The organism is Herbaspirillum rhizosphaerae (assembly GCF_046025915.1).
In the GTDB taxonomy this organism is placed as follows: Bacteria; Pseudomonadota; Gammaproteobacteria; order Burkholderiales; family Burkholderiaceae_D; genus Herbaspirillum; species Herbaspirillum rhizosphaerae_A.
Map to the genome: position 1 here is coordinate 1 of NZ_JAQQFR010000018.1, position 57,034 is coordinate 57,034.

54 protein-coding genes and 1 pseudogene (1 of these 55 cut by a window edge) are annotated in these 57,034 nt (G+C 56.3%); 35 read left to right on the forward strand and 20 right to left on the reverse strand.

The features are described 5' to 3' along the window. The first annotated feature begins 271 nt into the window (after positions 1-271). Positions 272-828, forward strand: a pseudogene (locus PQR63_RS21735) (plasmid pRiA4b ORF-3 family protein). 247 nt (positions 829-1,075) lie between these two features. Here PQR63_RS21735 and PQR63_RS21740 read toward each other — a convergent pair. The 9 genes from PQR63_RS21740 to PQR63_RS21780 form a co-directional block, all read right to left on the reverse strand. Beyond that, entirely contained in the window at positions 1,076-1,624 is a 549-nt protein-coding gene (locus PQR63_RS21740) for an acyloxyacyl hydrolase (protein WP_408170077.1), read from the reverse strand. Positions 1,625-1,929: 305 nt separating this feature from the next. Next, the gene (locus PQR63_RS21745) at positions 1,930-2,823 is read right to left on the reverse strand and encodes an SMP-30/gluconolactonase/LRE family protein (RefSeq protein WP_408170079.1); all 894 of its coding nucleotides are present in this window, start codon (positions 2,821-2,823) and stop codon (positions 1,930-1,932) included. Positions 2,824-3,111: 288 nt separating this feature from the next. Continuing rightward, positions 3,112-3,882, reverse strand: coding sequence for an SDR family oxidoreductase (locus tag PQR63_RS21750; protein WP_408170080.1), 771 nt, complete (start codon positions 3,880-3,882; stop codon positions 3,112-3,114). A gap of 12 nt (positions 3,883-3,894) precedes the next feature. Continuing rightward, positions 3,895-5,067, reverse strand: coding sequence for a fumarylacetoacetate hydrolase family protein (locus tag PQR63_RS21755; RefSeq protein WP_408170082.1), 1,173 nt, complete (start codon positions 5,065-5,067; stop codon positions 3,895-3,897). Between the two features lie 175 nt (positions 5,068-5,242). After that, positions 5,243-6,778 (reverse strand): UxaA family hydrolase, encoded by a 1,536-nt coding sequence (locus PQR63_RS21760; protein ID WP_094562667.1) that lies wholly within the window; start codon positions 6,776-6,778, stop codon positions 5,243-5,245. A 130-nt stretch (positions 6,779-6,908) separates the two neighbouring features. Further along, entirely contained in the window at positions 6,909-7,715 is an 807-nt protein-coding gene (locus PQR63_RS21765) for a transporter substrate-binding domain-containing protein (RefSeq protein ID WP_094562668.1), read from the reverse strand. Positions 7,716-7,781: 66 nt separating this feature from the next. Beyond that, positions 7,782-8,516: an amino acid ABC transporter ATP-binding protein gene (locus tag PQR63_RS21770; protein ID WP_094562669.1), complete on the reverse strand. Its 735-nt coding sequence runs from the start codon at positions 8,514-8,516 to the stop codon at positions 7,782-7,784. Beyond that, positions 8,500-9,150, reverse strand: coding sequence for an amino acid ABC transporter permease (locus PQR63_RS21775; protein WP_094562670.1), 651 nt, complete (start codon positions 9,148-9,150; stop codon positions 8,500-8,502). Before PQR63_RS21775 ends, PQR63_RS21770 begins: the two co-directional genes overlap by 17 nt. Positions 9,151-9,159: 9 nt before the next feature. Then, complete coding sequence (locus PQR63_RS21780; RefSeq protein ID WP_408170085.1) at positions 9,160-9,843, reverse strand: amino acid ABC transporter permease; 684 nt, start codon at positions 9,841-9,843, stop codon at positions 9,160-9,162. On the opposite strand from PQR63_RS21780, the gene PQR63_RS21785 reads away from it, so the two are divergent. Next, positions 9,842-10,189: a hypothetical protein gene (locus PQR63_RS21785; protein ID WP_408170087.1), complete on the forward strand. Its 348-nt coding sequence runs from the start codon at positions 9,842-9,844 to the stop codon at positions 10,187-10,189. The genes PQR63_RS21780 and PQR63_RS21785 overlap by 2 nt on opposite strands. A gap of 45 nt (positions 10,190-10,234) precedes the next feature. Here PQR63_RS21785 and araD1 read toward each other — a convergent pair whose 3' ends face one another. Beyond that, complete coding sequence (gene araD1, locus PQR63_RS21790) at positions 10,235-11,239, reverse strand: AraD1 family protein (protein WP_408170089.1); 1,005 nt, start codon at positions 11,237-11,239, stop codon at positions 10,235-10,237. A gap of 249 nt (positions 11,240-11,488) precedes the next feature. Between araD1 and PQR63_RS21795 the strand changes: the two genes are divergently transcribed. Both PQR63_RS21795 and PQR63_RS21800 read left to right on the forward strand, forming a co-directional pair. Beyond that, positions 11,489-12,508, forward strand: coding sequence for a LysR family transcriptional regulator (locus PQR63_RS21795; protein ID WP_408170090.1), 1,020 nt, complete (start codon positions 11,489-11,491; stop codon positions 12,506-12,508). 47 nt (positions 12,509-12,555) lie between these two features. Further along, the gene (locus PQR63_RS21800; protein WP_408170092.1) at positions 12,556-13,401 is read left to right on the forward strand and encodes a DUF3047 domain-containing protein; all 846 of its coding nucleotides are present in this window, start codon (positions 12,556-12,558) and stop codon (positions 13,399-13,401) included. 12 nt (positions 13,402-13,413) lie between these two features. Here the strand turns inward: PQR63_RS21800 and PQR63_RS21805 are convergent, their stop codons facing one another. After that, positions 13,414-13,767, reverse strand: a complete 354-nt coding sequence (locus tag PQR63_RS21805; protein ID WP_094562675.1) for a DUF1304 domain-containing protein — start codon at positions 13,765-13,767, stop codon at positions 13,414-13,416. A 282-nt stretch (positions 13,768-14,049) separates the two neighbouring features. Here PQR63_RS21805 and PQR63_RS21810 point away from each other — a divergent pair, with 282 nt between their 5' ends. Beyond that, positions 14,050-14,535 carry a hypothetical protein gene (locus PQR63_RS21810; RefSeq protein ID WP_408170094.1) on the forward strand — a complete coding sequence of 162 codons (486 nt, stop codon included), beginning with the start codon at positions 14,050-14,052 and terminating at the stop codon, positions 14,533-14,535. Between the two features lie 110 nt (positions 14,536-14,645). Here PQR63_RS21810 and PQR63_RS21815 read toward each other — a convergent pair whose 3' ends face one another. Further along, positions 14,646-15,839 (reverse strand): M20 aminoacylase family protein, encoded by a 1,194-nt coding sequence (locus PQR63_RS21815; protein WP_408170095.1) that lies wholly within the window; start codon positions 15,837-15,839, stop codon positions 14,646-14,648. Between the two features lie 289 nt (positions 15,840-16,128). Here PQR63_RS21815 and PQR63_RS21820 point away from each other — a divergent pair, with 289 nt between their 5' ends. The 5 genes from PQR63_RS21820 to PQR63_RS21840 all read left to right on the forward strand — a co-directional run bounded on the left by PQR63_RS21820 (position 16,129) and on the right by PQR63_RS21840 (position 20,844). After that, positions 16,129-17,106: an ABC transporter permease gene (locus PQR63_RS21820; protein ID WP_094562678.1), complete on the forward strand. Its 978-nt coding sequence runs from the start codon at positions 16,129-16,131 to the stop codon at positions 17,104-17,106. Position 17,107: 1 nt separating this feature from the next. After that, complete coding sequence (locus PQR63_RS21825) at positions 17,108-18,019, forward strand: ABC transporter permease (RefSeq protein ID WP_408170098.1); 912 nt, start codon at positions 17,108-17,110, stop codon at positions 18,017-18,019. Between the two features lie 12 nt (positions 18,020-18,031). Further along, complete coding sequence (locus PQR63_RS21830; RefSeq protein WP_408170099.1) at positions 18,032-19,015, forward strand: ABC transporter ATP-binding protein; 984 nt, start codon at positions 18,032-18,034, stop codon at positions 19,013-19,015. Next, positions 19,012-20,076: an ABC transporter ATP-binding protein gene (locus PQR63_RS21835; protein WP_408170101.1), complete on the forward strand. Its 1,065-nt coding sequence runs from the start codon at positions 19,012-19,014 to the stop codon at positions 20,074-20,076. The genes PQR63_RS21830 and PQR63_RS21835 overlap by 4 nt, the downstream gene beginning before the upstream one ends. A gap of 129 nt (positions 20,077-20,205) precedes the next feature. Further along, positions 20,206-20,844 (forward strand): LysE family translocator, encoded by a 639-nt coding sequence (locus PQR63_RS21840; protein WP_408170103.1) that lies wholly within the window; start codon positions 20,206-20,208, stop codon positions 20,842-20,844. Here the strand turns inward: PQR63_RS21840 and PQR63_RS21845 are convergent. Further along, complete coding sequence (locus tag PQR63_RS21845; protein ID WP_408170105.1) at positions 20,841-21,695, reverse strand: AraC family transcriptional regulator; 855 nt, start codon at positions 21,693-21,695, stop codon at positions 20,841-20,843. The genes PQR63_RS21840 and PQR63_RS21845 overlap by 4 nt on opposite strands. Positions 21,696-21,779: 84 nt before the next feature. Here PQR63_RS21845 and PQR63_RS21850 point away from each other — a divergent pair, with 84 nt between their 5' ends. From PQR63_RS21850 to PQR63_RS21860, 3 genes are all read left to right on the forward strand, one after another. After that, positions 21,780-23,906: a molybdopterin-containing oxidoreductase family protein gene (locus PQR63_RS21850; protein WP_408170107.1), complete on the forward strand. Its 2,127-nt coding sequence runs from the start codon at positions 21,780-21,782 to the stop codon at positions 23,904-23,906. Continuing rightward, a complete protein-coding gene (locus PQR63_RS21855) occupies positions 23,888-24,970 on the forward strand; it encodes an aminopeptidase (RefSeq protein WP_408170108.1) in 1,083 nt (360 codons plus the stop codon). The genes PQR63_RS21850 and PQR63_RS21855 overlap by 19 nt, the downstream gene beginning before the upstream one ends. A 335-nt stretch (positions 24,971-25,305) precedes the next feature. Next, a complete protein-coding gene (locus PQR63_RS21860) occupies positions 25,306-27,000 on the forward strand; it encodes a long-chain fatty acid--CoA ligase (RefSeq protein WP_408170110.1) in 1,695 nt (564 codons plus the stop codon). Between the two features lie 95 nt (positions 27,001-27,095). Here the strand turns inward: PQR63_RS21860 and PQR63_RS21865 are convergent, their stop codons facing one another. The 4 genes from PQR63_RS21865 to PQR63_RS21880 form a co-directional block, all read right to left on the reverse strand. Next, positions 27,096-27,719, reverse strand: coding sequence for a 2-dehydro-3-deoxy-6-phosphogalactonate aldolase (locus PQR63_RS21865; protein WP_408170111.1), 624 nt, complete (start codon positions 27,717-27,719; stop codon positions 27,096-27,098). 55 nt (positions 27,720-27,774) lie between these two features. Next, the gene (locus PQR63_RS21870) at positions 27,775-28,764 is read right to left on the reverse strand and encodes a 2-dehydro-3-deoxygalactonokinase (RefSeq protein ID WP_408170113.1); all 990 of its coding nucleotides are present in this window, start codon (positions 28,762-28,764) and stop codon (positions 27,775-27,777) included. A gap of 13 nt (positions 28,765-28,777) precedes the next feature. After that, entirely contained in the window at positions 28,778-29,728 is a 951-nt protein-coding gene (locus PQR63_RS21875; RefSeq protein ID WP_408170115.1) for a 2-hydroxyacid dehydrogenase, read from the reverse strand. Between the two features lie 85 nt (positions 29,729-29,813). Then, entirely contained in the window at positions 29,814-30,281 is a 468-nt protein-coding gene (locus tag PQR63_RS21880) for an acyl-CoA thioesterase (protein ID WP_408170117.1), read from the reverse strand. Positions 30,282-30,441: 160 nt separating this feature from the next. On the opposite strand from PQR63_RS21880, the gene PQR63_RS21885 reads away from it, so the two are divergent. From PQR63_RS21885 to coq7, 10 genes are all read left to right on the forward strand, one after another. Next, positions 30,442-32,301 (forward strand): ABCB family ABC transporter ATP-binding protein/permease, encoded by a 1,860-nt coding sequence (locus PQR63_RS21885; RefSeq protein WP_408170119.1) that lies wholly within the window; start codon positions 30,442-30,444, stop codon positions 32,299-32,301. Between the two features lie 73 nt (positions 32,302-32,374). After that, a complete protein-coding gene (locus PQR63_RS21890) occupies positions 32,375-33,346 on the forward strand; it encodes a LysR family transcriptional regulator (RefSeq protein WP_408170121.1) in 972 nt (323 codons plus the stop codon). Positions 33,347-33,674: 328 nt separating this feature from the next. Continuing rightward, positions 33,675-34,973 (forward strand): Glu/Leu/Phe/Val family dehydrogenase, encoded by a 1,299-nt coding sequence (locus tag PQR63_RS21895; RefSeq protein ID WP_408170123.1) that lies wholly within the window; start codon positions 33,675-33,677, stop codon positions 34,971-34,973. A gap of 562 nt (positions 34,974-35,535) precedes the next feature. Further along, positions 35,536-36,450, forward strand: coding sequence for an amino acid ABC transporter substrate-binding protein (locus PQR63_RS21900; RefSeq protein WP_408170125.1), 915 nt, complete (start codon positions 35,536-35,538; stop codon positions 36,448-36,450). Between the two features lie 172 nt (positions 36,451-36,622). Then, positions 36,623-37,570: an amino acid ABC transporter substrate-binding protein gene (locus PQR63_RS21905; RefSeq protein ID WP_094562703.1), complete on the forward strand. Its 948-nt coding sequence runs from the start codon at positions 36,623-36,625 to the stop codon at positions 37,568-37,570. A 211-nt stretch (positions 37,571-37,781) separates the two neighbouring features. Further along, a complete protein-coding gene (locus PQR63_RS21910) occupies positions 37,782-38,531 on the forward strand; it encodes an amino acid ABC transporter permease (protein WP_408170127.1) in 750 nt (249 codons plus the stop codon). Positions 38,532-38,534: 3 nt separating this feature from the next. Beyond that, entirely contained in the window at positions 38,535-39,230 is a 696-nt protein-coding gene (locus PQR63_RS21915) for an amino acid ABC transporter permease (protein WP_408170129.1), read from the forward strand. Between the two features lie 72 nt (positions 39,231-39,302). Then, positions 39,303-40,031, forward strand: coding sequence for an amino acid ABC transporter ATP-binding protein (locus PQR63_RS21920; protein ID WP_408170131.1), 729 nt, complete (start codon positions 39,303-39,305; stop codon positions 40,029-40,031). A gap of 228 nt (positions 40,032-40,259) precedes the next feature. Further along, positions 40,260-41,294 carry a dihydroorotase gene (pyrC, locus tag PQR63_RS21925; protein ID WP_408170133.1) on the forward strand — a complete coding sequence of 345 codons (1,035 nt, stop codon included), beginning with the start codon at positions 40,260-40,262 and terminating at the stop codon, positions 41,292-41,294. A 54-nt stretch (positions 41,295-41,348) separates the two neighbouring features. Further along, positions 41,349-41,975 carry a 2-polyprenyl-3-methyl-6-methoxy-1,4-benzoquinone monooxygenase gene (gene coq7 / locus PQR63_RS21930; RefSeq protein WP_408170135.1) on the forward strand — a complete coding sequence of 209 codons (627 nt, stop codon included), beginning with the start codon at positions 41,349-41,351 and terminating at the stop codon, positions 41,973-41,975. Between the two features lie 104 nt (positions 41,976-42,079). On the opposite strand, the gene PQR63_RS21935 is transcribed toward coq7, so the two are convergent. Next, positions 42,080-42,535, reverse strand: a complete 456-nt coding sequence (locus PQR63_RS21935; protein WP_094562712.1) for an OsmC family protein — start codon at positions 42,533-42,535, stop codon at positions 42,080-42,082. 575 nt (positions 42,536-43,110) lie between these two features. Between PQR63_RS21935 and rplM the strand changes: the two genes are divergently transcribed. The 6 genes from rplM to erpA all read left to right on the forward strand — a co-directional run bounded on the left by rplM (position 43,111) and on the right by erpA (position 46,814). Further along, positions 43,111-43,539 (forward strand): 50S ribosomal protein L13, encoded by a 429-nt coding sequence (gene rplM, locus PQR63_RS21940; protein ID WP_016832801.1) that lies wholly within the window; start codon positions 43,111-43,113, stop codon positions 43,537-43,539. Positions 43,540-43,548: 9 nt separating this feature from the next. After that, the gene (gene rpsI / locus PQR63_RS21945) at positions 43,549-43,941 is read left to right on the forward strand and encodes a 30S ribosomal protein S9 (RefSeq protein WP_016832800.1); all 393 of its coding nucleotides are present in this window, start codon (positions 43,549-43,551) and stop codon (positions 43,939-43,941) included. A gap of 276 nt (positions 43,942-44,217) precedes the next feature. Continuing rightward, entirely contained in the window at positions 44,218-45,255 is a 1,038-nt protein-coding gene (argC, locus tag PQR63_RS21950) for an N-acetyl-gamma-glutamyl-phosphate reductase (protein WP_408170138.1), read from the forward strand. A gap of 23 nt (positions 45,256-45,278) precedes the next feature. Further along, entirely contained in the window at positions 45,279-45,983 is a 705-nt protein-coding gene (locus PQR63_RS21955) for a DUF6776 family protein (RefSeq protein ID WP_408170140.1), read from the forward strand. An 8-nt stretch (positions 45,984-45,991) separates the two neighbouring features. Then, a complete protein-coding gene (locus PQR63_RS21960; RefSeq protein ID WP_016832797.1) occupies positions 45,992-46,393 on the forward strand; it encodes a bactofilin family protein in 402 nt (133 codons plus the stop codon). Positions 46,394-46,448: 55 nt separating this feature from the next. Next, entirely contained in the window at positions 46,449-46,814 is a 366-nt protein-coding gene (gene erpA / locus PQR63_RS21965; RefSeq protein WP_408170143.1) for an iron-sulfur cluster insertion protein ErpA, read from the forward strand. A gap of 105 nt (positions 46,815-46,919) precedes the next feature. Here the strand turns inward: erpA and hemL are convergent, their stop codons facing one another. Both hemL and thiD read right to left on the reverse strand, forming a co-directional pair. Next, a complete protein-coding gene (hemL, locus tag PQR63_RS21970) occupies positions 46,920-48,218 on the reverse strand; it encodes a glutamate-1-semialdehyde 2,1-aminomutase (protein WP_408170146.1) in 1,299 nt (432 codons plus the stop codon). A gap of 28 nt (positions 48,219-48,246) precedes the next feature. Then, positions 48,247-49,071 carry a bifunctional hydroxymethylpyrimidine kinase/phosphomethylpyrimidine kinase gene (gene thiD, locus PQR63_RS21975; protein ID WP_408170149.1) on the reverse strand — a complete coding sequence of 275 codons (825 nt, stop codon included), beginning with the start codon at positions 49,069-49,071 and terminating at the stop codon, positions 48,247-48,249. A 95-nt stretch (positions 49,072-49,166) separates the two neighbouring features. Between thiD and PQR63_RS21980 the strand changes: the two genes are divergently transcribed. The 6 genes from PQR63_RS21980 to PQR63_RS22005 form a co-directional block, all read left to right on the forward strand. Continuing rightward, positions 49,167-49,319: a rubredoxin gene (locus PQR63_RS21980; RefSeq protein WP_034299925.1), complete on the forward strand. Its 153-nt coding sequence runs from the start codon at positions 49,167-49,169 to the stop codon at positions 49,317-49,319. A gap of 159 nt (positions 49,320-49,478) precedes the next feature. Further along, on the forward strand, positions 49,479-49,889 hold the full coding sequence (locus tag PQR63_RS21985) for a response regulator (protein ID WP_408170151.1): 411 nt from the start codon (positions 49,479-49,481) through the stop codon (positions 49,887-49,889). A gap of 34 nt (positions 49,890-49,923) precedes the next feature. Continuing rightward, a complete protein-coding gene (locus PQR63_RS21990; RefSeq protein WP_408170154.1) occupies positions 49,924-50,292 on the forward strand; it encodes a response regulator in 369 nt (122 codons plus the stop codon). Between the two features lie 39 nt (positions 50,293-50,331). Further along, positions 50,332-50,886, forward strand: a complete 555-nt coding sequence (locus tag PQR63_RS21995; RefSeq protein WP_408170156.1) for a chemotaxis protein CheW — start codon at positions 50,332-50,334, stop codon at positions 50,884-50,886. 79 nt (positions 50,887-50,965) lie between these two features. After that, entirely contained in the window at positions 50,966-53,179 is a 2,214-nt protein-coding gene (locus tag PQR63_RS22000) for a methyl-accepting chemotaxis protein (RefSeq protein ID WP_408170158.1), read from the forward strand. Between the two features lie 13 nt (positions 53,180-53,192). Beyond that, positions 53,193-57,034, forward strand: partial view of an Hpt domain-containing protein gene (locus PQR63_RS22005; RefSeq protein WP_408170161.1) — the 5' portion only. The gene runs 952 nt beyond the window's last position; only the first 3,842 of its 4,794 coding nucleotides appear in the window; its start codon is at positions 53,193-53,195; its stop codon lies off the right edge, out of view.

The window sequence follows — 57,034 nt, forward strand, 5'->3', positions numbered from 1 at the left end:
CATTACTCTCCGTTTCACCGACGTCACACCGCTCACATCATCTATACGCGTCATCGGTCTGAGTGCAGACAGATCTGTCTGCTATTTCTCTGCTCCGCTTCAGGTCACCTTCTTCTGTATCAACTCTATCTTCGACATGCAGCAGCTCCAATCGACGACTTCCTGCCTTGGAATGTCACATCAACACTGCCCGTATAAATGCCTCCTATTACTTAAACTTTGAGATCGACTTGCCGGTCAGAGCATCGTCACATTGCTTTATAATTTTGGCATGAGCCTACCCACAAACTACTACAGTTTGCGCCTCGAACTGACGCGCATCGAGCCTTTGATCTGGCGCCGCTTGCTGGTGCCGGCTACGATCACTTTGCCTAAACTGCATCGCGCCATCCAAGGCGCCATGGGCTGGACCAATTCTCACTTGCATCAATTTCATATCGACGACGAACAGTACGGAGAGCCTGACCCATATGACGGTATGACTCTGCTCGATGAAAAAGGCGTCAAGCTATCGTCCCTGCTCACCGAGAACATACGCGAATTCGTCTACGAATATGATTTCGGCGATGACTGGCGGCACCGCGTGGTGGTGGAAAATGTACAAGAGGCAAATCCTGCATGGAATGGTTCGCTTGTGCAGCGGGTCAACGCGCTTGCCCGCCAGAGGATGTCGGTGGAATTCCTGGCTACGATGAATTTGTTCGCGCCATCTCTAATCCCAAACATAAGCAACATATCGATATGTTGCGATGGGTCGGCGGGGCATTTGATCCAGAAGGATTCGATATCAATTCGGCAAATCTGCGCATCCGCCGACTGAAGGGGTAGTTCCTCTTCTTGAATACGTCAAGACGGCCGCGGGGCGACGCTTACGCAGGTTGTAACTTAAATCCCCGCTTTGAATTTCGCCTCCTGCATCACAAAACATCTCTCATCTCAACGTCGCTCAACCGGTCGTACTCAGCTAAACGCATCAATACCTGCCGGTGACCTGCCCGGATCTCAAGACGAAAAAAAAACCGGTCAATGACCGGTTTTTTATTTGTGCTGTCAAAATCGACAGCCTTTCAACCAATCAGAAGCGGTAAGCAGCTTTGAGAACTGCGAAATTCACGCCGCCGTTTGGCTGCTTGATACCGCCGTTCGAGAAATGTTGCAGCTTCAGGCCGACGTCCAGGCCGTTCGCGAACACGTAGCCGGTGCCGAGGTGGTCGCCGAACTGGAATGCTGTCGACAGCTTCTTGGTGTCATTGTTGTACAGCGAGGAGAACAGGTGAACGCCGATGCCGGCTTCGCCGTAGAAACCCTTCTTGTCATCGCGCTGGAAGCGGAAGACAGGTGTAAAACCAATGTCGGTGAAGTTCTTGCTGCTGTCGGTGTTGTTGTAACGCTTTTCATGCCACTCTGCGACTGTCAGATCCCAGTAGCCGCCGATGTGGGTACCGTTGGATTGCCACCAGGCTGTGTTCTTCCAGTCCCATTGCGCACCCAGGCGCAGCATCTGGACTTTGGAGCCGGCGCCGGCTTCGACCGAGACGGAATCAACAGCGTAGCTGGAAGTTTGCAGGCCGATCATGGCGACGGCGGCGACAGTGAGTTTGAGGGCAAATTTTTTCATCGACATGGAATTTTCGCTAAAGTAAATATTGTTGAATATCGAAATAGAGTCTGTTGTGCTGAATAGGATACGATCCACAAACACTTGGATGTATTTTCTCATAACAACTAGAAAAAAAAGCAAGTCTTGGAGCAAGCGTAGCCGTGATTGTCGCTGAAATTGCACAGCTTCGCTGATAGCTGCTCAGAATGCTGTCGTTTCATTGATAAATAGGCAATGCATTCTGCTTGATGAGGACTCATCGCGACAAAAGCAACAACGTCGTGATGTCAGCGAATCTGAAAGTTAGTAATAGCGAAGCTGATCGTCACTCAAGCCTGATAGGCGAATTCTGGCAAGCCGGCTACATCCACGCGCACAGATAGGACACAACCGGATAGTGGGTATTGTGTAAGCTCTGCCTCGCTACGACCGTTCCTGCCGGTCGTGATGTAAAGCGTACGGAGATCTTCACCGCCGAATGCAACCATCGTCGGGCAGCGCGCAGGTACTTTGATTTCCTGCAGAATGTCGCCGTTCGCGGAAAGTCGCAACACACGTCCACCTTCAAACATCGCGCACCAGTACGCATTCTCGCTGTCGACCGCAGCGCCGTCCGGACGTCCGCCATAACCAGGTGCACTCTTGTCCATATCGAACTGTTTGAACAAACGCTTGTTGCTGGTCTTGCCGGTGGCGAGATCGAAATCATAGGCGTCGATACGATGCGCCGGTGTGTTCGAATGAAACATCGTGCGCTTGTCCGTGCTGAATGCAACACCATTGGAGGTCGTCACCGGATGCGCGGCATCGCGCAGCTGACCGCGCTCAAAACAAAACAGACCACCCAATTGCTGATCGCGCGGTTCATAAATTGTCCCGGTCCACAAGCGGCCCATGGCATCGCAGCGACCGTCATTGAAACGCAGCTTGCTCTCGTCATAAGGCGCAGCGTGCAAACGGGTCATCTCACCACTTTCCGTATCCAGCCGGAACAGGCCATCGCGCAAAGCGACGAGCAGACCGCCATCGGCGTGCATGGCGATGCAGCCCGGTTCTTCCTGCATCGGCCAGGAGCGATGGACATTGCTGGCGATGTGCAAACGATGAATGGCCTTGCCGGGAATGTCGATCCAATATAAGGCGCTCTCGCCGATGTGCCATAGCGGGCACTCACCGAGTTGCATGGGAAAATCGAAGGCGACCTGGATTTCAGTTGGAGACATGGGCAGCTATTCCGTGAGAAGAAACAGCATTATGCCCACTGAGCTGGGAATGCTACAACGTCAATAGCGTGAAAAGAGAAAGAAAAAATCTGCACGCAATGCGATCAGTACGCCCAAAGTACAACGGCCTCCGCCGATCTCACTATCGGGGGAGGCCGTAAAAAAATACTCAGTGCCGGCGAAAGATTTGTGGCAAAAGGTGTGTGAGAAACACACCGCACAACCACCCACTCAAACATCGCAACGATGTAGCAAACTACATCGCAGCAAGGTCGTCCGTTAAAACAATCAGTTGGACCAGCCGCCGTCAATCATGTGAATCGCGCCAGTAGTGAAGGCTGACTCTTCGGACGCAAGGAACAACGCCAGCAGCGCGACTTCTTCTGCTTTACCAATACGGCCCATTGGCTGACGCGCCACAAATGCCTGGCGTACTTCCGCTTCGCTCTTGCCGCTTTCCTTGGCTTGGGTGGTGATGCGTTGATTCAGCGAGGGCGACTCGATGGTGCCTGGACAGATGGCATTGCAACGCACGCCCTGGGCGACGAAGTCTGCCGCAACCGATTTGGTGAGGCCGACTACAGCAGCCTTGCTGGCGCCGTAGGCAAAACGATTTGCCACGCCCTTGACGCTCGACGCGGCAGAAGCGATGTTGACGATGGAGCCCGACTTCTTGGCTAGCATGCCCGGCAACACCGCACGGATGGTGTGGAACATTGCCTTGGCGTTGAGATTGAAAGAGAAGTCCCAGGCCTTGTCGTCGCAATCCAGGATATTGCCGGCAGCGACGTAGCCTGCGCAGTTGAACAGCACGTCGACGGTGCCGATGTCCGCCACCAACTGCTTGATTGCGGCATCGTCGGTCACGTCCAGAAGATGAGTCTCTACACCGGTGATGCCGGATAGTTCGTCGAGGTGCGGCTTGCTGATATCGGTAGCGATCACGCGTGCGCCTTCACGTGCAAACAGTTCGACGGAAGCGCGACCGATGCCCTGAGCTGCGGCAGTGATCAATACGGTCTTGCCGGCCAGGCGTCCAGAAGATTGCGATTGCGACATGGGGGATTTCCTTTAAATGAGTTTTCGTTGTGCGAGATTCTTGATCAGCGCCGTCAGTCCAAATGTCCACGGCGAGACCTTGTCGGTAAAGTTGACCTTGTTCACCAGCGCGCCCAGCTTCGGCGTGGCGATCGTCACGATGTCGGCGACCTGATGCGTGAAGCCTTGGCCCGGGCCGAAACGATCCTGGGTCGGTGCAAACATCGTACCGAGAAAGAGCACCAGTCCGTCAGGGTATTGGTGGTTCGGGCCAATCGCGTGTTCCACCAGATTCAGTGGATCGCGGCTGATCATCGACATCGAGCTGCTGCCTTTGAGTGTGAAACCTTCTGTACCGTCTACCCGCATTGTAAGTTCGGCGCGCCGTACATCGTCAATTGAAAAGTTTGCATCGAATAGACGAATGAAAGGCCCGACAGCGCACGAAGCATTGTTGTCCTTGGCTTTGCCCAGCAGCAGAGCGCTGCGGCCTTCGAAATCGCGCAGGTTGACGTCGTTGCCCAGTGTCGCGCCGACAGTCTCGCCACGGCTGTTGACGGCCAGGACGATCTCCGGTTCAGGATTGTTCCAGACCGACTTGGGGTGAATGCCGACTTCATCACCAAGACCGACGGAAGACAGCGGCTGTGCCTTGGTGAAGATCTCTGCATCGGGGCCGATGCCGACTTCCAGGTATTGCGACCAGACGCCTTGTTCCAGCAGTACTTCCTTGAGCTTGGCTGCGCCGTCGGATCCCGGCACCACGCTCGACAGGTTGTCGCCGATGACTGCAGTGATGGCCTTGCGTACGGATTCAGCCTTGCCGGCGTCGCCGCGCGCTTGTTCTTCGATCACGCGCTCCAGCATGCTGGCGACGAATGTGACTCCGCTGGCTTTGACTGCTTGCAGGTCGATCGGCGCCAGCAGCCAGGGGCGGGAAGTATCGCGGGTGGAAGCATCGGCGTTGGCCAGCAGTTCTTCCAGCGAAGCCAGGCGTGGCGCCTTTGCTTGCGCGACCGCTGCGGCAGGATTGTCGAGCTCCAGCAATTGGCTGGATGTCGCAGCGACAGCGCTCAGGTCGTACACGCCGTCGGCTTGCACCTTGACCAGCACCGGTCCGACGTTTGGTTGCCAGATGCGGCCGATTAGCGTTGCTTGTTGATGATCTTCAGGCAGATGCGCCTGAATCGTGAATGCTTGTGCCATGCCTGCTCCAGATGAAGGTCAGTCGAAGAATGAAACGCCGGGAAGAATACGAAACCGCCCGGATGAGATGCTGAGAGATGTTTCCTGAAAAACTTCTTGGAACATGTCGCAACACCCTGAAGGAAAAACTGCCGCCGGCAAATACAGCGCCGGCAGCAGCAAGGAGAAAAGACGATCAGGTATAGACACCGATATGCCAAGGCACGAATTCATCCTGGCCATAGCCATGCAATTCGCTCTTGGTTTTTTTGCCGGAAGCCGTGTCGAGAATCATCTGGAAGAATTTCGCACCGATTTCCTGCGGCGTGGCCATGCCGTCGGCGATCTCGCCGCAGTTGATGTCCATGTCTTCTTCCTGACGCTGCCACAGTGCCGTGTTGGTCGCCAGTTTCAGCGACGGCGACGGTGCGCAGCCATAAGCGGAACCGCGACCGGTCGTGAAGCAGATCATGTTGGCGCCGCCGGCGACTTGTCCGGTTGCAGAGATAGGATCGTAGCCGGGTGTGTCCATGAAGACGAAACCCTTGGCCGTCACCGTCTCTGCGTACTTGTAGACATCCACCAGATTCGACGTGCCGCCCTTGGCGACCGCGCCCAACGATTTTTCCAGAATGGTTGTCAGGCCGCCGGCCTTGTTGCCTGCTGATGGATTGTTGTTCATCTCGGCGCCGTTCTTGGCGCAGTACTCTTCCCACCACGCGATGCGCGCCAGCAGTTTTTCACCGACTTCCGGCGACACCGCGCGACGGGTCAACAAGTGTTCCGCGCCATAGATTTCCGGTGTTTCCGACAAGATCGCGGTGCCGCCGTGCTTGACCAGCATGTCGACTGCAGCGCCTAGCGCCGGGTTGGCGGTGATACCCGAATACCCATCGGAACCACCGCATTGCAGCCCCAGCGTCAGATGGCTGGCCGGCACAGGTTCGCGCTTGATGTCGTTGGCCTTGGGCAGCATCTTCTTGATCTTCTCGATACCCAGCGCAACCGTCTTGGCGGTGCCACCGGTGCTTTGGATCGTGAAAGTGTGGAAGTACTCGTTCTCTTTCAGGTTATGCGCTTCCAGCAGGCCTGAGATCTGATTGGTTTCGCAACCGAGGCCGACGATCAGCACGGCGGCGAAGTTCGGATGCTTGGCATAACCGGCCAGGGTACGGCGCAGCATTGCCAGCGGTTCGCCTTCCGAGTCAACCGCGCAGCCAAGGCCGTGGGTCAGTGCGACGATGCCGTCGACGTTGGGGAAATCCGCCAGCGCCTCAGGATGGATGTCGCGGCGGAAGTAATCCGCGATTGCGCGCGCGGCAGTCGCCGAACAGTTCACTGAAGTCAGCACGCCGATGTAATTGCGCGTGGCGACGCGTCCATCCGGGCGCTTGATGCCCATGAAGGTTGCCGGTGTGTCGACATAATCGACCGGCTTGAAATCGGCGCCAAAGGAGTGTTCGCGCGAAAACTCCGCCATAGCCAGATTGTGCGTGTGCACGTGCTGACCTGGCTCGATGGCTTGGCTGGCGGTACCGATGATTTGTCCATAGCGTTTGATCGGCTGGCCAGCAGCGATGGCGCGTGTTGCCATCTTGTGACCGGCAGGGATCAGCGCCGCAACCCGGAGGCCGTTCTCTTCTTCGAGAATGGTGCCGGTGATCAGTTGGCGGCGCGCAATGACAACATCATCGACAGGATTCAATCGGATGACGGGAGAAATTGGTTTCATGATGATCTCGGTAAATATTGGCAACGAAGTATCGACAACTAAGAGAATGTCATGCAAGCCGGCCGGTGTACCCGGATGCCGAAACACCGGCCATGCTGTGCACGTTGCTGCTCAGGTAATGCGTTGGTGCTTACTTGGTTGCAAATTGCGCCAGGTCAGGCATTGGTGTGCCGACCCATTGTTGATAGATCTGACCCAGACGACCATTTTTGGTGTTGGTGTCGATCCAGGCGTTCAGCCACTTTTGCAGTTCAGGTTCGTTTTGGCGGATGCCGATTGCGTAAGGAATGTCCTTGATCGCAAATTTGGTTTCAAGTCCCTTGGTTGGATTCTGACGAGCGATCGCAGCAGCCAGCGCATTCGGTGTGCACAGACCGTCAACCTGGCCCGAGACCACAGCAGCAGTCACGGTAGCATCATCGTCAAAACGCACGATGGTTGCCCCCTTCGGTGCCAGCGGAGTCAGCAGCGAATCCTGCATGTTGCCGCGCACGACGGCGATGCGCTTGCCGGCCAGGTCAGGCAGGCCCTTGATCGCGGTACCCTTCGGTGCGGCAACGACGAACTGCGAAGCGCCGTACGGATGGGTGAAAGTGATGACCTTGGCGCGTTCAGGCGTGATGCTGAATGTGGCGATCACCATGTCAGCTTTGCCTGTCATCAGGAAGGGTACGCGGTTTGGACCGGTGACTTGCACGATTTCCAGTTCCACACCAAGATCCTTGGCCAGCGCGCGTGCAGTTTCCACGTCCGAACCTTGCGGTTCCAGCTTGGCGTTGGTCATGCCGAACGGTGGCGCACCGAGGTCGACGGCGATCAACACCTTCTTGCGCGCTTTGATATCGGCCAGCGTGTCCGCATGGACGACCTGAGCGAAACACGCCAGACCGAGCATGACGACAGCGGCTTTTTTGGTGAAGTTCAGTAATGATTTCATGTTGTCTCCTGATGTATAGATTTTTACGACTAGGTGATGTTGCCGAAGTTGCCTGTATTACTGTAATTACAAATCGCTGCTGACAAACTTCGCCAGTTCAGCGGTTTTTGGATTGGTGAACAATTCATCCGGAGGTCCGATTTCCCAGACTTTTCCTTGATGCATGAACACCAGAATATCGGCCAGTTTGCGCGCAAATGCCATTTCATGCGTGACCAGCACCATGGTCATGCCTTGCTTGGACAAATCCTCCATGACCTTCAGTACTTCGCCGGTCAGTTCCGGATCGAGCGCTGACGTCACTTCATCGAACAGCATCAGTTCCGGCGCCATCGCCAGCGAGCGGGCAATCGCCACACGCTGTGCCTGGCCGCCGGAGAGTTGCTCCGGGTAAGCATCCTTCTTGTTTTCCAGACCGACCAGCGTCAGGACATTGTGCGCGATTTTTTTTGCTTCTGCTGTCGCCATCTTTTTGATGGTCGTCAGCGCCAGTGTGATGTTGCGTTCAACGGTCACGTGCGGAAACAGGTTGTAGCTCTGGAAGACGATGCCGACCTGTTTGCGCAGCTCGCGCAGATTGAGCTTGTCCGGATGATGGATGTCATGGCCGCAGACGTTGATGTCGCCCGAGTCGATGCGCTCCAGTCCGTTCAGGCAACGCAGCAACGTGCTCTTGCCTGATCCGCTGCGGCCGATGATTGCGACCATCTGGCCCTTCTGCACATCCAGCGAGACGCCATTCAACACCTTGTTCGTGCCGAAGCTCTTGTGCAGATTGTTGATGCTAACGATTGCTGACATTCAATTTCCTTTCAAAGTGCTTGCTCAGCGCCGACAGCGGATAGCAGAGACAAAAATAAATCAGGGCCACGCAGCCGAACACGGTGAACGGCTGGAACGTCGAGTTGTTGATGATCTGGCCGGCGCGCGACAGATCGACGAAACCGATCACCGATGCCAGCGACGTGTTCTTGACGATCTGCACCATGAAACCAACGGTTGGTGGAATCGCGATCTTGAACGCCTGCGGCAGGATCACTTTGTGCAATTGTTCGAAACGGTTGAAGCCCAGGCATTCGGAGGCCTCCCATTGCGTTTTCGGTACCGCTTCGATACAACCGCGCCAGATCTCGCCGAGGAAGGCGGCGCAATACACCGCAAACGAAATCCCGGCAGCGACCAGCGGCGACAGCTTGAAGCCCGCAATCGCCAGACCGAAGTAGGCGACGAACAGGATCACCAGCAGCGGGATGCCCTGGACGATCTGGATATACCAGCTGGCGATGGCGCGCAGCGTCTTGTTGGGGGATACGCGCCAGAGCGCAATCACGAAACCGGCCACGCCGCCAAAGACGAACGCCACCAGCGACAAGACCACGGTCCAGACCGCTGCCTGCAACAGGTATTCGACGTGTAAAAAGGTAAATGAGGTCACGTTGTTTCCTTACAGGTTGGTGCCGAGCTTGCGCTTGCGCACAAACGCTGACTTTGCGATCAGCCAGAAGGCGGCGCGGAACAGGAAGGACAAGGCCAGGTAGGCAACGGCGATCACCACATACACTTCAAAGCTACGGAAGGTTTCCGACTGCACCAGGTTGGCGGTGGCGGTCAGTTCTTCTGCGGAGATCTGCGAGGTGATACTCGAGGCCAGCATCAGCAGGATGAACTGGCTGGTCAGCGAGGGATACACACGTTCCACTGCAGGCAGCAACACCACATGCCAGTAAACATGGAACTTCGACATGCCCAGGCATTCGGCCGCTTCGATCTGGCCGGGATGGATAGAGTTGATGCCGGCGCGCATGATCTCCGCCGTGTAGGCGCCGACGTTGACGGTCAGCGCGATCACGGCGGAGGTTTCTGCCGTCAGTTTCAGACCGATGCTCGCCAGGCCGAAATAGACCAGGAACACCTGCACCAGCAGCGGCGTATTGCGGATGATCTCGACATAGGTCTTGACCAGCGCCTGCAGCAGCCAGCTTTTGCTCTTGAAAGCGATGGCGCAGAGGGTGCCGACGACAAAACCCAATACGATGGAAAGCGCGGATAACTGTATCGTCAGCCAGGCACCTTCGAGCAAACGGGGCCAGTTGACGAACACGCTCATGAAATCAAAGGTGTAATGCATGAAGTCTCCAGAAGTCTTCGGGACAGCAGCTGATTCGTTAAGGCCGGTGCATTGTCAAAACAACGCCGGCTCCCATCCTGCGCTGCCGTGCGCTATCGCTTTGCGGCAGATGGCCGCGGCAGAATGGATGGAATACTGGAAGTGGATATCGCTTGTGCGTGGGTTGTCACCCACTTCGGATGGAAGTGTTTTTGCATTGCTGGGTCTCCTTGCTGAGGCCTGGCACTGGACCGGGAAAGTCCGTTACGCAGGACCGTTCATTATTGTGATGCGCTCTACGGATCGGATGTCCGGTCAGCAGAGCGTATCGGCAATCGCCTCTTGGTGGGCGCTTTTCTGTCGGTGAAAACAAAATTCCTAAACCAAATTCCTAAAACTTGCTACGTGAGAATCAAAGTACTTTGATACCGTCGATGGCAATGCGCGATTGTTCGCGTGCAATGCCGTTGACCAGAGGTTCGCCGAAATCGGGCAGGCTGATTTCAAAGCAATCGCCCAGTTGCGTACGGACACCGTCGGCAAACGACAAGGTCGCGGTGCCGAAGAAGTGCACGTGGATATCGCCCGGACGCAGGAACTGGTTGTACTTGAAGTGGTGATACTCCAGATTCTCGATGGCGTGGCACATGTTGTCCTGGCCGGAGAGGAATTCTTTCTCCCAGATCACGCGGCCATCGCGGCGGATACGGCTCATGCCGACCAGATTGGTGGGCAGATCGCCTACCAGCAGTTCCGGGCCGAAAGAGCAGTAACGCAGCTTCGAATGCGCCAGGTAGAGATAATTCTTGCGCTCGACCACGTGGTCGGAGAATTCATTGCCGATGGCGAAACCGAGGCGATGCGGCTGGCCGTCGTTATCGATGATATACAGGCCGGTCAGTTCCGGCTCTTCGCCGGCATCTTCGGCAAACTCCGGCATCGGGAAGGCTGCGCCCGGATTGACCACGATGTCGCCGTCGCCCTTGTAGAACCATTCCGGCTGCGCGCCGACCTTGCCGCGGCCCGGACGTCCGCCTTCCAGGCCCCACTTGAACATGCGCATCGTATCGGTCATGGCGCTTTCGTCATCGTCCAGCTTTTGATGCATCTTGTCGCGTGTGGACGCGCTGCCCAGATGGGTCAGGCCGGTGCCGGATACCAGGCAGTGCGCCGGATCTTCGTGATCCAACGGCGCCAGGATGCGGTTTTCCTTCAGGATCGCGGCGTAGTCTTCTTGCGAGTCCTGTGAATTGCTATTGAGCAGTTGCGCCTGGCGTTCCAGCGAATTACCTTCTGCAATCGCCAGCAGTGCCAGCTCGCGCATGGTGCTGACTTGCGAAACCACGTTGATGGCTTTGCCATTGACGATGCCGACTTTGCGGCCGCCCTGGCGGTCTTCGAATTGAATCAGTCTCACGGTGTCTCCGTATTTTTTTAGCGAGAAATTTGCAAAATGCATCTGATGCTGTGGCGCAGCAATTGCGACCAATTGCAGGTAACTGCATCCTGGCGCGCCTGCATAAGGAGGAAATCAATCGATTGAGGTCAAACTCAGATTAATTTCGCAAATGTCTCGATGAAATTATTCGCATCCTTATGAGTATTAGGGATGGATGCGTTAGCATTGTGTTTTTGCTGGATCAGAATATAAGAGGCTTCCCCAACGATGTCTAATGACCTTAATTCATCGGGTGATAACCAACTGCTAGGACAGGACGACGCGGACGAGCCGCAACTGGCACAAACACCGCAGGATGCGCCATCCGTGCTGCCCTCGGTCAGTGCCATCGTCAGCCGCCTGCGCTTCAAGCAGGTTGCCTTGTTGACCGCACTCGACGAGCAGGGGTCTTTGCACAAAGCCGCCGAAGTCATGCATATGACCCAGCCGGCCGCGACCAAAGCCTTGCATGAGATGGAATCGGCGCTCGGCGTCACCTTGTTCGACCGCTCGCCCCGCGGTATTGAAGCGACCGAGCTGGGCCGCTGTGTGATCCGTTACGCCCGGTTGATCCAGAGCGACATCAGCAATTTGCGCGATGAGTTGCAGGGCATGCTGACCGGACAGGGCGGCAGGTTGTCGATCGGCACCATCATGGGCGCTGCACCGATGGTCACGCGCGCATTGACGCGCTTGCGCGAAGTGCAGCCGGAAGTTTCGATCGAAATCACCGAAGACACCAGCGCGCGCCAGCTGCTCTTGCTGGATCAAGGTCGCATCGATCTGATGGTGGGGCGTTCATCGGTCAGCTCGCAGCCGCAGTTGTACAACTATGAAATGCTGCGTGGCGAGCCGATGTGCATCGTCACCGGTCTTGATCATCCGTTGGCGACGGCGCAAAAGGTGCGCTTGCAGGAATTGATGAGTTCATCGTGGATTCTGTACTCCAGCAATATGCCCATGCGCATCTGGATCGAGCACGAGTTCAAGCTGGAAGGCCTGAAGGTGCCCGGCAACGTCATCGAGACCGCATCGCCGTTCGTCACTGTCACCTTGCTGGCGCAATCGAACATGGTGGCCGTGATGCCGCTCGACATTGCGCACTTCTTTGCCGCCAAGCAGATGCTATGCATCCTGCCCGTGCATTTGAAGACCCGCATAGAGCACTATGGTATCGTGACCCGCAAAAATGCCACCTTGTCTTCAATCGGCAAGATGTTCATCAATATCCTGCGTCAGCAAAACTGAGCTTCGGCCAGCGTCCGCATCGCATCTTAAATCTTGCAAAGAAGCTCATGAAGTCAGTTGTTCCACCTTCAGTTCGTGCTGTCCCTTCCTCGTTGCGTCTGGCTGTATTGGCAAGTATTGTGGCGCTGCTCGCGGCATGCGCCAACACGCAAAAGATCCACGATCCGGTAGCCAAGCAGATTCGCCTTGATCAGGCATTGGCCCTGTTCTCGACCAATCCCGCCGGCGGGCTGCCCAATGAATGGGAACCACTGGTCCTGATGCGCAAGAAGAAGACCACCGATTACGTGTTGGTCAAGGATGGAGATAAAACAGTGTTGCGCGCCTATGCCGACAAGGCCTCCTCAGGCTTGCGCCATGAGGTCAACATCGACCCGGTCAAGCAGCCTTGGCTGACTTGGAGCTGGAAGACTTCAGCCCTGATCAAAACCGCCGACAATCGCTATCGCGATACCGAAGATTCTCCGGTACGCATTGTGCTGGCCTTCGACGGCGACAAGAACAATTTGTCCTTCATGGACACCATCCTGTTCGACACCGCCAAGCTGGTGTCGGGACACGAGTTTCCCTATGCTACGCTGATGTACATCTGGGAAAACAAGGCACCGAAAGAAACCGTCATCTCCAATACGCGTACCGGCCGCATCCAGATGCTGGTCGCTGAAAGCGGTGCGGCCAACGTCGGTAAATGGGTCAGCTACCAGCGCAACATCGTCGATGATTACGTGAAGGTTTACGGTGAACAACCGGGACGACTGATCGGCGTCGGCGTACTGACCGACACCGACAATACCGAAGAGAAAGTGGAAGCCTGGTACGGCGACATCCGCCTGCTGCGCCAGGCCACCGTGGCAGCACAAACGCAAGCAGAAGTGCAGCCGACGGCGAAGTAATCGCTGATTGACTTAGCGGCTGGCCAGCAGCGCAATCAGCGCCAGCAAGGCCGGCAATGCCTGCACATACAGAATCGAGCGCTTGGCCGTCAGGCCGCCGTAGATCCCCGCAACCAGCACGCAAGCGACGAAGAACAGTTTGACGGCGCCGTCGCCGCTGATTAGCCCCCACGCCAGACCGGCGGCAAGAAAGCCGTTATACAAGCCCTGATTCGCCGCCAGCACCTTGGATGCTTCGGCGGCTTCACGCGACTGTCCGAAGGTTTTCAGGCCAAAAGGCTTGGTCCACAAGAACATTTCCAACACCAGAATCCAGACGTGCAAAACGGCGATCAGTCCTACCAAGAAATCGGCGACCAGTTTCATTGTTTCTCCTTGTTGTCATTGATGTTGTCATTGATGTTGTCGTTGAGCCGCTAAGCAAGAGGGCAAATAAGCGCTGATCATGCCCGAAACAACAGTTTCTGAACAGACATTGCTTTGAGCCGCTCTCCAGAGCTAGAATAGCGCCGGGCCTGACAGGAGGCCCGCTCTCGCGAAAGCTGACGCACCTGTTGATGTCGAAGCGGTACTTCCTTTTTCGGATAAACCCTGACGTACAACCTTAATCATGACCGTTGCGAGAGCGGGCACTATGAAAGGAACGTTATGTGGTCTACCTCCCATCCTCTTTTTAAATCCTCCAGTACTACCTCGGCCATCTCCGGCAATGTTGACGGCGAACCCGGCTGCAACAGTGAATTCCTGCGTCGTCACGCGCGCCGCCTGGTGCGCAATGGCAGAGACGCACAACCCAGCAAAGCCTTGCCGGTATTGCGCAGGATCATCGATACCGGTGTCATGCCGGAGCTGAGCGTCACCGATCTCTATGCGGTGCGCGATACCTTGCAACTCAAACACGTTCTGCACATGCTGGGCCGGGAACTTGGCTTTGCCGGTCGGGAAGCATGCAAGCACGAGATTGACCGTCGCGGAGCCGAGGTACTGGATCGATACCGCTTTGAGCAAGGACAGTTTGGCGACTTCCGGCAGAACTGGTTCAGCGACGAGCAGACTGCGCGTGAATGGCAGCAGCAAAACGGCGGTTACATCGTTGCCTACGGCAAGCAGGCAGTGGCGATTCTTGCTGACTGATCGATAAGACTGATAAAGCGGATTGCTCGTTGCATGGGCAATAAAAAACGGCGACGCTTGATAGCGTCGCCGTTCAATTTTTCCTTGCCCTGTCGTTGTTGCCGCTGTGTTTATTGCGGCTTCAGGAAAGCCTCTGCCAATCGCACCCAATACGTTGCACCAATGGGTAGCAAATCGTCGTTGAAGTCATAGCTTGGATTGTGCAGATTGCACGGGCCCAGGCCGTGGCCGCTGTCGCGATGGCCGCCTTCGCCGTTGCCGATGAAAACGTAGCAACCGGGTTTGTGTTGCAGCATGAAGGCAAAATCTTCCGCGCCCATGGTCGGTTCGACGGTGGCATTGACATTGTCGGCGCCGACGATGCTTTGCATGACCTCGACCGCAAATGCGGTTTCCTTGGCGTGATTGACCAGCGGCGGATAGTTGCGGTTGAAGGTGAAATCGACTTCAGCATCGAAGGCGGCGCAGGTGTGCTCGGCGATTTCCTTCATGCGGCGTTCGATCATGTCCAATACCGCCGTGCTGAAGGTGCGTACCGTGCCGATCAGCATGGCGTTGTCGGGAATCACATTGGTTGCACTGCCGGCGTGGATCTGCGTGATCGATACGACAGCCGAATCGTTGGGATTGGTGTTGCGCGAGACAATGGTTTGCCAGCTTTGTGCGATCTGCACCGCCGTCATGACGGGGTCGATACTCTTGTGCGGTTGCGCGGCGTGCGAGCCCTTGCCTTTGACGTCGACATAAAACTCGTTGCTTGACGCCATCATCGGACCCGGCGTCACGCCGAACGTGCCGGCCTTCATGCCCGGCCAGTTATGCATGCCGAATACGGCATCCATCGGATATTTTTCAAAAAGACCGTCCTGAATCATGCGTTCGGCGCCGCGTCCGCCTTCTTCCGCCGGCTGAAAAATCACATACACGGTGCCGTCGAAATCGCGATGCTGCGACAGATAATGCGCCGCGCCCAGCAGCATGGTGGTGTGGCCGTCATGGCCGCAGGCGTGCATCTTGCCTTCGTGTTTGGACGCATGCGGAAAGGTGTTCAGCTCCGGCATCGGCAGTGCATCCATGTCGGCGCGCAAACCGATGGCGCGCGTGCTGCTGCCGTTCTTGATGATTCCGACCACGCCGGTGACACCGAGGCCGCGCACGACAGGGATGCCCCACTCGGTCAGCTTCTGCGCGACGACGTCGGAGGTGCGCTGTTCTTCATAGCTCAGTTCGGGATGCGCGTGAATGTCGCGGCGGATTTTTTGCAGTTCGGAATGGAATTGGGTGATCGGGTCGATGAGTTTCATGATGCGTACCTTGTGGTCAATCTTGTGGAGCGTTTTCTATATTGTCATTTCGCCATGTACGGTAACTGGTTCGAATTTGACCGAACCAGTTTGGCGTGAACGGGATACCTGAAGCATACCCCGGACGCCGATCATGCGCTGGCGCCGTGCTTATATCGTCCTTATATTACTCTCAGGCCTTAGAGATCTCGATAAATGTAGTTGCTTATCCGGCATGATTTATGCACCATCACAACTTCGTGTGCAGATTGCCACCCAGCCATTTTTTATAGCCTAGCCAAAACAGCCAATGCTCGTCTTCATCATCCGCCGTTGCGTACAGAGCGTTGCCGTGCTGCTCCTGATGTCGCTGCTGGTTTTCGTCAGCGTCTACGCCATCGGCAATCCCATCGATATCCTCATCAGTGCCGACGCCGACCAGATCGAGCGGGCGCGCGTGATCGCTGCTTTTGGTCTCGATCAACCGCTGTGGGTGCAATACTTCTACTTCATCAAAAACGCGTTGGCCGGCGACATGGGACGTTCCTTCGTCTATGCCACGCCGGCGCTCGGCCTGATCCTGGAACGCCTGCCCGCCACGCTGGAGCTGGCGATTTCGGCCATCCTGATTGCCATCGTGATCGGCCTGCCGCTGGGTTTGTGGGCAGGTCTGCGACCCAAGAGCATTGCCAGCAAGACCATCATGACGGTATCCATCTTCGGGTTTTCGCTGCCGACGTTCTGGGTCGGTCTGATGCTGATCATGGTGTTCGCCGTTGAACTCGGTTGGTTGCCGACCAGCGGGCGCGGGCAGACCGGCATGCTGTTCGGGATTCCTATGGGATTTCTGACCTGGGATGGTCTCAAGCATCTGCTGATGCCGGCGCTGAATCTCTCGCTCTTCAACATCGCGCTGATCATCCGTCTCACGCGGGCCGGCACACAAGAGGCGCTGCTGCAGGACTACATCAAGTTTGCACGCGCCAAGGGCTTGCGCAACAGCCGCATCGTCGGTGTACATGTACTGAAAAACATCATGATCCCGATTGTCACCGTGGTCGCGCTGCAGTTCGGCTCCATCATCGCGTTCTCCATCGTTACCGAATCGATCTTTGCCTGGCCCGGCGTCGGCAAGCTGTTGATTGACTCCATCCGCGTGCTTGATCGCCCGGTGATTGTCGCCTTCCTGTCGCTGATCGTGGTGATTTTCATCCTGATCAACCTGTGCGTCGACGTGTTGTACTCAGTGCTGGATCCGCGCGTGCGGCTATCGGAAGCGAAGGGCTGACATGTATTCGAAATTAACCCAAAAAATTGCACAGGCCGACACGCCGTTCACACGTTTCCTGCAAGGCTTCTTCAGCAGCCGCATTGCGACCTTCGGTTTCATTCTGTTGCTGCTGATTTTGTTGGCGGCGATTTTTGCACCGATCATCTCGCCGCAAAATCCCTATGACCTTGAACATCTCGATGTCATGGATTCACGTCTGGAACCGGGAAAAACGTCAATGGAGGGCAACCTGACCTTCCTGCTCGGCGCTGACGATCAGGGCCGCGACATGCTGTCGGCCATCCTCTACGGCCTGCGTATCTCGGTCATGGTCGGCGTCACCAGTACCGTGATCGCACTGGCGATCGGCTTGTCGCTGGGTTTGCTGGCAGGCTACGCCGGCGGCCGCATCGAAGCACTGATCATGCGCGTGGCCGACATCCAGCTGGCATTTCCACCCATCCTTGTCGCGTTGATCCTGCTGGCGCTGACCGGGCGTGGCGTCGACAAGATTATCATCGCGTTGGTGACCGTGCAGTGGGCGTACTACGCACGTACGACGAGAAGTACGGCACTGGTTGAGCGCAAGAAAGAATATATCGAAGCCGCCAGCCTGCTCGGCCTGTCACCGCTGCGCATCATGTTCCGCCATCTGCTGCCTAATTGTCTGCCGCCGTTGATCGTGATTGCGGCCTTGCAGGTGGCGTCGGCGATTTCGCTGGAAGCGACCCTGTCTTTCCTTGGTCTGGGTTTGCCGGTAACGGAACCCTCGCTCGGCTTGTTGATTTCCAACGGTTTCCAATACCTGCTGTCGGGCAAATACTGGATCAGTTTCTTCCCTGGCTTGGCCTTGCTGGCGACGGTGGTGGCGATCAATCTTGTTGCCGATCAACTGCGCGATGTGCTCAATCCACGTTTGCAAGGACAGTAGGGAGACAATGCGATGACGGCCACACTACAAGTAGAAAACCTGCAGACGCATTTCTTCTCGCGCGGCGGCGTTGCGCGCGCGGTTGACGACGTCTCGTTCTCGGTCGCGCCGGGGCAGGTGATGGGCCTGGTCGGCGAGTCCGGTTCGGGCAAGTCGATGACCGGCTATTCCATCATGGGACTGATTGACGAGCCGGGAAAAGTAGTCGGCGGCCGCATCCTGCTCAACGGCGAAGATCTGCGCACCATACCGGCAAACCGGATGCGCGAAATCCGCGGCAACCGCATTGCGATGATTTTTCAGGATCCGATGATGACCCTGAATCCGGTGCTGCGTATCGATACGCAAATGGTTGAAGCCGTGCTGGCGCATCAGGACGTCAGTAAGGATGCCGCATTGGCATTGGCGCGCGATGCGCTGGTGCGTGTCGGTATCGCGGCACCTGATGAGCGCCTGCATGCTTATCCGCATCAATTTTCCGGTGGCATGCGCCAGCGCGTGGCGATTGCGATTGCCTTGCTCAACAAGCCGGATCTGATCATCTGCGACGAGCCCACCACCGCGCTCGACGTCACCATCCAGGGACAAATCCTGTTCGAGATGCAGAAGCTGTGCCGCGAGTCCGGCACGGCCCTTATCTGGATTACGCACGATTTGTCCGTTGTTGCCGGACTGGCCGATACCGTCAGTGTCATGTACGCCGGGCGCATCGTAGAAAGCGGCGCGGTTTCGCAAGTGCTGACACAACCTCGCCATCCCTACACCTACGGCCTGATCGCTTCGGCGCCATCACGCAATCCGCGCGGCCAGCCGTTGCGTCAGATCCCCGGCAGCACGCCGTCGTTGTTGAACCTGCCGTCCGGCTGCGCCTTCCGTGACCGCTGCACGCATGCCACTGTGGAATGCTCGCAGACGCCGGAGACGCGCATGGTCGACAATCGCGCCTTGCGTTGTTTCCACCCGATGGCGGATGCACCGCTGGAGGTGACGTCATGACATTGAATGTATTGAAAGAGCCGAGCGTGCAGACCGACGCGAATACACAAGCCTCGCAACCTTTGCTGGAACTGCAGCATGTCGCCAAACGTTTCGTCAAACCGCTAGATAGTGCCGCGAAAACCGCCAATCTGTTCACCCAGCCATTCGGCCGCGTCTTGAAGGAAGAAGTCGTGCACGCCGTTGATGATGTCAGCCTTCACATCAACGCCGGTGAAGTCGTCGGTCTGGTCGGTGAGTCAGGTTGTGGAAAATCGACACTGGGGCGCATGGTCGTGGGATTGCATAGCCTCACGGAAGGAAAGAGGCTGTGGCAGGGCGAGGATCTCGACAAGCTGTCGCCGCACCAAAAACGCGAGCGGCAACTGGCGATCCAGATGATCTTCCAGGATCCGTATGCTTCATTGAATCCGCGGTTGCGTGTGGTCGACATCGTCGGTGAAGCGCCGGTCGTGCACGGCATCATCAGCAAGGGCCAGCAGCAGGAATACGTGGCGGAGTTGTTGCAACGTGTGGGCCTGAACGGGGACATGTTGCGCCGTTTCCCGCATCAGTTTTCCGGTGGTCAACGAGCCCGTGTAGGTATCGCACGTGCATTGGCGGTGAAGCCGAAATTCCTGGTCTGCGATGAAGCCGTGGCAGCGCTCGATGTGTCGATCCAGGCGCAGGTGTTGAATCTGTTCATCAAGCTGCGCGATGAGCTGGATCTCACCTATCTGTTCATCAGTCATGACCTGGGTGTGGTGCGGCATATTTCTGACCGCGTGTTGATCATGTATCTGGGCCGCATCGTGGAATCGGCCCCGACTGACGCCGTCTTTGCGCGCGCCAACCATCCTTACACGCAAGCCTTGCTGGCGTCGGCGCCGAAGCTGGAAGTGGGCAAGGCGACCTACTTTGCGGTCAAGGGTGAAATCCCGTCGCCGCTCAATCCACCTTCGGGTTGCCATTTTCATCCGCGCTGTCCGCATGCAATGCCACGGTGTTCGGTAGAGAAACCACTGCTCAGGGAAATCGCGCCGGGACACATGTCCGCATGCCATCTCAACGACGGGCAATGACAAGCAATAACAAGGCCTCGGACTGAAGAGGCTTTCGGCCTTTTTTTCATCACGCAATTTTGTTCAATACGCGCAACGCGAGCACGTCTAGCATCGCCAGTTCGATTCAATATTGTTGGATGGCGAAACATGGTCTTGCAAGAATTCCTCATGCTGGCGGTGGCGCACTGGCTGGCGCTGGTCAGCCCCGGCCCCGACTTTCTTCTGCTCTTGCGCAACGCCCTGCGTCATGGTCGGCGCAACGGCATCGGCACCAGTCTTGGCATTGCCTGCGCCAACGGCGTGTATATCGTAATGGCGTTGGCCGGCTTCAGCGTGCTGCAACACAGTCCGGCTTTGCTGCTGGCGATGAAACTGCTGGCCGGCGGCTACCTGGCCTATATCGGCTGGGCCTTCATCCGCGTCAGCCGCAGCCCGCAGCCGCTGGCGTGGCAGCATGCCGGGGGCGAGGGGAAAGAGCGTTATGGCTTCTTCAAAGGCTTCGCGGCGGGATTCTTGTCTGGGGGACTGAATCCGAAAAACGGTTTGTTCTATCTGGGTTTGTTCACGCTGATGGTCGGCGCCGCAACCGGTATGGAGATCAAAATATTGTACGGTGCGTGGATGTTTGCAGCGGTCTTTATCTGGGATGCGGCGCTGGTGCTGGCAGTGTCCAATGAGCGCATCGCTGCACGCATTGCGCGCTATTTTTCGCGTGCTGAATGGCTGGCTGGCGTGGTGTTGCTGGTGGCTGCGCTGGGCATCGTGGCCGCAACGCTTTTCGCTTAGCCGCCTAGCTGATATTGCGCCGGCGTCGCGGCCACGCGCGCCTTGAACGCGCGGTGGAAATGGCTTTGGTCGGCAAAGCCGGTACGGTAAGCGACATCGGCCAAGGATGCGCCGCGCCGCAGAAAGTCCCGCGCCAGGTTGATGCGCATATCCAGTTGCAGGGCATGTGGCGTCATGCCGTAGCGGCGGCGAAACTGGCGTATCAACTGATAGCGGCCGGTGCCGGCGAGTTGCGCGAGCGTGTCGAGTCCGATCTTGTCGCAGCAATGATGTTGAAGATGGTCATGTGCCGGTTGCAGGTCGGCATTTCCTCGTGCTGCATCGGAATGGGTATCGCTCGTTACCTCCGATGACGAGGTGCAAAACGCAGCAAACAATTCGCACAGTACATCGATCAATACCGTTTCTTTTTGCAAGGCATCTTCGCCGTCGCGCATGGCGTCGCTGACGTTGTCCATCAGAACCCGGGCGCGCGGCGAACGCAGCACCCGCGAGACCAGCGCCATCTGCGGCGACAGACCCGCTTCGTCCAGCAAGGCGCACAGCCATGCATGATCGAGATGAAACATGCGGTAGCTCCAGCTTGCCCGTTCTGCCGGGTTGCAGGAATGCACTTCGTTGGCGGCGATCAGCACCACATCGCCCGGCCGGATGGGTGTTTCCCGATCCGGTAGCGAGAACATGCTGGTCCCGGCGTCAACGATGCCAATGGAAAACGTCGGATGCGTGTGCGGCGTATAGCAGCTGACGCTACCGACGGCGCGCCTGCCTTCAAAGAATGGCAAAGCCGGGTCGCGCCAGAATTCGACGGCAGGAGTGTTGTCCGAAGCAAGGTTGTCGTGAGCCTGCATGATGAAAGCTTCTGAAAGGGATGCTGCATTTTAAGATAAAGTAAGCGTCTTGCTGCTCCATTCGCCTTCAGTTTCCACATTGTCATGAATTTCGTACCCAACCCAGCTTCTCCAGACTCTGATCCCCTTATCGTCCGCGGCGCCTGTCCGCACGACTGCCCTGATACCTGTGCCTTGCTCGTCACCGTCAAGGATGGCGTTGCGACCGAAGTCCGTGGCGACCCGGCCCATCCGACCACGGCAGGCGTACTGTGCACGAAAGTATCGCGTTACACCGAGCGCACTTATCACAAGGAACGCCTGCTGCATCCGATGAAGCGTGTCGGCAAGAAGGGCGAGGGCAAGTTTGAGCGCATCAGCTGGGACGAAGCATTGGACACCATCGCCGCACGACTGAAAGACATCGCTGCGCGCAATCCGCAAGCCATCCTTCCATACAGCTATGCCGGCACCATGGGCCTGGTGCAGGGGGAATCGATGTCGATGCGGTTCTTCAACAAGATCGGCGCTTCGCTGCTTGATCGCACGATTTGCGCGTCGGCCGGTGGCGTGGGCTACAAATACACCATCGGTACGCGCATCGGCGCCGATACCGAACACGTGCAAGACGCCAAGCTGATCATCATCTGGGGCGGCAACCCGATTGCCTCCAATTTGCATTTCTGGACGCGCGTGCAAGAAGCAAAACGACGCGGCGCCAAACTCATCGCCATCGATCCGTATCGCTCGCTCAGCGCGGACAAATGTCATCAGCACATTGCGCTGCTACCGGGCACCGATGCCGCGCTTGCTTTGGGCGTGATGCATGTGCTGATCAACGAGGGCCTGCTCGACACCGATTACATCGCGCAATATACGCTGGGCTTTGATCAATTGAAGCAGCGCGTGCAGGAATGGCCACCGCAACGTGTGGCAGAAGTCTGCGGCATCAGCGCCGACGAAGTCATTCAGCTGGCACGCGAATACGGCGGTGCAGCGCAACGTGGCGAGATCACCATGATTCGCGCCAACTACGGTTTGCAGCGCGTGCACGGCGGCGGCATGGCAGTGCGCAATCTGGCTTGCCTGCCGGCGCTGGTCGGCGCATGGCGGCATGCCGGCGGCGGTTTGCAATTGTCGACGTCGGATTCGTTTCCAAAGAACAGTGCATTCCTTCAGCGTCCCGATTTTTTGCATCAGCATGGCGTCGCTACACGGACGATCAACATGAGTACCATCGGCGACGATCTGCTGCGCGAGAGTTCTGCGGACTTCGGCCCGCGCGTGGAAGTCATGATCGTCTACAACTCCAACCCGGTCGCAGTCGCCCCCGAGTCGGGCAAGGTCGTGCAAGGCTTTGCGCGCGAGGACTTGTTCACGGTGGTACTGGAGCATTTTCAGACGGATACCGCCGACTACGCGGACATCCTCTTGCCGGCGACAACGCAACTGGAACACGTCGACGTTCACGCCACGTACGGCCACGTCTACATGATGGCGAACAACGCTGCCATCGCACCCTTGGGCGAGTCGAAACCGAATACGGAAATCTTCCGTCTGCTGGCAGCGCGCATGGGTTTCGACGACGACTGCTTCAAGGACAGCGATAATGCGATTGCGGAACAGGCGTTTGATCGCAGCAACGAGCGTGCCGCCGATTACGACTGGACGCGTCTTAAGGAAAAGGGCTGGCAGCGTTTGAACATGCCGGCAGCGCCGTTCGCCAACGGTGGCTTCGGCACGCCTTCGGGCAAGTGCGAGTTCTATTCGGCGCGAATGCTGGCCGATGGTTTTGATCCTTTGCCGACGTACATCGCACCGCATGAATCGGTCGCCAGCAATGCGGCGCTGGCCGCAAAATATCCGCTGGCGATGATCTCTCCACCGGCGCGCAATTTTCTCAACTCGTCTTTCGTCAACGTACAGAGTCTGCGCGATACCGAAGGCGAGCCGCATCTGGATATGCATCCCGATGACGCTGCCGCGCGCGGCATTGCAAATGGTGAAACCGTACGCATTTTCAACGATCGCGGCAGCATGCTGGCCAAGGTGCGCGTGACGCCGAAAGCACGTCCCGGCCTGGTGGTCGGATTGTCGATCTGGTGGAAGAAATTTTCCGCCGACGGCAAGAACGCCAACGAAGTGACCAGCCAGCGTCTGACCGACATGGGTAATGCACCGACGTTCTACGACGTCCTGGTGCAGGTGGAAGCATGCGCAGGAAGCGCTTAGTAAAAATTGTTTTGATGGCCGGCGCAGCAGCAGCGTGTCTGCTGGCGGCCGGTTGTTCGTCGCTCGGGTATTACGCACAGGCGGCGCACGGGCAGTTCTCGCTGCTGGCGCAGGCCAAGCCGATCGATGACTGGCTGGCCGATCCGGCGACCTCCGAACGTTTGCGCGCGAAGTTGCAGACCGTGCGCGAGATCCGCCGCTTCGCGGTGCAGCAACTATCCCTGCCGGACAATGGCAGCTACAAGAACTATGCACAACTGCAGCGTCCCTTTGTTGTATGGAACGTGGTGGCGGCGCCGGCCTTGTCCTTGAAGGCGAAGCAGTGGTGCTTCCCGATTGCCGGTTGCGTCGACTATCGCGGCTACTACAGCCGGCAGGACGCCCAGGATTACGCCGATGATCTGGTCAAGCAAGGCTATGACGTACAGGTGTTGGGCGTACCCGCGTATTCGACGCTGGGTTGGTTCAACGATCCGGTGATGTCGACTTTCATCAATTATCCCGATGGCGAACTGGCGCGTTTGATTTTTCATGAGCTTGGCCATCAGGTGGTCTACGTCAAAGGCGACTCGCAATTCAACGAATCCTATGCCACGACGGTGGAGGAACTTGGCCTTGATCGCTGGCTGCAGGCGCAGCACGACGACAAGCTGGCGCAGGCCTACCGCGTCTTTGCCGCACGCAAGGAAGACTTTCTGGAACTCCTGCTGAAATACCGGTCTCAATTGGATGCCAACTATGAGAGCGATGCAGACGACGCCGACAAGCTGCAGCGCAAGGCGGCGATCTTCGATGCCCTGCGCGCCGAGTATCAGCAACTCAAAGTGCGTTGGGGCGGATTCAGCGGCTATGACCGTTGGTTCGCCATGCCGTTGTCAAACGCACATCTGGCGCTGGTAGGTACTTATCACGACCGCGTACCGGCGTTTCGCACCTTATTCCGCCAGAGCCGCGATTTCGCCGATTTCTTCGAACGTGTGAAGGCCTTGGCCAAGCTGGACAAGCCGCAGCGCGACGAGCAGCTGGATCGTTTGCAGGCAACATCCGCGACAGCGGCAAAATAAATGTCGCCGGTGCTAAAGTGGTGAGGGCGGTGAAGTACGGTAGGGCGAGGACGTGAAAATGTTGTTGCTGCATTGACTATTTTTGAAAATTGCCCGGTATCGCCAGAAAAAGTTGCCAGTTTGGAAAAGATGGAGCAAGGTATCAGCCGGTAGGTTCGGCTGGTCGGCAAAACAAGAAAATTTTCTTAAATTTTCTCAAAATACTTGCCCTTAATGAGATTGGTGGATAGCATCTGCAATAAATAAAAACACAACCGTGCTTTTTTTGCGGCGTGCATCCAAGTCCTGAGAATACAGCCAGGCTGCCGCTCTGAATCGGAGACAAAAGGAACAATATGGATAAATTCTGGCTTGCATCGTACCCCGCAGGCGTCCCAGCCGACATCGACCCAGGCCGCTACCGCTCGCTGGTTCAGTTGATCGACGAGGCCTTTGTTAAATACGCAGACCGCAATGCCTATGCATGCATGGGCAAGTACCTGACCTATGGCGAGCTGGACAAGATGTCCAACACACTGACCGCATGGTTGCAAAGTACCGGCCTGAAAAAGGGCGCTCGCGTAGCGATCATGATGCCCAACGTGCTGCAATATCCGGTCGCCATTGCCGCCATCCTGCGCGCCGGTTACACGGTGGTTAACGTCAATCCGCTCTACACCCCGCGCGAACTCGAACATCAGTTGAAAGACTCCGGCGCCGAAGCTATCTTCGTGCTGGAAAACTTCGCCTGCACGCTGGCCAAGGTAATCGCCAATACCGACGTCAAACACGTCGTCGTCGCCAGCATGGGCGAGCTGCTGGGCGGTCTCAAGGGCGCGATCGTGAATCTGGTGGTGCGCCACGTCAAGAAGCTGGTGCCGCCTTTCTCGTTGCCGCAGTCGATTACTTTCAAGAAGGCGCTCGCGCTGGGCGAAGGCAAAACACCTGCGCCGATTGATGTTGGTCACGACGACATCGCTTTCCTGCAATACACCGGCGGTACTACCGGCGTCGCCAAGGGCGCGGTGCTGACGCATCGCAACCTGGTGGCCAATGTGCTGCAGGCGGAAGAGTGGCTGATGCCGGCGCTCAAGCAAGGCGCCAAACTCGATCAACTGGTCTTCATCTGTGCGTTGCCGCTGTATCACATCTTCGCACTGACGGTCTGCAACATGCTCGGCACCCGCGAAGGCGCGCTCAACGTGCTTATCCCCAATCCGCGCGATATTCCAGGCTTCATCAAAGAGTTGGGCAAGTACAAGGTCAACACTTTCCCGGCGGTCAATACGCTGTACAACGCGCTACTGAATCATCCTGATTTCACCAAGCTGGATTTTTCCGGCTATCGTTGCTGCGTGGGCGGCGGCATGGCGGTGCAGAAGTCGGTGGCTGACAAGTGGAAGAAGGTCACCGGTTGCGCCATCATCGAAGGCTACGGCCTGTCGGAGACTTCGCCGATTGCCAGCGCCAATCCTTGCACCATCGAAGAATACACGGGCACCATCGGCCTGCCGCTGCCGTCGACCGACATCGCGATTCTCGATGACGACGGCAAGCCTGTGGCCCTCGGCCAGCCCGGAGAAATCGCGATTCGCGGACCGCAAGTAATGGCCGGCTACTGGAATCGTCCCGACGAAACCGAGAAGGTCATGACGCCGGACGGCTTCTTCAAATCCGGCGATATCGGCATCATGGACGAACGCGGTTACACCCGCATCGTTGACCGCAAGAAGGACATGATTCTGGTGTCCGGATTCAACGTCTATCCGAATGAAATCGAAGGCGTGGTGGCTGCGCATCCGGGCGTACTGGAATGCGCCTGCGTCGGCGTGCCGGATGAGCATACCGGCGAAGCGGTCAAGTTGTTCGTGGTCCGCAAGGACAAGTCGCTGAATGCTGAGCAACTGATGGCTTACTGCAAGGAGCAGTTCACCGGCTACAAGAAACCGAAGTACATTGAGTTTCGGGATGAGCTGCCAAAGACCAACGTTGGCAAGATTCTCCGTCGCGAATTGCGCGATGAGAAAAAAGAAGAGAAGAAGGCTGCCTGATTTTCAGCTTGAGTATTCTCAGCAGAACAAACAAAAAACGCGACCTTGCCGGTCGCGTTTTTTTATGGCCGTGCAGCCAGTCAGGCTCAATCGAATCAGGCCTGGGTTTGCTTCCACGCGCTGACGAAGGCTTCTGCATTCTGCTTCACCTGTTCTGCGCTCATGCCGGGTTTGTACAACGCAGAACCAAGGCCGAATGCCGATGCGCCGGCTGCAACGAATTCCTTGAGACTGGCAGGTGTGATGCCGCCGACCGGCACCAGCATGACATTGGCCGGAATCACCGCGCGCCAGGCTTTGACCACTAACGGACCGAGCTGCTCAGCGGGGAACATCTTGAGGATGTCCGCACCTGCAGCCAGTGCGGCGAATGCCTCGGTCACCGTCGCCACGCCCGGTGCGCTGGCAAGCCCGGCGGCAGTCGCAGCGCGGATCACTTCGGGATCGCTGTGCGGCATGACGATCAACTGCCCTTCTGCATCCTTGACCTGCAGCACCTGCGCCGGCGACAGCACCGTACCGGCGCCGACCATGCAACTGGCCGGCAGTGCGTTGCGCAGCACGCGAATGCTTTCGAAGGGTTCGGGGGAATTCAGCGGCACTTCGATGATGCGAAAACCCGCGTCATACAAAACCTTGCCGATGCTCTCGACTTCGTCAGGACGGATGCCGCGCAGGATCGCGATCAATCCGCATTGTTTCAGTGCTTCTTTTAACATGGTGTTTCTCCAGTGATGCTGAAACTCGGTTGAACTCGGTTGAACTCAGTTGAGCTTAGCTCAGCAGTCCGGCTTGCAGGGCAATTTTCCACAAGCCGGTTTCGGTGGCTTGCGCCGCGATGTCGATGCCATTCAGATTCAGGCCGTACAGATTCAGGGCGGCCTGATAGCGGGCGCACAGCTTGTCGTCGCCAATCAGGATGATGTGCGGGGAGGGCGCACAGCCGGCAGCTTCCCGCGTGGATTTCAAGGCAGCGATTTCGTGGCCGATCAACAGTCCGGACAGATAATCAGGCTGACTGCGCGGCGACAGTTCGCCTACCAGGCTCAGAGTACGGCTGCTGAAAATATTGGACAGCACACCGGCGCGTCCTTCTTCGGTTTGCGCCACGCGCAAGCCGCGTTCGAAGGCCGCATTATCGGGTTCATCGCCACGTTCCATCGTGCGGCCGAGGATGGTGTGCTGGCTCAGCACGGCATAGACCTCGCCGGTCATGAAGGTATCGAAATGTGTCATGCGCCGCGCTTGTACGCGCACCCATTTCGAATGCGTGCCGGGCAGGCCGATCAGGACTTCGGCATCGCCTTCCAGCGACTCCAGGACGCCGACGACTTGCGTTTCTTCACCGCGGAGGACGTTGGGTAACCCTGTGCGTTGCAGCAAGCCGGGAACGATGTGCAGCACCAGTCCCGCGGCAATCTCGACGCGCGTCAGTTGCTTGCCGACGTCGGCGACTGCCAGCGGCATGTCGACATAGGCGGCTTCGCGCCAGCCTTGTGCACTGCCGACCATGCCGGCGGCGATGACCGGTGTGCCCGGCGCATCGCGTAGCCAATCGCCGCAGGCTTCGTCGAATGCTCTGACGAAGCCTGCGTCGCGGCTGCTATTGTTGTTGCCGTCGCCCACGGTTGTATCAATCGTGGGCAAGTTCATGATGCCCCACGGTAGCCCGCGCTTGTCGAGCACCACGCCGTCGTCGCCGAGGCGATAGGCACGCAGCGACGTTGTGCCCCAGTCGAGCGCGATCAGTCGGGTTGTACTCATTGTGATACGTCTTTTAGCGAGGTACCGGCGTCAGCAGCGGCTTGCCGCTGAAGTGCGCCTGCAGATTCTCGAACGCCAGATCCGCCATGGCGGTGCGTGTGATCACGGTACCGCTGGCCATGTGCGGCGTCAGCGTGACGTTGTCGAGCTTGGCCAATGCTTCCGGCACATTGGGTTCGTTCTCGAACACATCGAGACCGGCGCCGGCAATTTTGCCTTCCTGCAGTGCCTTGATCAGCGCTGTCTCATCGACCACCGAGCCGCGCGCCACGTTGATCAGAAAGCCCTTGGGGCCGAGTGCTTCGAGGATCTCGGCATTGATCAATGCACGTGTGCCTGCGCCGCCCGGCATCGACAGCACGAGGAAGTCGACTTCGGATGCCAGCGTTTTCAGATCGGCCACATAGCGGTAGCTGACGTCACTTTGCGGCGAGCGGTTGTGATACGCAATCGTCATGTCGAAAGCCTCGGCGCGCTTGGCGATGGCTTTACCGATGCGGCCCAGACCGACGATGCCCAGGCGCGAGCCGGTGACCTTGGTGGTCAGTGCATGCGGACCTTTTTTCCATTCGCCGCTGCGGGCGAAACGGTCGGCGTGGACGACCTGGCGCGCGGTGGACAGCAACAGCGTCATGGCGAAATCGGCGACGTCGTCGGTCAGCACATCGGGGGTATTGGTAACTTCGATGCCGCGTTCGCGCGCAGCGACGGCATCGACGCCGTCATAGCCGACACCGAAGACGGAGATGACTTCCAGCGCCGGGAAGCGGGCGATGAAGTCGCGTGTGACCTTGGTTTCGCCTTTGGACGAAATGGCGCGGATGGATGGCGCAATGGCGGCCAGTTGGGCTTCGCTCAGGGTGTTGATGTCATGGCAATTGAAATGCTCATGCAGGCGCTGGCTCAGGTGGGGAGGAAGGCTGGCGGCGATGAGGACGTCGGGACGTGCGGAAGTGGAGGTCATGGGGAATGTCTTAACGGTGGATGAAAAGACAGGTCCGCAGCAGGCAGGCCTGTCCCGGGGAAGTTAGCTTGGCATCAAATCTGCATCAGGCTGCCGACCAGCCACCGCCCAGCTCCTGCAAACCGCTGGTGATCGGAATGCTGTCGCCCGGCGCTAGTGGCGGGAGGGCACGCGGTTGACGGTGTTCATCGGTGGCGACGTAGGTCAGCGTGGCTTCGGTCACCTTGACGATTTCGGTCTGGAGTCGATTGCGTTCGGCGTAGACTTCGACGTTCACGGTGATCGAGGTATTGCCGACTTTGACGATATCGGCGTAAAACGACAGCAAATCGCCGACGAAGACGGGGTGTTTAAACAAGAATGAGTTGACCGCAATGGTGGCGACGCGGCCGTTTGCGCGCTTGGTGGCGGGCAGGGAACCGGCGATATCAACCTGCGCCATGATCCATCCGCCGAAGACGTCGCCATAGACGTTGGCGTCGGCCGGCATCGGCATGACGCGCAACTGCGGCATCTTTCCTACGGGCAGCGAGGTGTTATGCTGGGCTGTCATTGCGTTTCCTTTTAAAAGCGTGAAGTCCATCGGACTCTTATAATGTGGAACAAGCGTGGATATGGCAAAAGACCTAGTTTATAGGACTACCGCATCTCACGCATCCTGCGTCGCACGCACCATAAAACAAAAGCACAAATTTTTTTCATCACTATCTTTCATGCGTCAATACTCGACTTCGTCTCCACCGCCTGCGCGCGACGCTTCTGTTCCTGCTCATAGCGACTGGCAAACGTTAGGCACGCTGTTGCCTTACCTGTGGACCTACAAATGGCGCGTGCTGCTGGCACTGGGCTTCCTGGTCGGCGCCAAGCTGACCAATATCGGCGTGCCGTTGTTGCTAAAACAACTAGTCGACCGCATGACGATCGGGCCGAACAATCCTCAGGCTTTGCTGGTGTTGCCGCTGTCGCTGCTGGTGGCTTACGGCGCCTTGCGACTCGGAACCACCGTCTTTACCGAGTTGCGCGAGTTCGTGTTTGCGAAAGTGACGCAGCGCGCGGTGCGTACGATTGCCTTGCAAGTGTTCCGCCATCTGCATTCGCTGTCGCTGCGCTTTCACCTGAATCGTCAGACCGGCGGCATGACGCGCGACATCGAACGCGGTACGCGCGGCGTATCGACACTCGTGTCGTATGCGTTGTTCAGCATCCTGCCGACGCTGATCGAGATCGGTCTGGTGATGGTCTATCTGGTGCTGCATTACGAGATCTGGTTCACCGTCATTACGGGCGGCGCACTGGTGCTGTACATCATCTTCACGATTACGGTGACGGAGTGGCGCACGCATTTCCGTCGCACGATGAACGATCTCGATTCGCGGGCAAACTCCAAGGCAATCGATTCGCTGCTCAATTACGAGACGGTAAAGTACTTTAGCAATGAAGATTTTGAAGCACGGCGTTACGACGAAGGACTGCAACGTTACGAAACAGCTGCCATCAAATCGCAGTCGTCGTTGTCGTTGCTGAACTCGGGGCAATCGGCAATCATCGCCATCGCTGTGACGCTGATTCTGTGGCGCGCAACCCAGGGCGTGATCAACGGCACAATGACTCTGGGCGATCTGGTGCTGGTGAATGCCTTCATGATCCAGTTGTACATTCCGTTGAATTTCCTCGGTGTGATTTATCGAGAAATCAAGCAGAGCCTGGCCGATATGGAACGTTTGTTTTCGCTGCTGGAGCAGAACAAGGAAATCGCCGATACGGCCAGCGCCAAACCACTCGTGACGGATGGCGCCGCGGTGCGTTTTTCCAATATCAATTTTAGTTACGAGAGCAAGCGTCAGATTTTGTTTGGTGTCGATTTTGAAATTGCTGCCGGTACCACGACGGCGGTGGTTGGTCACAGCGGCTCGGGAAAATCGACCTTGTCGCGGCTGCTGTACCGCTTCTACGATGTTGACGCGGGCAGCATCACCATTGACGGTCAGGATCTGCGCAACGTGACGCAGGCGTCGTTGCGCCAGGCTATCGGCATCGTGCCGCAGGATACGGTGCTGTTCAACGACACCATCGAGTACAACATTGCCTACGGCAAGCCCGGCAGCAGCAAGGAAGAAATTGTTGCCGCCGCCAAGGCAGCCTACGTGCATGATTTCATCGAGTCGCTGCCGGACGGCTATGCGACGACAGTCGGCGAACGTGGTCTGAAATTGTCGGGCGGTGAAAAGCAGCGCGTGGCGATCGCCCGCACTCTGTTGAAAAATCCTGCGGTGCTGATTTTTGATGAGGCCACATCCGCACTTGATTCCAAATCGGAGCAGGCGATTCAGGAGCAGTTGAGCGAGATCGCACAGAACCGCACCACACTGGTCATCGCACATCGGCTGTCGACGATTGTCGATGCACATCAGATTCTGGTACTGGAACACGGTCGTATCATTGAGCGCGGCACGCATACGCAGTTACTGGTTTCAGGCGGTGCGTATGCGCAGATGTGGGCAAGGCAGCAAGCCAAGGATGATGACGAAGATGAAGGTGCGTCAGAGTCATCACCATCGCTGCAACTGGCGTAAGTTAAAACAATACGAAGCAATGTCGCAGTATCGCAATGTCGGCATGATGCTCTCCTGAGGTGGGGTAGGACGAATGGAAACCAAATGGCTTGAAGATTTTATTTCCTTGGCTGAGACGCGCAGTTTCAGTCGCTCGGCCGAATTGCGGCATGTGACGCAACCGGCTTTTTCACGGCGTATCCAGTCGCTGGAAGCATGGCTGGGCTCCGATCTGATTGACCGTACTTCGTACCCGACGCGACTGACTGCCGCAGGCGAAGTGTTCTACGAGCAGGCGGTGGAGATGCTCGGCCAGATCAACAATACGCGGGCCATGTTGCGCGGCAAGCGGCCGGCCCAGCAGACCACGGTCGATTTTGCGGTGCCGCATACCTTGTCGCTGACCTATTTTCCCAAATGGCTGAGTTCTCTGGAATCGGGGTTCGGTGCGCTCAATACGCGTCTGATTGCGCTCAATGTTCATGACGCCGTGATGACCATCGTCGAAGGCGGCTGCGATTTGCTGTTGTGCTATCACCATCCGCGCCAGCCGGTGCAACTGGATTCCAGCCGTTACGACATGCTGACGATGGGGCATGAAAGCGTGCGTCCCTATTCGCGTTGTGATCGCAGCGGCAAGCCGGACTACGTGCTTCCCGGAACATCCAAGTCGCCATTGCCTTTCCTGTCCTATACGCCTAACGCCTATCTGGGGCGCATGGTTGAACTGATCATGAGCGACGCCAAAAAGCCGCTGCATCTGGAAAAGCACTACGAGACCGACATGTCCGAAAGTCTCAAGATGATGGCGCTGGAAGGTCATGGCGTGGCTTTCCTGCCGGAGTCTTCGGTGACGCGTGAAGTGCGCAACAAGCAGTTGGCGCGCGCCGATGGCGCTCACGGCGAGTGGGAAGTCGAGATGGAGATCCGGCTTTATCGTGAACGGCCGACACCGCAGCGCAGCGGAAAAGTGGTGGTGGCGCGCTTGTGGGATTACCTTCAGGAACTGGAAGAGAACCGTAAGAATGCAGCTGCGCGGGCAAAAAAGCCGCCGAAAGGCACGTAGTACAAGGCCTGTTTGCAGGTTATGCATGGATTGCATAGTTGCATGCGCACAAAGCATTAGCGTTGGTGCATTGCATTGCCCTACGATGGCGTCGCTGTCGATGGCGTGCCCTGGAGTCTGGTTTGCACGGTTTTCCTGTGCAGAGATGTCCACACGCCTGGCGAGGCTTTCTCCTCGCCGGTGGCTGAAAAATTAAGCAATATCGCGCGACAACTCCGACTCCGGAAGGAGTAGGATGACGTAACCCTGAGTTTCGCGGTTTGATTAATTTTGCAGCAGCGTCGGCCAGCATGGCTAAAGCGTGGCAACATCAAGGAGCGATTGCATCATGTCGAACGAACCCGTCAAGCAGCACGAAGTCCCTTCCTACCTTACTCCGCATGGCATCGGCCCATGGGGTGATTATCTCGAACAAATCGACCGCGTTACCCCTTATCTGGGCTCGCTGGCGCGCTGGGTGGAAACCCTGAAGCGCCCGAAGCGTATGCTGATCGTGGACGTTCCTATCGAACGCGACGACGGCACCATCGCCCACTTCGAAGGCTATCGCGTGCAGCACAATACGTCGCGTGGTCCCGGCAAGGGTGGTGTGCGTTTTCACCAGGATGTGACACTGTCTGAAGTGATGGCGCTGTCGGCCTGGATGACGGTCAAGAACGCGGCAGTGAACGTGCCATACGGCGGTGCCAAAGGCGGTATCCGTGTTGATCCGAAAACGTTGTCGCGCGGCGAACTGCAGCGCATGACACGTCGCTACACCAGCGAAATCGGCATCATCATCGGACCGAACAAAGATATCCCCGCACCAGACGTCAATACCGATTCGCAGATCATGGCGTGGATGATGGATACCTATTCCATGAACCAAGGCAGCACGTCATCGGGCGTTGTGACCGGCAAGCCGATCTCGCTCGGCGGTAGTCTGGGTCGTCATGAAGCGACGGGCCGCGGTGTATTTGTGGTCGGTTGCGAAGCTGCTGCAAAGCGCAATCTTGATATCAAAGAGGCGCGCATTGCAGTGCAAGGTTTTGGTAACGTTGGCGGTATCGCTGCACGTTTGTTTGCAGAGGCCGGCGCCAAGGTCGTTGCTGTGCAAGATCACATTACGACGGTGGTACGCGCTAGCGGTCTCGATGTGCCTGCACTGCAAGCCTATGTTACGCAACATGGCAGCGTTCAAGGTTTTCCGGGCGGTGACGAAGTCAAAGACCGCGCCCAGTTTTGGGCGACCGATTGCGACATTCTGGTGCCTGCTGCACTCGAACAGCAAATCACGGTCAACAACGCGCCATCGATTCGCGCCAAGATCATTCTGGAAGGCGCTAACGGCCCGACCTCTCCGGCGGCCGACGACATCCTGACTGAAAAGGGTGTGCTGATCGTGCCTGACGTGATTGCCAATGCCGGCGGCGTGACCGTCAGTTACTTTGAATGGGTGCAGGATTTTTCGAGCTTCTTCTGGACTGAAGACGAAATCAATCTGCGCCTCACGCGCATCATGCGTGAAGCATTCGCAGCGGTTTGGCAACTGGCTGAAGATAAGAAGGTAACACTGCGTACCGCTGCATTCATCGTGGCATGTACTCGTGTGTTGCAAGCGCGTGAAATGCGCGGTCTCTATCCTTGATGCAGTCGGCAGTCGGCAGTCTGCAACTGGCAAGTAAAAATAAGTAGCTAAGTAGTTGAAGTAAGCAGTCGCAACAAGCGTCGACAGAGAAGATAAAAAATTAACATTCTCTGTCGACGAAAATAGAAAGAATAAATGACGGTATGCAGGCGTGCCTGCATCGGTCTGACGAAAAATGCGAAAAGCGCGCTTGCGTTTTCATCGCATTTTTTGCGCATGCCGTGACCGTTTGATTTGTGCGTAAGGAGGAGACGTCTACGCCCAACATTCGAAACATGCCGATGACGGTGTCGTCGGCGCGAGCACCTTTGCGTTTGCTGCAAAGCGGTCTGCGCACCCATTGCGCGGAGGCTTTTGCAATGTCTATCGAAAGCGGCAAAAACATTCCTTTTGAAAATCGTTACGTGCACGCAATCGCGTTGTGGCATGCGTCCTGTCGGGCCTCAACTGCACGATAAGGCCGCGAATTACGCTGTTGATTGCAGGATTGCTTACTTGGTTTTCTGGCATGATACTTGCTCATTAAACTTCTCCGGTCGTAAGGCCGGCATGCGAGTCGTCAATGGCAAACAGATCGATCAGGCAAGTATTGCGTTGTTGGGCTGTCATCGCTTGGAGTTTCGGTGTCAGCATGTCGTCGCAGGCACATGCGGAAGGAACGCTTGAGAAAATAAAGCGTACCAACACGTTTGTCATTGCCTATTTGAACGGAACGATGCCGTTTGCGTTTTTGAATGACGACAAGCAGGTGACAGGTTATACGATTGATCTGTGTCGGAAAATTGCGGAAGGAATTCGAAAGGATTTCAAATTGCCGCAGTTGCAGGTGCAGTTCATGGAAGTGGATACGGTGACGCGTTTTATCGCACTTGATCAGGGCAAGGCGGATCTGGAGTGCAGCACGTCGACGAACAATGCTGAGCGCCGGAAGATTGCAACCTTTACCGTGCCGCATTTTTTTGCTTCAGTGCGCATGTTGGTGAAGGCCAGCTCGGGAATTCGCAACTGGGAAGACCTGCGTGGCAAGACCGTAGTGGTGCCACGTAATACACCGATGGTGAAGCAGATTGATGAGCGCAGCAATATCCGCTCTCTCGGCATCAAGATCGTGGAGGTGGCTTATAACGAAGAGGCCTTCAACAGTCTCGAGAAGGGCATGGCGGATGCCTTCGTGATGGAAGACGTGTTGTTGCGCAGGTATCTGTTGTCGGTGCCGCATCCTGAGCGTTACGCAGTTGTCGGCGATTCGCTCTCGCTGGAACCCTACGGCATCATGTTGCATAAGGGGGATCCGGAGTTCAAGCGGTACGTGGATTTGCAGATGGTGAAGATTATTCGGTCCGGGGATATTTTCAAGATTTATGATCGCTGGTTCACCAAACCGATCAGCGACACGATCCCCGCGATGGGCATGCCGATGGGGTATCTGCTGCGCGATACGTTGCGCTACCCGACGGACAAGGTTGCTGATGAGTGAATTTGGCGGAATTTCGGCATGAAATCATGTTTTTTGAGCCGCATCCTGCAGTGCAGGAAGGTTTTTCAAAACTAAGGTAATTTAAAGGCAAAATAGCCTCTTTTCAGGAATGAAGACTATTTTTGAAGAATGGCTTTTGGTACACTACGTAAAAATTTTTCCAGGAGGTCACATGAAGTTATTAAAGCTAGCAGGGGTATTGGTTGGGGCAAGTGTATTGATGGGCTCGGTTCACGCTGAAGAGTTCACCGGTCGTCTGAAGAAGATCAAAGAAACCGGCACGCTGACACTGGGTGTGCGCGACGCATCGATCCCGTTTTCCTACCTCGATGACAAGCAATCGTATCAAGGTTATTCGATCGACCTGTGCCTGAAGGCGGCAACAGCGATCCAGAAGAAGCTAGGCCTGACTTCGCTGAACGTGAAGATGGTTCCTGTGACTTCGGCAACCCGTATTCCACTGATCGCCAACGGCACAACCGACATCTCTTGCGATTCGGCTACCAACAACATGGAACGTCAAAAGCAAGTTGCTTTCGCCGTCACCGAGTTCGTTACAGCTAACCGCTTCCTGACAAAGAAGGCCGCTAACCTGAAGACTCTGGACGACCTGAAGGGCAAGACCATCGTGTCGACCTCCGGTACTTCCAACCTGAAGCAAATCACTACGCTGAACACTGAGCGCAACCTGGGTATGAACATCCTGGCCGCCAAGGACCACGCCGAAGCTTTCCTGATGGTTGAAACCGGCCGTGCAGTCGCGTTCGTGATGGACGATATTCTGTTGTCTTCGCTGGCTGCCAACTCCAAGGCGCCTGGCGACTACGTCGTTTCCAGCGAAGCGCTGTCGGTTGAGCCATATGGCCTGATCCTGCCATTGGGCGACACAGCCTTCAAGAAGGTGGTCGACGATGCGATGATCAACGTCTACAAGGGCGACGACATCAAGAAGATCTATGCCAAGTGGTTCCAATCGCCTATCCCACCGAAGGGCGTCAACCTGAACGTGCCGATGAGCCCGCAACTGCAAGCTGTTTTTGCCAAGCCTACCGATTCCGGCGAACCATCTGCTTACGCAGCTGTGCCAGAAGCGCAAAAGCAATCTTCGAAGAAGAAATAAGGCAAAAACGCAGCATTTGATTGCTGTGTAGCATGAAAAACGAAACGGGGGAGTTGTCCCCCGTTTTGTTTAAGTTGGCGAAGAAAGCAAGACCTGCTCAGAACAGCCGTTTTTTACCTTCATGTAAAACCGGCGCAGGCCGCCTGGGAATGTCGTGGCAATGCGGCATTCTTGATCGCAAACGAGTCGAGACGAGAAGACGAGGGCATCTATGCATTACAACTGGAACTGGGGCATATTCTGGGAGCAGTCTCCCGATGGCATCCCCTACATCGATACATTACTGATCGGCCTGAAATGGACCATCGCCACGGCCGTACTGGCCTGGATCATGGCACTGGTTCTCGGCACGATCGTCGGTACTATCCGTACCACTCAGAAACCATGGGCCGTTCGCATCGCCAACGGCTACGTTGAGCTGTTCCGCAATATTCCGCTGCTGGTCCAGATGTTTCTCTGGTACTTCGTGATGCCGGAAGTGGTGCCTGCCGCCTTGGGCGACTGGCTCAAGAGTCTGCCGCAAGCATCGTTTGTTACAGCGTTCCTGGCGTTGGGATTCTTTACTTCCTCACGCGTCGCAGTGCAAGTCAGCACCGGTATCAACGCCTTGCCGCGCGGTCAGCGCATGGCCGGCGCCGCATTGGGTCTGACGCCCGTACAGACGTATCGTTACGTGCTGCTGCCAATGGCATTCCGCATCATCATCCCGGCATTGACCAACGAGTTCGCAGCGATCATCAAGAACAGTTCGGTGGCGTTGACCATCGGTCTGGTGGAGCTGACGGCGGCAACGTACTCGATGCGCGAATTCACATTTCAGACGTTTGAATCGCTGACCGGGGCCACTGTCATTTACATCATCATTTCCGTTATTGCGCTGCTGATGGCGCGCATTCTGGAGAAAGTTACCGCCGTGCCAGGCTACATCACGACCGGCAGCTCCAGTACGGGAGGACATTAAACTATGTTTTCTAATTTCGACTTCGATATTATTCAGCGTTCGTGGTTCTACCTGATCACGACCGGCCTCAAGTTCACGCTGGTGCTGACGGTGTCGGCAATGGTTGGCGGCGTTATCATCGGTACCTTGCTGGCGATGATGCGTTTGTCCAGTAACAAGCCGCTGGCGTTCGCTGCGACGACCTATGTCAATCTGATCCGTTCGGTGCCGCTGGTGCTGGTGATTTTCTGGTTCTATTTCCTGGTGCCGTTCATCGGCGCCTGGATAATCGGCGCCAGCGAACCAATCCAGGTCGGCGCGTTTCAGTCGGCGCTGATTACCTTCATCTTGTTTGAAGCTGCGTACTACTGTGAAATCATGCGTTCGGGTATTCAGTCGATTCCGCGCGGCCAGGTCTTTGCCGGCTACGCAATCGGCATGAACTACTGGCAAATGATGGGTAACGTGGTGTTGCCGCAGGCTTTCCGCAACGTGACGCCGATTCTGCTGACGCAGACTATCGTGCTGTTTCAGGACGTTTCGCTCGTCTACGTGCTGGGCTCGGTGCCAGACTTCGTGACGAGTGCGTCCAAGATCGCCCAGCGCGACGGTCGTCTGGTGGAAATGTACATGTTCGTCGCCGTGGTCTACTTTGTGCTCAGTTTTGCGCTGTCGCAATTTGTGAAGCGCTTCCAGCACAAGATCGCCATCATTCGCTAACCGACACAGGCCGGCCAGCACCTATCAGATGAGTGGCCGGCTGATACCGTATTCAGGAATTAGGAGAAATAAATGATTGAACTCAATAACGTCAGCAAGTGGTACGGCAGCTTCCAGGTTCTGACCGATTGCACCACCAGCGTCGCCAAGGGCGATGTGGTTGTGGTCTGCGGTCCTTCGGGTTCGGGCAAGTCGACGCTGATCAAGACCGTCAACGGCCTGGAGCCGTTCCAAAAGGGCGATATCACCGTCGACGGTGTGTCGGTCGGCAATCCAAAGACCAATCTGTCGAAGCTGCGCGCGCGCATCGGCATGGTGTTTCAGAACTTTGAACTGTTTCCGCATCTGTCGATTCGCGAAAACCTGACCATCGGGCAAGTTAAGGTGCTGGGGCGCAGTGTTTCAGAAGCGACTGAAAAGGGGCTGAAGTATCTGGACCGCGTCGGCCTGATCGCGCAAAAAGACAAGTTCCCGGGTCAATTGTCAGGTGGTCAGCAACAGCGTGTGGCGATTGCCCGCGCGCTGTCGATGGACCCGATCGCGATGCTGTTCGATGAACCGACATCGGCGCTTGATCCGGAAATGATCAATGAAGTGCTGGACGTTATGGTTGGCCTGGCGCAAGAAGGCATGACCATGATGGTCGTGACTCACGAAATGGGCTTTGCGCGCAAGGTTGCCAACCGTGTGATCTTCATGGACAAGGGTTTGATCGTGGAAGATTGCAAGAAGGACGACTTCTTCGGTTCGCCACGTTCGGAACGCGCTCGCGACTTCCTGGCCAAGATCATCACGCACTAAGACGCCGATGCTGCCGCATCCGAAGCGGGTTTTCTGCGCTTCGATCCGGCAAATTCAGTCGTTCAACAAAAACCGCCCGGCGCATGCCGCGGCGGTTTTTGTTTTTTAAGGCCTATGTTTGAGGGTAGGGATTTGACGTGCCGCAATTCGGAGGCGGCGGCCCTTGCGGTAAAATAGCGGGATTGCGTGCACTTGGCACGAGCATTAATTCAGAGGAAGAGAAGAGCGATGAGCGACGTAGTGACCATTACCCGTCCGGACGACTGGCATTTGCATTTGCGCGACGGCGCGACCCTGGCAAGCGTATTGCCGCATACCGCTCATCAATTCGCGCGCGCGATCATCATGCCGAACCTGAAACCGCCGGTCACCACGACCGAGCAGGCGAGTGCCTACCGCGACCGCATTCTGGCCGCGCTGCCTGCCGGCGTGAAGTTCGAGCCGCTGATGGTGCTCTACCTCACCGACAAGACGCCACCGGAAGAAATCCGCAAGGCCAAGGCGAGCGGTTTCGTGAAGGCGGTCAAGCTGTATCCGGCCGGCGCCACTACCAATTCCGATGCAGGCGTGACAGACCTTCGCAACTGCTACAAGACGCTGGAAGTCTTGCAGGAACTCGGCATGCCTTTCCTGGTGCACGGTGAAGTCACCGATCCGGCGATCGACATTTTCGATCGCGAAGCTGTTTTTATCGATCGCGTCATGACGCCATTGCGCAAGGATATGCCTGAGTTGAAGGTCGTCTTCGAACATATCACCACCAAGGATGCCGCTGACTATGTCATGGCTTCTGAGGGACCTACAGCGGCGACGATTACCGCACATCACTTGCTGTACAACCGCAATGAAATTTTCAAAGGCGGTATCCGTCCTCACTATTACTGCCTGCCGGTTCTGAAGCGCGAGACACATCGCCAGGCGTTGGTCGCCGCGGCAATTTCGGGCAGCGACAAGTTCTTCCTCGGTACGGATTCTGCGCCGCACGCCAAGGGTTTGAAAGAGCATGCCTGCGGTTGCGCAGGTTGCTACACTGCGCTGCACGCATTGGAGTTGTATGTGCAAGCCTTCGATCAGGCGGGTGCGTTGGACAAGCTCGAAGCTTTTGCCAGCTTCAACGGCCCTGCCTTCTACAATCTGCCGCGCAATGAAGGAACCGTAACCTTGCGCCGCGAGAACTGGACCATTCCGGCGGAACTGCCGATGGGCGATGCAACGGTTGTCCCGCTGAATGGCGGTGAGACAATCAGCTGGAAAATGGCCTGAACGGCACCGCTGTTCTTGTCTGCGCAGGATTAATTTTTACTGGGATCTGTATCCATGCAATTCGTTGACCAACTGATTACTGATCTGGACAAGGCCTTGCGCGTGGTCAGCGGCGTGGTGGCTTCATCACGTCCGAATCCTGCGGCCCAGATCGGCGACTCGGCCATGAGCGATGCAGAAAAACTGCACAGTGCAGGTCTGATGCGGGTCAATCATGTCGGGGAAGTGTGCGCGCAAGCTTTGTATGATGCGCAAGGTCGCTTTGCTCAGGCGCAGGCACTGAAGCAGCAGTTTGCGCATGCAGGTATCGAAGAGGAAGACCATCTGGCCTGGACTGCCGAACGCCTGCGTGAGCTCGGTTCGCACACCAGTCTGCTCAATCCCTTGTGGTACGTGGGCTCGTATGTGCTCGGTACGATCGCTGCACGTGTCGGCGATGCACGCAATCTTGGCTTCGTCGCCGAGACCGAGCGTCAGGTCGAGCTGCATCTCATCAGTCATCTGGAAAAGCTGCCGCCGCAAGACGCCAAATCACGCGCCATCGTCGATCAGATGCGCAAGGACGAAGTGGAGCATGGTAAGGCCGCAAAGGCTTTGGGGGCGGCTGAGATGCCGGCGCCAATTCGCGGTGTCATGAAAATAATGTCCAAGGTCATGACAACGGTGGCTTACCGCATATAAAAAAACAGGGCGCGAAGCCCTGTTTTGTTTTGAGTCCGTCATTTCGCTCATTGCTGCAATTGCATAGATTGCACAATTGCAGCAAAAGGCGAGGGCGCAGGCAGTTATTGCTGTGCCTGAACCTGTACTTCATCGCTCAGATCATCCACGATCTCAAACGAGTGTGTCATTTCAGCAGTTTTTTCCAGCATGATCGAGGCCGAGCAATATTTGTCGTGCGACAACTTGATGGCGCGTTCGACAACATTAGGCTTCAGATTGCGGCCGCGTACCGTGAAGTGGAAATGGATCTTGGTAAAGACTTTGGGATCCTGTTCCGCGCGTTCCGACTTCAGTGTCACTTCGCAGCCGCGAATATCCTGGCCACTTTTGCGCAAAATCACCACCACGTCATAAGCCGTGCAGCCGCCGGTGCCGAGCAATACCACTTCCATCGGGCGCGGTGCCAGGTTGCGACCGCCGCCATCCGGGGCGCCATCCATCGCCACTACGTGGCCTGAGCCGGTTTCAGCCAAGAAGGTCATGCCGGAAAGGCCGGTCCAGCGTACTGTGCATTCCATGTGCGTTCTCGCAGGGTAATTAGAGGGAGGCGGCTATTGTAGCTTTTTCGGGAAATGTGGTTTGCATCTCATGGATGCGAGACATAGTGAAATAGGCAAAAAAATGCATATTGCAAAGCAGCAAAATACTTACTTTTCCTTAATTTTTAAATACTCTATATAGGGGAAATTAAATCTTGCGCTGCACAATTCCGTTTGCTATATTGAATTCACTGATTGAGGTTTTCGACGCAATCAAACCGAGTCTCCTCCACCCTCCTCCTTTGGTGTGGATTTAAACCCGAAACCCTCGTTTCGGGTTTTTTTTGTCCGAAGCCGATTGGTTCCGCGTATCCATCCTCATAGGCAAATGTACCGAAATGCCCACGACGCGCGGCTAAGCCAACAAAGGGTTTGACGCTAAGTCATTGAAAAGGCTATAATTCTCGGCTTTCCGTGCGCTCTGGAAAGACAACAAGGAAGAGTCTGCGTTGGTATGACGAATACGAAGCATCGCGAAGCATAGGATCAGCATCGTTTCGGTAGTCGCAGAACCGCCAAATTGAGCGTTTATTTATTTACATTAGGAAGTCATCATGAAAACCTTTTCCGCTAAAGCCCACGAGGTAAAGCGCGAGTGGTTGGTGATTGACGCGACGGACAAAGTCCTCGGACGTGTTGCCAGCGAAGTGGCACTCCGACTGCGCGGCAAGCACAAGCCAGAATTTACTCCGCACGTTGACACCGGCGATTTCATCGTTGTTATCAATGCAGGCAAACTGCGTGTCACTGGCACCAAAGCAACTGAAAAGACGTACTACCGTCACAGCGGCTATCCAGGCGGCATCTACGAAACCAATTTCCTGAAAATGCAACAGCGTTTTCCAGGTCGCGCGCTGGAAAAAGCGGTCAAGGGCATGCTGCCTAAGGGCCCGCTCGGCTACGCGATGATCAAGAAGCTGAAGGTTTATGCAGATGGCAACCATCCGCACGCTGCTCAGCAACCTAAAGCACTCGAACTCTAAGGAATAGACATGATCGGTAACTACAATTACGGAACCGGCCGTCGCAAGAGTGCAGTGGCGCGTGTTTTCATCAAGTCCGGCTCGGGCAAGATCGTCGTCAACGGCAAGCCAGCGAATGAATACTTTTCGCGCGAAACCGGTCTGATGGTGATTCGTCAACCTCTGGAACTGACCAGCAATGTCGAGCGTTTTGACATCATGGTCAACGTCCACGGCGGTGGTGAATCCGGCCAGGCTGGTGCTGTTCGTCACGGCATCACCCGCGCTCTGATCGACTACGATGCAACACTGAAGCCAGAACTGTCCAAGGCAGGTTTTGTTACACGTGATGCTCGTGAAGTTGAACGTAAAAAGGTTGGTCTGCGCAAAGCACGTCGCGCAAAGCAATTCTCGAAGCGTTAATCACGACGCGTGCTTTTTCAGCACACCGAAAAGCCGCCAGCGACAAGCTTGGCGGCTTTTTGCATTTTTTGGGCTGGTTTTATGCATATCGATGGGCGCGATCTGGCGTCGCGGTTCATTTTCAGTGGTTTGCCGGCTCGGAATTCATTTCAGTATCGAAGTCATTTTTCGGCCTTATTCGCGCTTTGAATCGGTGCCGTTTCGGGTAATCTGACAGAAATATTCTCCTGTTAAAATAAAACGCTCTCGGGCACGCTCTTTCAGCAAGGAAAAAACATGATCAAGGTAGGTATCGTCGGCGGCACAGGATACACAGGCGTAGAGTTGCTGCGTATATTCGCCATGCATCCGCAAGTGCAACTGCAGGCAGTGACATCACGTAAAGAAGATGGCATGCCGGTTGCCGAAATGTACCCGTCGCTGCGCGGTCGCGTCGATATCGCTTTTTCCTCGCCTGATAATGCCAAACTGACCGAGTGCGACGTCGTTTTCTTTGCCACGCCGCACGGTGTTGCGATGGCGCAGGCGCCGGAACTGCTGGCGGCCGGCGTCAAGGTCATCGATCTGGCGGCGGATTTCCGTCTGCAGGACATCGCCGCGTTCGAGAAGTGGTACAAGATGCCGCACAGCTGCCCTGAGTTGCTGAAAGAAGCTGCTTACGGCTTGCCGGAGCTCAATCGCGAAAACATCAAGAAGGCACGCCTCATCGGCAATCCCGGTTGCTATCCGACCACCATGCAACTCGGTTATGCGCCGCTGTTGAAGGCCGGCGTGATCGATGCGTCGCATCTCATCGCCGACTGCAAATCGGGTGTCTCGGGAGCCGGTCGCAAGGCCGAAATCGCGACCCTGTTCTCGGAAGCATCGGACAACTTCAAAGCCTATGGCGTGTCGGGCCATCGCCATTCGCCGGAAACCCTTGAGCAGTTGGGCAAGCTGACCGACGACAAAGTCGGCCTGCTGTTCACGCCGCATCTGGTGCCGATGATTCGCGGCATGCATTCCACACTGTATGCGCGCCTGGCCAAAGATATCGACAATGCTGCATTGCAGGCTTTGTTCGAAGATGCTTACAAGGACGAGCCGTTCGTTGATGTCATGCCATTCGGTTCGCATCCGGAAACACGTACCACGCGTGCTTCCAACATGCTGCGCATCGCCTTGCATCGCCCGGATAATGGCGACACGGTGGTCGTACTGGTGGTGCAGGACAACCTGGTCAAGGGAGCATCCGGTCAGGCGGTGCAATGTATGAACCTGATGTTCGGACTGGAAGAAACCACCGGTCTGATGCATGTCCCAGTATTACCGTGAAATATAAATTATGGGTTCGGCGCATGTCGATTTCTGCGCCGAAGATGACCATCAAGCGCCACATGCCGTGGCCGCTGCGTGCGCTGATCCTGGTGATCGTGATCGCGGTCGGCGGGGCGATGGCGATGTGGGCTTACGATCTGGGGCGCAATAATTTCTCGGGTTTGAATCCGGATGGCATGCGCGATCATGTGGAGGCGTTGTCGGAGCAAGTGAAAAAGCTCAATGCCGAGCGCGATCAATTCTCGACGACGGCGAATGCGGCAGAAAGTCAGCTCAATATCGAGCGTTCAGCGCAGGCGCAACTGGCCGGACAAATCAAGACACTGGAGGCGGAAAATGCTAAGCTGAAAGAAGATCTCTCATTCTTCCAAAGCTTGCTCCCGACCAACGTTGGCGCCGACGGCGTCACCATCCAGCGTTTGAAAGCCGAGATTGTTGCACCGAACCAGGTGCGCTACCAGTTACTCGCCATTCAGGGCGAAAAAGGGCGGCAGTTCGTCGGTAATTTGCAGTTCAGCGTAACAGTGTTGCAGGGCGGCAAAAGTGTTATTATCAACTTCCCCGAGCAAAACGCCACGGATCTCGCGCGCTACAAGCTCGCATTCAAGTACTATCAACGGGTTGACGGAGTCTTAACGCTTCCCGAAGGTGCAACCATCAAGGCGATTCAGGCTCGCGTTCTCGAAAGAGGCCAGATGCGAGCTCAGCAATCCGTGAATTTGTGAGGTGAATCATGTTGGGACGTAAATCCAAAAGCACCATCGACAGCCTTATCGGCATTTCCACCAGTATCCACGGTGACGTCCATTTCAAGGGCGGCCTGCGTATTGACGGTCATATCAAGGGCAATATCAATGCTGAAGCTGGTCAGCCCAGCGTGCTGGTCATTTCAGAGCATGCCAAGATCGTCGGCGAGATCCGCGCCGTGCATCTGATTGTCAATGGCGAAATCATCGGCGATGTGCATTCGGTCGAGCTCCTTGAATTACAGCCAAAAGCCCGCATAACTGGAGATGTCTATTACAAGGCTCTGGAAATGCATGGCGGCGCGTTGGTCTCCGGCAAGCTCAGCCACGGGCAGACCGAAGAGGCGCCGGTGCTCAAACTGGCGGCTTCGGCCGGCGGCGATGCATGATTCTTCCATAAGCCTTATAATCACTCCATTGTCCGCTGATTAGCAGGAGCTTAATATGAATGCAGTTGCAGAAATCCCAGAAACCGCGATTCCATCGCCAATGATCTTTTCCGACAGCGCCGCAGCCAAGGTTGCACAACTGATCGAAGAAGAGGGCAACCCAGACCTGAAGCTGCGCGTGTTCGTGCAAGGCGGCGGCTGCTCTGGCTTCCAGTATGGTTTCACCTTTGATGAAATCGTCAACGAAGACGACACGACCATGACCAAGAATGGCGTGCAGCTGCTGATCGACTCCATGAGCTATCAGTATCTGGTCGGCGCAGAGATCGACTACAAGGACGATCTGGAAGGTGCGCAATTCGTGATCAAGAATCCAAACGCAACAACGACTTGCGGTTGCGGTTCGTCGTTCTCGGCTTAATTGCCGAGCGCGCGCAGATTTAGAAGTACCAGTCTCCTAAGACGTAAAAAAGGACGCCTCGGCGTCCTTTTTTATTTTCTGCATTTTCTGCCGATTCCTGCTGGCTTATTTGATGGCAGCGAACGCCGTACGTGCAGCTGCAATGGTTGCTTCAATCACGGCATCATCGTGCTGGGCCGAAACAAAGCCTGCTTCAAATGCCGACGGCGCCAGATAAACGCCCGCGTCCAGCATGGCGTGGAAGAACACGTTGAACTTGTCCTTGTTGCCCTGCATGACTTCGGCATAGCTGGTTGGTACGCTCGGCGCGAAGTACAGGCCAAACATGCCACCCACCGTATCGGCCGAGAACGCCACGTCAGCAGCCTTGGCAGCTTCGCAAAGGCGATCGGTGAGCTTGCGCGTCTGTGCACTCAGCTTGGTGTAGAAATCGGCTTCCTGGACGATCTGCAACGTTGTCAGGCCTGCCGCAACGGTCACCGGGTTACCGGACAGGGTTCCTGCCTGGTACACACCGCCGAGTGGCGCCAGATGCTTCATGATGTCTGCGCGGCCGCCAAAGGCTGCAACCGGCAAACCACCGCCGATCACTTTGCCCAGTGCAGTCAGATCCGGAATGATGTCGTAGAGCGATTGTGCGCCGCCCAATGCTACGCGGAAGCCGGACATGACTTCGTCGAAAATCAGGATGGCGCCGTATTCGGTACAGAGACGACGCATGGTTTGCAGGAATTCGGGTGTCGCACGCACCAGGTTCATGTTGCCGGCCACAGGCTCCACAATCACGCAGGCGATGTCGTTGCCGGCAGCCTTGAAAGCCTCTTCCAGCTGTTGCGTGTTGTTGTAATCCAGCACAAGCGTGTGCTTGACGAAATCTTCCGGTACGCCCGAAGAGGTTGGATTGCCGAAGGTTAACAAGCCGCTACCGGCTTTCACCAGCAGAGAGTCGGCGTGACCGTGGTAGCAGCCTTCAAATTTGACGATCTTGTCGCGCTTGGTCGCGCCGCGTGCAAGCCGCAGGGCGCTCATGGTCGCTTCAGTGCCGCTGGAAACCAGGCGGACTTGTTCAATCGATGGCACCAGTTTGCAGATTTCCTCGGCCATCTCGATTTCGCCTTCGGTCGGCGCACCAAAGCTCAGTCCGCGTGCCGCGGCTTCCTGTACGGCCCGCACGACTTTAGGATGGGCATGGCCGACAATTGCCGGCCCCCACGAGCCAATGTAGTCGATATAACGGCGGTCTTCGGCATCCCAGAAATACGGGCCCTGGGCCTTGGTGATGAAGCGTGGTGTGCCGCCGACGGAGCGGAAGGCTCGCACCGGCGAGTTGACGCCGCCGGGAGTGGTCTGCTGAGCGCGGGCGAACAGGGATTCGTTGGTAGTGCCGGAGCTTTTTTGGTTCATACGGGGATGTGAGATGTCGTCAGTTGGTTCAATTGGTTTCGTCTGATTCGCGGGCCCAGAAATAGCGGTCCGGAATCAGTTTGCCCATGCCCAGGCGTTGTGCATGGGCAAGAGCGGCAAGAGTGAATTCCTGGGCTTCGGAGACGGCTTCTGGAATTTCCAGTCCATTGGCCAGCATGGCGCAGATGGCGGCAGACAAGGTCGTGCCCGCGCCCGTAAACGATCCCGGCAGGCGTTGCCAGCTGTCGCGGCGGATGATGCCGGTATCGTCGAACAGCGCGTTGACGACTTCATGCATCTCGCCGGGCATGCCGGTCACGAAGAGATATTCGCAACCCATTTCGACGATGCGCGTGGCATCAAGCTGCAGAGCATCTCCCGGCACCGGCTCGCGCCAGGTTTCCGCCAGGCGGTTGAGTTCTACTGCGGAAGCCAGCATCAGCGTGGTTTGCGGGATCAGCAACTCGCGGATGGCGATCAGATTATCGTCGTCATCGCCGTCCTGCGACGGCATTGCGGTGATGAAAGGATCCAGAATCAGCGGGATATCGGGGTAATCTGAGACAATTTCGGCAATCGCGGAAATATTCTCAATGCTGCCGACCGCGCCGACCTTGAACGCGGCGACCGGCATGTCTTCAAGAATGACCCGTGCCTGATCTGCCATCCAGTCGACGTCGATGACCTGAATGTCTTCGATGCGCGCCGTATCGCTCACCAGCAGGGATGTGATGATGGACAAGCCGTGGCAGCCCATGGCGGCAAAGGTCGCGAGGTCGGCCTGGATGCCGGTTGCCCCGACAGGGTCGGCTGCGCCAAAAGTTAATATCAGAGGAGAAGTTTGGTTTTGCACGACGAGTAGATTAAGATATCTGGTTTACCATTTTACTTGATTGATTTGAGGGATAGTCAGCCGTGAGCGATAGCAAAACAGAATTTAAGACCTGGATGTGCCTGATCTGTGGTTGGATCTACGACGAAGAGGCCGGCCTGCCGGATGAAGGCATTGCTCCCGGCACGCGTTGGGAAGATGTGCCAATCAACTGGACCTGTCCCGAATGCGGCGCCCGTAAGGAAGATTTCGAGATGGTCGCGCTCTAACGCTGCAAGCCATCCGGCGGCAGACTCGTGTTGCCGCATCGCAGGCCTGCTTTCCCGCCAAATAAGGGGGGAAGGCAGGCCTGTTCCGTTTATGGGCGGTTGTTCATTTTGCTATAGTCGGCTGATAGGCCCTATCGGGCGGCACCCGGAAGGAACGCAATGTCCGAGATCGTAGCGCGGGTTTCTCTGAACATTCTTGTCATTGACGACAGCTACACCATCCGACGCTCGGCCGACCAATTTCTGCGCCAGGCAGGTCACCGTGTCTTTTTGGCCACCGATGGTCTTGACGCGCTCGGGTCAATTACAGAAATGAATCCTGATTTGATCTTTTGCGACATCCTGATGCCGAGGTTGAGTGGTTATCAGGTTTGTTGGTTAGTTAAAAAAAATGCAAGATTTCATGCAACTCCAGTCATTATGCTGTCGTCCAAGGACGGTCTGTTTGACCGCGCACGAGCAACAATCGTGGGTGCAACCGCGTTCATGACGAAGCCGTTTTCGGAAGAGGGCCTGTTGGAGGCCGTCAATACTTATGCGGAAAGGCGTAGCATCGTCGTCGAGTCCTGATCAGCGTATCTCTCAAGCATGGAGCAAGGGCTCAATGAAAATAAAGAAAATACTCGTTGTCGACGATTCTCCAACTGATCGATATCTGTTAGCGGATATTCTGAAGAAAAAAGGATTTGAGGTCGAGACCGCGGAGGATGGGGATATGGCGCTCAACAAGATTCGTCTGTTCGAGCCTCATTTGATTTTGATGGACATCGTCATGCCGGGGAAAAACGGTTTTCAAATCACGCGTCAGATTGCGCGTGATCCCGATCTGAAGCATATTCCCGTGATGATCTGCAGTATCAAGGCGCAGGAGACGGATCGTATCTGGGCGTTAAGCCAAGGCGCACGCGACTACATCGTCAAGCCGGTCAACGCAGACGACCTGATGGCAAAAATAGGTGCGATTGCAGGATAAGCCGGCCGGCGGCCGGTCGAAAGATTGGGGAGAAACGCGATGACACAGAACGAGGCCGTAAATGTCCCGCAGGCACAGTGGAAAAGCAGCCGGCTGCGTGAGTTTCAGGCGCGTCTGCTGGAACGGATGGAAGCCGCGCGCGACGGCTCTGGTATGCGCGACAGCCGCCTCGGCGTTATCGTGGGTGATTTGCACTGTTTGCTGGATCCACGTGAGGCAAGCGAAATAACCCGGCTCATGCCGGTGACCAAAGTGCCGTTGACCAAAGACTGGTATCTGGGGCTTGCCAATGTGCGTGGCAATCTGGTCGGCGTGGTCGATCTGCAGCGCTTCCTCGGCGGTACGCTGCAGGTACGAGGCAAGGAAAGTCGCGTTATTGTCGTCTCAGCAGCCTTGTCCGGCACCAGCGCGCTGATGGTAACGCAGGTATTGGGTCTGCGTCATGTTCAGGAAATGACTTTGAAAGAAGATGCCGAGGATGCGTCGGAAATCGTTACGGGAAAGCGCTATCTTGATCGCGACCAGCAGGAGTGGGTGGAAATCAGTCTGGCCGCAGTCATCGGCGATGCACGTTTTTTGCAGGTCGGGTTGTAGGGCAATTTTGTAAGGCCGCCTGGTAAATCCATGTTGTATCCGGCCTGCCGGTGCGAGCAGGTAATAAGGAGTCTGAGTTATGGCATTCAAGTTGCCGCAGTTATCAAAACATAAAACGACAGCAGCGACAGAGAAGTCGGCAAGCATGGCAACGGCCGTCAGTTCCAAAGCAGAGAAATACATGCAGCGTTATCAGCATACGCGCTTGCCTTTCATCGGGCGGCAGTCGTTGCGCGCGCAAACACGTATCTTGCTGATGCTGCTGATTTTCGCATTGATCTCCATGTTCTTTTTCCTCTGGCTGGGTTCCAAGCACTATATCCACGCCAGTCTTCAGGCGCATATCACCAGCGATCTGGTGATGCATTCCCAGCGTATCGGCAAGGCTGTGCCCAATGCCATTCAAGGTAATCGTGAAGCTTTCAACCAACTGAGCGAGAGCCGCAGGGAATTCAATCAAGGGATGAGTGTGCTGCTGCAGGGAGGCGAGTATCAGGGATATTCCATCCGCAGGCCCGAGCCGGATATGCGTGTGGTGCTGACAGATGTGCAAAAAATATGGGATCACACCGACAAGGCTGCAGTCACCATACTCAAACTGCAACCTGAGCTCACCGGATTTGGTGTCACCCTGGCGCGCTTGCGTTTGTTGTCCCCCAATCTGCTCGACCTGAGCGAGCAGATTTCCATGTTGCAATCGCAAAGCGGCAATGCTCCACGCGAGGTCGCCGCTGCCGGCCAACTGGTGTTGCTGACCTTGCGGCTTGGACGCAGCGCCAATGAGTTCCTGACGTCGGAAGGAGTCAACCCGGAGACCGCCTTTCTGCTGGGTAAGGACGTCAACACGTTTCACGACATCATCGATGGTTTCATGAACGGTAGCGAGATCCTTGGATTGAGCCCCGTGCGTGACAAGGACTTGCGCGACAAGTTGGGCGAGTTGGAAAAGGTATTCGGCGAATATCAGCCGCTGGTCGCCAACATTCTTGGCAATCTGCAGAATTTCATTGCTGCCAAGCAATCCGAGCAACTGGTTTTTCTTGAAAATGAAACGCTCAAGCAGCGTCTCACCATCTTGCAGAACGATTACCGGCGTGCGCAAGAGACGCGCTCATGGACTTTCTGGATCATGCTGTTGTCCATGGCGACGGCCTTGATTTGTGGAGTCGGTATCGCCTGGGTACAGTTGCAGAGCAGCCGGCGCAACGCCGAAGAAGCCGAATTGCGCCGTCAGGAAGCCGAGGCGCAACGATTGCACGCGCAGCAGCAGGAAGAGCGCGCCATGCGCACCAACGCCATCAATCAGGCCGCTATTTTGCGCTTGATGAATGAGCTACAAAAAGTCGCGGACGGTGACCTGACAGTGCACACGACCGTATCGGAAGACATCACCGGCGCCATTGCTGATTCCGTCAACTACACCGTTGAGGCTTTGCGCGGTCTGGTCGGTCAGGTGACACGCACGGCATCCCAGGTAGCGGCGGCTTCCAATCAGGTGCGCAACAACGCGGACGAACTCACCACTGCGGGCCAGACCCAGGCTCGTCGGATTCTGGAAACCGGGCAATCCATGCTGGAGATGTCGATTCAGATTACCGACGTTTCGATCTCGGCGAACAAGTCTGCAGATGTCGCGCGGCATTCGGTGGTGGTGGCAGAACGCGGTGCCAAGGCAGTGGAAGACGCGGTCAAGGGCATGAATGAAATTCGCGAACAGATTCAGGAAACATCGAAGCGCATCAAGCGTCTCGGCGAGTCGTCGCAAGAAATCGGCGAGATCACGGAGTTGATTTCCGATATTACCGAACAGACCAATGTGCTGGCGCTCAACGCCGCTATCCAGGCCGCCTCGGCGGGTGAGGCCGGACGCGGATTTTCTGTCGTCGCAGAAGAAGTCCAGCGGCTGGCCGAGCGCTCCAGTGCGGCGACTCGCCAGATCGGCGCGTTGGTGCGCATGATTCAGGCAGACACACATGACGCCGTCGCCGCAATGGAAAAATCGACCGCCGGTGTGGTGGAGGGCACCAAGCTGTCCGATGCGGCAGGTGCTTCGCTGTCGGATATCCGGCGTGTTTCCAATCAACTGGCGGAATTGATTCAAGACATTTCCTCTTCCACTGGCAATCAAGCCACATCGGCCAATAGCGTGGCGCAAAATATTCAAAACATCCTCAGTGAGAATGAAAGCATTGAGGAACGTCGGGAGGAAGTGATCTCGCTGTTTAACGAACTGCACGATCTCGCTGAATTGCTTAAAAATTCAGTGTCTCGTTTCCGGGTCACCATCTCCTGACATCGTGGCTACGATGTCAACCAACCCGGTGTCAGACACCTTCTTGTATCCCGCTCCCGACGATGGTGCTGCCGCTGCCGTTAACTCTGCGGCTCTGATCTTGCTTGCTCCCGGTCTGCAAGAGATGGTCGTTGACGCGTGCAGTGCATTGGACAATGCCAAGACAGCAGAAGAGATCCTCCGGATCGGTGTGGTCATGCAAACCATCGTTAAGGCGCTACTCTTCATCGAGGAGCCGTTGCTGGCGTTTTTTGTCAATGCCATTGGACAGATGCTTGGGGACGGGGGTGACGGCGATCTCCGTGTAAAAGCTGTGGCGGCCGCAAAGCGGGCGTGCCTGTCGCTGCGGCATTATCTCGATGCGGTGGATCGGCTACCGAGGCCGTGTCCCTTGCAGCTATTCGCTGCTTATAAGACTGTGGCGGCCGTAAGTAATCAGGAGAAGGTTCATCCTGTTGAGTTGGCGCTCCCCGATCGTTTCAGCGAGAACGAACTGCAATTTCCACCGTGCGAGGTCGCAACAGTCACATCATCTGACGCGACTCTGTCGGCGTGCCGAAGCGAATTCGAAGCGGCGCTGCTTAACTACCAGCGAGCATTGGATGCGGATGTCGGCACTCAGTTTTTGCAACGCATGGCGGAAATCGTTCAACAGATAGTCCGTATGCCGATTGTGTCTCCTCATATAAATTTTTGGCGCGTCATCGATGTCGCCGTTGGCTTGTTCGCCATTGGTGAGGTAGACGTTGATCAATATGCGAAAAAATTTCTCGGACAGGTCAATCTGCAGTTGCGCCGCCTTGTCAGCGGTACCTGTGAAGGCGATACACGGTTGTTGCGTGAAGGTCTGTTTTTCATTGCACTGGGGCCGGCATCGAACGATAAGGTGCGAGCATTCAAGCAACTCAACGACCTACCTGATTTGTATCAGCGCGACTATCAACAGCCTTTCGATACAACCTCTAACACAATGCGTGTCGTCCCATCTGCTCCTGATAGCCGTGAAGCTGAATCTGCAGAATTGGCTACTGCATTGGCGCGGCTGGAGTCGTCAATCGAGAGCAACGTCAACGGCAGTTGCAACTTGTCAGAAATTGCCAACGCGATACACGATTTTTCCCTCGTTGCCGAGCGCCTGAAGTTTGACGCATCAGCAAAGCTGTTGCGCGCCGATGCCATCAGTCTTGAAAGGGCTGCTAAAGCTGGCGAAGTTTTGACCGTGGAATCAACGGTGCTCAGAGCTTCCATTCATCACCTCGCAGCACTGAGTTTGTCGCTATCTCTGGCACAGAATAGTTCACCTGTCCTTTATCGCAGCAAGCACGAAGAGTTCATCGAGAGCAGCGCCGGCACTCCAGAATTACTTGCGCGATCTGAACAGCATGAAGAGGTCGAAGCGATCAAGCAAGCTGAAGGAGCAACATCGATCAATATCGAGAGTACGACAGCAGCAGAGCCGACCGAGGAAGACCTTGACCAAGAATTGCTTGAGATATTTCTCATGGAAGCCGATGACATTCTCTGCACCATGGACAAGGCTCTGACCGCTTCCCGTAGTGCGCGTGAAGACATGGCGCATGTCACCGTCTTGAGGCGATGTTTTCATACACTGAAGGGCAGTTGTCGCATGGTCGGACTGCACGCGATGAGTGACGGCGCCATGGCAGTGGAAAGTTTTTTGAACGACTGGTTGGCAGAAGCATCTCCAGGAACCGAGGCGGGTTACACGCTGCTGGACTATGCCAAGCGTGAAGTCGCGATCTGGATTGATGAGATCCGTCAGCACGGAAAATCCCATCGGCATCCCGATGCAATGATCGTTGCGGTACAGAGTGCCAGACAAGACGTAACTGTCGATCTGCAGGACGGCGCGAGGAAGGCAGCAGAAGGTATTGCGCTTGCCTCGCAAGATTCAGAGGAATCCATTCGCGTTGGCGATATGGAGATTTCGGTGCAATTGCACCAGATCTACTGTGCTGAATCGGAGAACCTACTTGCTGTCGTAGCTGCTCATCTTGAACAATGGAGGCACGTGTTGCCCGAGGTAATTGATCCGGAAATGCTGCGTGCTACGCATTCACTCAAAAGTAGTTCGGCGTCGGTGCAATTTGCTGCACTGAAGACGCTGGCGCATACCTTGGACGACGTGATGCAATTTGTCGAGCATTCGCCAGCTGTGTTGGACGCTGATGCCTGTCGCTCTCTCGTGCAGATTGTGCAGCAACTGCAATCCATGCAACAGCTGTTCGCATCTCGTCGGATGCCGCCTGCGCGGGAGGATTTGCAACAGCAACTGTTGTCGCTGCTGGAGACGCTGAAAGTGCGTCGCGAGGAGGCCTCCAGTCGCGAACAAGAGATATCGCATCGGCATGACGAAGTGAGCGTCCCTGAGTTGAATGAAGATGACCTCGGCCTGGGTTTGAACTCGTGCGATGACACTTGCACTGATCTTATCGATCCAGAGTTGCTTGAGATTTTTCTGGAAGAGGGGCGCGACCTGTTGCCGCAAATCGGCGAGAGCTTGCACCAATTGCAGAAATCACCGGATGATCGCCGTTTGATTCAACATCTCCTGCGTCCACTGCATACCATTAAAGGCAGCGCACGCATGGCCGGTGCAATGCACCTCGGACAGTACATGCATGAACTCGAAACCAGCATTGATGAGATGGTGCGTGACGGCGTGTCATCCAACCTGCGGATCGATGATTTGCTGGCACGCTACGATCACGGATTGCAGTTGTTTGAGGCGCTTCAGAAGCCGTCTCCAATGCTACCGCCCGCGTCACCACAATTGTTGGTTTCCGACGAACAACCGCAGGCGATGCCGGGGCCGCGTATTGTCGCGCCCGGAGTTGAAATAGGCGCCGGTAGCAGCGCAACGATCGAGGCGGATACCGGCAAAAGCGTCAATGCTGCGCCGCTGGTGCGCATCCGTGCCGGCATCCTGGACAATCTGCTGAATCAGGCTGGCGAGATGTCAATATCAAGGTCGGGTCTGGAGTCCGAAGTCAACGTGCTGCGCAGACATCTGGCCGATTTGGGCGGCAACGTCTCGCGGCTCACGACGCAGTTGCGTGAGCTGGAAATTCAGGCCGAGATCCAGATCGCGGCTTCGAATCAAAGGTTACCGCAGAATCAGCATTTTGATCCGTTGGAATTCGACCGCTTTACCCATCTGCAGGAAATGACGCGCATGCTGGCAGAGAGCGTCAACGATGTCGCCTCCCTGCAAAAAAATCTGCTTGAAACCGTCGATCACACGCAAAACAGCCTGACGCAGCAAGCCAGGCTCACGCGCGAAATGCAGCAAGAGCTGATGCAAGCGCGCATGGTGCAGTTTCGCGGCGTGGAAGAGCGTTTGCATCGGTTGGTGCGCCAGATGGCCAAGGAAACCGGCAAGGAGCTTGAGCTGGATATTCAGGGAGGCACGGTCGAGCTGGATCGGAGCATCCTCGAAAAGATGGTTGGCCCTTTCGAACATTTGCTAAGAAACGCGGCTGCCCATGGTATCGAAACCGTCGAGCAGCGCCGCAATGCCGGCAAGCCGACTATCGGGAAATTATCGCTGCAAGTAAAGCAAGAGGGTTACGAAGTCATGATTCGCCTGTCTGATGACGGTCAGGGACTTGATCTGGCGCGCATACACGAGAAAGCATTGCGCCTCGGCCTGATCGATGTTGACCGGCAATGGTCGGATGTCGAGTTGAAGGGGCTCATATTTCAGCCTGGCTTTACCACGAGTACCGACGTGACGGCGATTGCAGGACGTGGCGTCGGCATGGATGTGGTGCGTTCCGAGGTGGCGTCATTGGGCGGGCGTATCAGCATCGACACCGTCGCGGGGCAAGGCGC

Excerpts from the sequence above, each read along its gene's own strand:
- PQR63_RS21740 (WP_408170077.1), bottom strand. The coding sequence starts at position 1,624 with ATGTCGATGAAAAAATTTGCCCTCAAACTCACTGTCGCCGCCGTCGCC.
- PQR63_RS21745 (WP_408170079.1), bottom strand. The coding sequence starts at position 2,823 with ATGTCTCCAACTGAAATCCAGGTCGCCTTCGATTTTCCCATGCAACTC.
- PQR63_RS21750 (WP_408170080.1), bottom strand. The coding sequence starts at position 3,882 with ATGTCGCAATCGCAATCTTCTGGACGCCTGGCCGGCAAGACCGTATTG.
- PQR63_RS21755 (WP_408170082.1), bottom strand. The coding sequence starts at position 5,067 with ATGGCACAAGCATTCACGATTCAGGCGCATCTGCCTGAAGATCATCAA.
- PQR63_RS21760 (WP_094562667.1), bottom strand. The coding sequence starts at position 6,778 with ATGAAACCAATTTCTCCCGTCATCCGATTGAATCCTGTCGATGATGTT.
- PQR63_RS21765 (WP_094562668.1), bottom strand. The coding sequence starts at position 7,715 with ATGAAATCATTACTGAACTTCACCAAAAAAGCCGCTGTCGTCATGCTC.
- PQR63_RS21770 (WP_094562669.1), bottom strand. The coding sequence starts at position 8,516 with ATGTCAGCAATCGTTAGCATCAACAATCTGCACAAGAGCTTCGGCACG.
- PQR63_RS21785 (WP_408170087.1), top strand. The coding sequence starts at position 9,842 with ATGAAGTCTCCAGAAGTCTTCGGGACAGCAGCTGATTCGTTAAGGCCG.
- PQR63_RS21780 (WP_408170085.1), bottom strand. The coding sequence starts at position 9,843 with ATGCATTACACCTTTGATTTCATGAGCGTGTTCGTCAACTGGCCCCGT.
- PQR63_RS21795 (WP_408170090.1), top strand. The coding sequence starts at position 11,489 with ATGTCTAATGACCTTAATTCATCGGGTGATAACCAACTGCTAGGACAG.
- PQR63_RS21800 (WP_408170092.1), top strand. The coding sequence starts at position 12,556 with ATGAAGTCAGTTGTTCCACCTTCAGTTCGTGCTGTCCCTTCCTCGTTG.
- PQR63_RS21805 (WP_094562675.1), bottom strand. The coding sequence starts at position 13,767 with ATGAAACTGGTCGCCGATTTCTTGGTAGGACTGATCGCCGTTTTGCAC.
- PQR63_RS21810 (WP_408170094.1), top strand. The coding sequence starts at position 14,050 with ATGTGGTCTACCTCCCATCCTCTTTTTAAATCCTCCAGTACTACCTCG.
- PQR63_RS21815 (WP_408170095.1), bottom strand. The coding sequence starts at position 15,839 with ATGAAACTCATCGACCCGATCACCCAATTCCATTCCGAACTGCAAAAA.
- PQR63_RS21820 (WP_094562678.1), top strand. The coding sequence starts at position 16,129 with ATGCTCGTCTTCATCATCCGCCGTTGCGTACAGAGCGTTGCCGTGCTG.
- PQR63_RS21825 (WP_408170098.1), top strand. The coding sequence starts at position 17,108 with ATGTATTCGAAATTAACCCAAAAAATTGCACAGGCCGACACGCCGTTC.
- PQR63_RS21830 (WP_408170099.1), top strand. The coding sequence starts at position 18,032 with ATGACGGCCACACTACAAGTAGAAAACCTGCAGACGCATTTCTTCTCG.
- PQR63_RS21835 (WP_408170101.1), top strand. The coding sequence starts at position 19,012 with ATGACATTGAATGTATTGAAAGAGCCGAGCGTGCAGACCGACGCGAAT.
- PQR63_RS21840 (WP_408170103.1), top strand. The coding sequence starts at position 20,206 with ATGGTCTTGCAAGAATTCCTCATGCTGGCGGTGGCGCACTGGCTGGCG.
- PQR63_RS21845 (WP_408170105.1), bottom strand. The coding sequence starts at position 21,695 with ATGCAGGCTCACGACAACCTTGCTTCGGACAACACTCCTGCCGTCGAA.
- PQR63_RS21850 (WP_408170107.1), top strand. The coding sequence starts at position 21,780 with ATGAATTTCGTACCCAACCCAGCTTCTCCAGACTCTGATCCCCTTATC.
- PQR63_RS21855 (WP_408170108.1), top strand. The coding sequence starts at position 23,888 with ATGCGCAGGAAGCGCTTAGTAAAAATTGTTTTGATGGCCGGCGCAGCA.
- PQR63_RS21860 (WP_408170110.1), top strand. The coding sequence starts at position 25,306 with ATGGATAAATTCTGGCTTGCATCGTACCCCGCAGGCGTCCCAGCCGAC.
- PQR63_RS21865 (WP_408170111.1), bottom strand. The coding sequence starts at position 27,719 with ATGTTAAAAGAAGCACTGAAACAATGCGGATTGATCGCGATCCTGCGC.
- PQR63_RS21870 (WP_408170113.1), bottom strand. The coding sequence starts at position 28,764 with ATGAGTACAACCCGACTGATCGCGCTCGACTGGGGCACAACGTCGCTG.
- PQR63_RS21875 (WP_408170115.1), bottom strand. The coding sequence starts at position 29,728 with ATGACCTCCACTTCCGCACGTCCCGACGTCCTCATCGCCGCCAGCCTT.
- PQR63_RS21880 (WP_408170117.1), bottom strand. The coding sequence starts at position 30,281 with ATGACAGCCCAGCATAACACCTCGCTGCCCGTAGGAAAGATGCCGCAG.
- PQR63_RS21885 (WP_408170119.1), top strand. The coding sequence starts at position 30,442 with ATGCGTCAATACTCGACTTCGTCTCCACCGCCTGCGCGCGACGCTTCT.
- PQR63_RS21890 (WP_408170121.1), top strand. The coding sequence starts at position 32,375 with ATGGAAACCAAATGGCTTGAAGATTTTATTTCCTTGGCTGAGACGCGC.
- PQR63_RS21895 (WP_408170123.1), top strand. The coding sequence starts at position 33,675 with ATGTCGAACGAACCCGTCAAGCAGCACGAAGTCCCTTCCTACCTTACT.
- PQR63_RS21900 (WP_408170125.1), top strand. The coding sequence starts at position 35,536 with ATGGCAAACAGATCGATCAGGCAAGTATTGCGTTGTTGGGCTGTCATC.
- PQR63_RS21905 (WP_094562703.1), top strand. The coding sequence starts at position 36,623 with ATGAAGTTATTAAAGCTAGCAGGGGTATTGGTTGGGGCAAGTGTATTG.
- PQR63_RS21910 (WP_408170127.1), top strand. The coding sequence starts at position 37,782 with ATGCATTACAACTGGAACTGGGGCATATTCTGGGAGCAGTCTCCCGAT.
- PQR63_RS21915 (WP_408170129.1), top strand. The coding sequence starts at position 38,535 with ATGTTTTCTAATTTCGACTTCGATATTATTCAGCGTTCGTGGTTCTAC.
- PQR63_RS21920 (WP_408170131.1), top strand. The coding sequence starts at position 39,303 with ATGATTGAACTCAATAACGTCAGCAAGTGGTACGGCAGCTTCCAGGTT.
- pyrC (WP_408170133.1), top strand. The coding sequence starts at position 40,260 with ATGAGCGACGTAGTGACCATTACCCGTCCGGACGACTGGCATTTGCAT.
- coq7 (WP_408170135.1), top strand. The coding sequence starts at position 41,349 with ATGCAATTCGTTGACCAACTGATTACTGATCTGGACAAGGCCTTGCGC.
- PQR63_RS21935 (WP_094562712.1), bottom strand. The coding sequence starts at position 42,535 with ATGGAATGCACAGTACGCTGGACCGGCCTTTCCGGCATGACCTTCTTG.
- rplM (WP_016832801.1), top strand. The coding sequence starts at position 43,111 with ATGAAAACCTTTTCCGCTAAAGCCCACGAGGTAAAGCGCGAGTGGTTG.
- rpsI (WP_016832800.1), top strand. The coding sequence starts at position 43,549 with ATGATCGGTAACTACAATTACGGAACCGGCCGTCGCAAGAGTGCAGTG.
- argC (WP_408170138.1), top strand. The coding sequence starts at position 44,218 with ATGATCAAGGTAGGTATCGTCGGCGGCACAGGATACACAGGCGTAGAG.
- PQR63_RS21955 (WP_408170140.1), top strand. The coding sequence starts at position 45,279 with ATGTCGATTTCTGCGCCGAAGATGACCATCAAGCGCCACATGCCGTGG.
- PQR63_RS21960 (WP_016832797.1), top strand. The coding sequence starts at position 45,992 with ATGTTGGGACGTAAATCCAAAAGCACCATCGACAGCCTTATCGGCATT.
- erpA (WP_408170143.1), top strand. The coding sequence starts at position 46,449 with ATGAATGCAGTTGCAGAAATCCCAGAAACCGCGATTCCATCGCCAATG.
- hemL (WP_408170146.1), bottom strand. The coding sequence starts at position 48,218 with ATGAACCAAAAAAGCTCCGGCACTACCAACGAATCCCTGTTCGCCCGC.
- PQR63_RS21980 (WP_034299925.1), top strand. The coding sequence starts at position 49,167 with ATGTGCCTGATCTGTGGTTGGATCTACGACGAAGAGGCCGGCCTGCCG.
- PQR63_RS21985 (WP_408170151.1), top strand. The coding sequence starts at position 49,479 with ATGTCCGAGATCGTAGCGCGGGTTTCTCTGAACATTCTTGTCATTGAC.
- PQR63_RS21990 (WP_408170154.1), top strand. The coding sequence starts at position 49,924 with ATGAAAATAAAGAAAATACTCGTTGTCGACGATTCTCCAACTGATCGA.
- PQR63_RS21995 (WP_408170156.1), top strand. The coding sequence starts at position 50,332 with ATGACACAGAACGAGGCCGTAAATGTCCCGCAGGCACAGTGGAAAAGC.
- PQR63_RS22000 (WP_408170158.1), top strand. The coding sequence starts at position 50,966 with ATGGCATTCAAGTTGCCGCAGTTATCAAAACATAAAACGACAGCAGCG.